Source organism: Streptomyces sp. CA2R106, assembly GCF_037034245.1.
GTDB lineage: Bacteria > Actinomycetota > Actinomycetes > Streptomycetales > Streptomycetaceae > Actinacidiphila.
Genome location: NZ_JBAGKC010000004.1, coordinates 346,030 through 395,166, shown reverse-complemented (window position 1 = coordinate 395,166; position 49,137 = coordinate 346,030). Strand labels below are relative to the sequence as shown.

47 protein-coding genes and 1 riboswitch (1 of these 48 only partly in view) are annotated in these 49,137 nt (G+C 73.0%); of the genes, 31 read left to right on the top strand and 16 right to left on the bottom strand.

The window, feature by feature from the left end; all coding sequences use genetic code 11:
- Positions 1 to 209 precede the first annotated feature (209 nt).
- Positions 210 to 1,301: a nicotinate-nucleotide--dimethylbenzimidazole phosphoribosyltransferase gene (locus WA788_RS09460; protein ID WP_335974105.1), complete on the top strand. Its 1,092-nt coding sequence runs from the start codon at positions 210 to 212 to the stop codon at positions 1,299 to 1,301.
- 30 nt (positions 1,302 to 1,331) lie between these two features.
- Here the strand turns inward: WA788_RS09460 and WA788_RS09455 are convergent, their stop codons facing one another.
- Both WA788_RS09455 and nadA read right to left on the bottom strand, forming a co-directional pair.
- Entirely contained in the window at positions 1,332 to 2,204 is an 873-nt protein-coding gene (locus tag WA788_RS09455; protein WP_335974101.1) for a GNAT family N-acetyltransferase, read from the bottom strand.
- A 72-nt stretch (positions 2,205 to 2,276) separates the two neighbouring features.
- Positions 2,277 to 3,470, bottom strand: a complete 1,194-nt coding sequence (gene nadA / locus WA788_RS09450; RefSeq protein WP_335974096.1) for a quinolinate synthase NadA — start codon at positions 3,468 to 3,470, stop codon at positions 2,277 to 2,279.
- A 249-nt stretch (positions 3,471 to 3,719) separates the two neighbouring features.
- On the opposite strand from nadA, the gene WA788_RS09445 reads away from it, so the two are divergent.
- The gene (locus tag WA788_RS09445; protein ID WP_202233220.1) at positions 3,720 to 4,073 is read left to right on the top strand and encodes a HesB/IscA family protein; all 354 of its coding nucleotides are present in this window, start codon (positions 3,720 to 3,722) and stop codon (positions 4,071 to 4,073) included.
- Positions 4,074 to 4,210: 137 nt separating this feature from the next.
- Here WA788_RS09445 and WA788_RS09440 read toward each other — a convergent pair whose 3' ends face one another.
- Positions 4,211 to 5,782, bottom strand: coding sequence for a hypothetical protein (locus WA788_RS09440; protein WP_335974087.1), 1,572 nt, complete (start codon positions 5,780 to 5,782; stop codon positions 4,211 to 4,213).
- A 115-nt stretch (positions 5,783 to 5,897) separates the two neighbouring features.
- Positions 5,898 to 6,098, bottom strand: a complete 201-nt coding sequence (locus tag WA788_RS09435; protein ID WP_335974082.1) for a hypothetical protein — start codon at positions 6,096 to 6,098, stop codon at positions 5,898 to 5,900.
- Positions 6,099 to 6,269: 171 nt separating this feature from the next.
- On the opposite strand from WA788_RS09435, the gene WA788_RS09430 reads away from it, so the two are divergent.
- Complete coding sequence (locus WA788_RS09430; RefSeq protein WP_335974078.1) at positions 6,270 to 7,247, top strand: carbohydrate kinase family protein; 978 nt, start codon at positions 6,270 to 6,272, stop codon at positions 7,245 to 7,247.
- A 58-nt stretch (positions 7,248 to 7,305) separates the two neighbouring features.
- Here the strand turns inward: WA788_RS09430 and WA788_RS09425 are convergent, their stop codons facing one another.
- Entirely contained in the window at positions 7,306 to 8,805 is a 1,500-nt protein-coding gene (locus WA788_RS09425; protein WP_335974072.1) for a cysteine desulfurase/sulfurtransferase TusA family protein, read from the bottom strand.
- A gap of 314 nt (positions 8,806 to 9,119) precedes the next feature.
- On the opposite strand from WA788_RS09425, the gene ctaC reads away from it, so the two are divergent.
- The 4 genes from ctaC to WA788_RS09405 all read left to right on the top strand — a co-directional run bounded on the left by ctaC (position 9,120) and on the right by WA788_RS09405 (position 13,714).
- On the top strand, positions 9,120 to 10,112 hold the full coding sequence (gene ctaC, locus WA788_RS09420; protein ID WP_335974069.1) for an aa3-type cytochrome oxidase subunit II: 993 nt from the start codon (positions 9,120 to 9,122) through the stop codon (positions 10,110 to 10,112).
- On the top strand, positions 10,109 to 11,851 hold the full coding sequence (gene ctaD, locus WA788_RS09415; RefSeq protein WP_335974064.1) for an aa3-type cytochrome oxidase subunit I: 1,743 nt from the start codon (positions 10,109 to 10,111) through the stop codon (positions 11,849 to 11,851). The genes ctaC and ctaD overlap by 4 nt, the downstream gene beginning before the upstream one ends.
- Positions 11,848 to 12,246 carry a cytochrome c oxidase subunit 4 gene (locus tag WA788_RS09410; RefSeq protein WP_335974061.1) on the top strand — a complete coding sequence of 133 codons (399 nt, stop codon included), beginning with the start codon at positions 11,848 to 11,850 and terminating at the stop codon, positions 12,244 to 12,246. The genes ctaD and WA788_RS09410 overlap by 4 nt, the downstream gene beginning before the upstream one ends.
- Before the next feature lie 133 nt (positions 12,247 to 12,379).
- Positions 12,380 to 13,714: a L,D-transpeptidase gene (locus tag WA788_RS09405; protein ID WP_335974058.1), complete on the top strand. Its 1,335-nt coding sequence runs from the start codon at positions 12,380 to 12,382 to the stop codon at positions 13,712 to 13,714.
- A 45-nt stretch (positions 13,715 to 13,759) separates the two neighbouring features.
- Here the strand turns inward: WA788_RS09405 and WA788_RS09400 are convergent, their stop codons facing one another.
- On the bottom strand, positions 13,760 to 14,179 hold the full coding sequence (locus WA788_RS09400) for a hypothetical protein (RefSeq protein WP_335974054.1): 420 nt from the start codon (positions 14,177 to 14,179) through the stop codon (positions 13,760 to 13,762).
- Positions 14,180 to 14,356: 177 nt separating this feature from the next.
- On the opposite strand from WA788_RS09400, the gene ctaE reads away from it, so the two are divergent.
- The 6 genes from ctaE (at position 14,357) to WA788_RS09370 (ending at position 21,797) form a co-directional block, all read left to right on the top strand.
- Positions 14,357 to 14,977 carry an aa3-type cytochrome oxidase subunit III gene (gene ctaE, locus WA788_RS09395; RefSeq protein ID WP_328463083.1) on the top strand — a complete coding sequence of 207 codons (621 nt, stop codon included), beginning with the start codon at positions 14,357 to 14,359 and terminating at the stop codon, positions 14,975 to 14,977.
- 109 nt (positions 14,978 to 15,086) lie between these two features.
- Positions 15,087 to 15,896, top strand: coding sequence for a cytochrome bc1 complex diheme cytochrome c subunit (gene qcrC, locus WA788_RS09390; protein WP_335974046.1), 810 nt, complete (start codon positions 15,087 to 15,089; stop codon positions 15,894 to 15,896).
- Positions 15,893 to 16,957: a cytochrome bc1 complex Rieske iron-sulfur subunit gene (gene qcrA / locus WA788_RS09385; RefSeq protein ID WP_335974042.1), complete on the top strand. Its 1,065-nt coding sequence runs from the start codon at positions 15,893 to 15,895 to the stop codon at positions 16,955 to 16,957. Before qcrC ends, qcrA begins: the two co-directional genes overlap by 4 nt.
- The gene (qcrB, locus tag WA788_RS09380) at positions 16,954 to 18,594 is read left to right on the top strand and encodes a cytochrome bc1 complex cytochrome b subunit (protein WP_335974039.1); all 1,641 of its coding nucleotides are present in this window, start codon (positions 16,954 to 16,956) and stop codon (positions 18,592 to 18,594) included. Before qcrA ends, qcrB begins: the two co-directional genes overlap by 4 nt.
- 306 nt (positions 18,595 to 18,900) lie before the next feature.
- On the top strand, positions 18,901 to 19,968 hold the full coding sequence (gene trpD / locus WA788_RS09375; RefSeq protein WP_335974035.1) for an anthranilate phosphoribosyltransferase: 1,068 nt from the start codon (positions 18,901 to 18,903) through the stop codon (positions 19,966 to 19,968).
- Positions 19,969 to 20,051: 83 nt separating this feature from the next.
- Positions 20,052 to 20,169, top strand: a riboswitch (SAM riboswitch).
- Between the two features lie 260 nt (positions 20,170 to 20,429).
- Positions 20,430 to 21,797, top strand: coding sequence for an aminotransferase class V-fold PLP-dependent enzyme (locus WA788_RS09370; RefSeq protein ID WP_335974176.1), 1,368 nt, complete (start codon positions 20,430 to 20,432; stop codon positions 21,795 to 21,797).
- A 63-nt stretch (positions 21,798 to 21,860) separates the two neighbouring features.
- On the opposite strand, the gene WA788_RS09365 is transcribed toward WA788_RS09370, so the two are convergent.
- Positions 21,861 to 22,142 carry an Lrp/AsnC family transcriptional regulator gene (locus tag WA788_RS09365; RefSeq protein ID WP_335974033.1) on the bottom strand — a complete coding sequence of 94 codons (282 nt, stop codon included), beginning with the start codon at positions 22,140 to 22,142 and terminating at the stop codon, positions 21,861 to 21,863.
- Complete coding sequence (locus tag WA788_RS09360; RefSeq protein WP_335974029.1) at positions 22,139 to 22,918, bottom strand: rhomboid family intramembrane serine protease; 780 nt, start codon at positions 22,916 to 22,918, stop codon at positions 22,139 to 22,141. The genes WA788_RS09365 and WA788_RS09360 overlap by 4 nt, the downstream gene beginning before the upstream one ends.
- A 168-nt stretch (positions 22,919 to 23,086) precedes the next feature.
- On the opposite strand from WA788_RS09360, the gene WA788_RS09355 reads away from it, so the two are divergent.
- From WA788_RS09355 to WA788_RS09325, 7 genes are all read left to right on the top strand, one after another.
- The gene (locus WA788_RS09355) at positions 23,087 to 23,347 is read left to right on the top strand and encodes a hypothetical protein (protein WP_335974025.1); all 261 of its coding nucleotides are present in this window, start codon (positions 23,087 to 23,089) and stop codon (positions 23,345 to 23,347) included.
- Positions 23,348 to 23,437: 90 nt separating this feature from the next.
- Positions 23,438 to 24,817 carry an NYN domain-containing protein gene (locus WA788_RS09350; RefSeq protein WP_435133292.1) on the top strand — a complete coding sequence of 460 codons (1,380 nt, stop codon included), beginning with the start codon at positions 23,438 to 23,440 and terminating at the stop codon, positions 24,815 to 24,817.
- 315 nt (positions 24,818 to 25,132) lie between these two features.
- Complete coding sequence (locus WA788_RS09345) at positions 25,133 to 26,164, top strand: C40 family peptidase (protein ID WP_335974022.1); 1,032 nt, start codon at positions 25,133 to 25,135, stop codon at positions 26,162 to 26,164.
- 246 nt (positions 26,165 to 26,410) lie between these two features.
- On the top strand, positions 26,411 to 27,451 hold the full coding sequence (locus tag WA788_RS09340; RefSeq protein ID WP_335974019.1) for a C40 family peptidase: 1,041 nt from the start codon (positions 26,411 to 26,413) through the stop codon (positions 27,449 to 27,451).
- 62 nt (positions 27,452 to 27,513) lie between these two features.
- Complete coding sequence (locus tag WA788_RS09335; RefSeq protein ID WP_335974016.1) at positions 27,514 to 28,764, top strand: hypothetical protein; 1,251 nt, start codon at positions 27,514 to 27,516, stop codon at positions 28,762 to 28,764.
- A 5-nt stretch (positions 28,765 to 28,769) separates the two neighbouring features.
- Positions 28,770 to 29,945, top strand: a complete 1,176-nt coding sequence (locus WA788_RS09330) for a M48 family metalloprotease (protein WP_335974013.1) — start codon at positions 28,770 to 28,772, stop codon at positions 29,943 to 29,945.
- 19 nt (positions 29,946 to 29,964) lie between these two features.
- Entirely contained in the window at positions 29,965 to 31,095 is a 1,131-nt protein-coding gene (locus WA788_RS09325; RefSeq protein ID WP_335974009.1) for a glycosyltransferase family 4 protein, read from the top strand.
- A gap of 358 nt (positions 31,096 to 31,453) precedes the next feature.
- Here the strand turns inward: WA788_RS09325 and WA788_RS09320 are convergent, their stop codons facing one another.
- A complete protein-coding gene (locus tag WA788_RS09320) occupies positions 31,454 to 32,002 on the bottom strand; it encodes a TetR/AcrR family transcriptional regulator (protein WP_335974006.1) in 549 nt (182 codons plus the stop codon).
- Between the two features lie 254 nt (positions 32,003 to 32,256).
- On the opposite strand from WA788_RS09320, the gene WA788_RS09315 reads away from it, so the two are divergent.
- On the top strand, positions 32,257 to 33,228 hold the full coding sequence (locus WA788_RS09315; RefSeq protein ID WP_335974002.1) for an N-acyl homoserine lactonase family protein: 972 nt from the start codon (positions 32,257 to 32,259) through the stop codon (positions 33,226 to 33,228).
- A gap of 110 nt (positions 33,229 to 33,338) precedes the next feature.
- The gene (locus WA788_RS09310; protein WP_335973998.1) at positions 33,339 to 34,019 is read left to right on the top strand and encodes a hypothetical protein; all 681 of its coding nucleotides are present in this window, start codon (positions 33,339 to 33,341) and stop codon (positions 34,017 to 34,019) included.
- A 76-nt stretch (positions 34,020 to 34,095) separates the two neighbouring features.
- On the opposite strand, the gene WA788_RS09305 is transcribed toward WA788_RS09310, so the two are convergent.
- Positions 34,096 to 35,037: an NmrA family NAD(P)-binding protein gene (locus tag WA788_RS09305; RefSeq protein WP_335973995.1), complete on the bottom strand. Its 942-nt coding sequence runs from the start codon at positions 35,035 to 35,037 to the stop codon at positions 34,096 to 34,098.
- A 102-nt stretch (positions 35,038 to 35,139) separates the two neighbouring features.
- On the opposite strand from WA788_RS09305, the gene WA788_RS09300 reads away from it, so the two are divergent.
- Positions 35,140 to 35,727, top strand: a complete 588-nt coding sequence (locus WA788_RS09300; RefSeq protein ID WP_335973992.1) for a TetR/AcrR family transcriptional regulator — start codon at positions 35,140 to 35,142, stop codon at positions 35,725 to 35,727.
- A 62-nt stretch (positions 35,728 to 35,789) separates the two neighbouring features.
- Here the strand turns inward: WA788_RS09300 and WA788_RS09295 are convergent, their stop codons facing one another.
- The 3 genes from WA788_RS09295 to WA788_RS09285 form a co-directional block, all read right to left on the bottom strand.
- Positions 35,790 to 37,013, bottom strand: a complete 1,224-nt coding sequence (locus WA788_RS09295; protein WP_335973989.1) for an ArsA family ATPase — start codon at positions 37,011 to 37,013, stop codon at positions 35,790 to 35,792.
- On the bottom strand, positions 37,010 to 37,486 hold the full coding sequence (locus tag WA788_RS09290; RefSeq protein ID WP_335973987.1) for an SRPBCC family protein: 477 nt from the start codon (positions 37,484 to 37,486) through the stop codon (positions 37,010 to 37,012). Before WA788_RS09290 ends, WA788_RS09295 begins: the two co-directional genes overlap by 4 nt.
- Before the next feature lie 112 nt (positions 37,487 to 37,598).
- Entirely contained in the window at positions 37,599 to 38,360 is a 762-nt protein-coding gene (locus tag WA788_RS09285; RefSeq protein ID WP_335973986.1) for a metallophosphoesterase family protein, read from the bottom strand.
- Positions 38,361 to 38,510: 150 nt separating this feature from the next.
- Here WA788_RS09285 and WA788_RS09280 point away from each other — a divergent pair, with 150 nt between their 5' ends.
- The 4 genes from WA788_RS09280 (at position 38,511) to WA788_RS09265 (ending at position 42,571) form a co-directional block, all read left to right on the top strand.
- Positions 38,511 to 40,307: an AMP-dependent synthetase/ligase gene (locus tag WA788_RS09280; protein ID WP_335973982.1), complete on the top strand. Its 1,797-nt coding sequence runs from the start codon at positions 38,511 to 38,513 to the stop codon at positions 40,305 to 40,307.
- A 61-nt stretch (positions 40,308 to 40,368) separates the two neighbouring features.
- Entirely contained in the window at positions 40,369 to 40,755 is a 387-nt protein-coding gene (locus WA788_RS09275) for a DUF5304 family protein (RefSeq protein ID WP_335973978.1), read from the top strand.
- Positions 40,756 to 40,809: 54 nt separating this feature from the next.
- On the top strand, positions 40,810 to 41,751 hold the full coding sequence (locus tag WA788_RS09270) for an ROK family glucokinase (RefSeq protein ID WP_335973975.1): 942 nt from the start codon (positions 40,810 to 40,812) through the stop codon (positions 41,749 to 41,751).
- A gap of 76 nt (positions 41,752 to 41,827) precedes the next feature.
- On the top strand, positions 41,828 to 42,571 hold the full coding sequence (locus tag WA788_RS09265) for an endonuclease/exonuclease/phosphatase family protein (RefSeq protein ID WP_335973970.1): 744 nt from the start codon (positions 41,828 to 41,830) through the stop codon (positions 42,569 to 42,571).
- A gap of 34 nt (positions 42,572 to 42,605) precedes the next feature.
- On the opposite strand, the gene WA788_RS09260 is transcribed toward WA788_RS09265, so the two are convergent.
- Both WA788_RS09260 and WA788_RS09255 read right to left on the bottom strand, forming a co-directional pair.
- Complete coding sequence (locus tag WA788_RS09260) at positions 42,606 to 43,121, bottom strand: hypothetical protein (protein ID WP_335973966.1); 516 nt, start codon at positions 43,119 to 43,121, stop codon at positions 42,606 to 42,608.
- Positions 43,114 to 43,893: an alpha/beta hydrolase gene (locus WA788_RS09255; protein WP_335973961.1), complete on the bottom strand. Its 780-nt coding sequence runs from the start codon at positions 43,891 to 43,893 to the stop codon at positions 43,114 to 43,116. Before WA788_RS09255 ends, WA788_RS09260 begins: the two co-directional genes overlap by 8 nt.
- A 138-nt stretch (positions 43,894 to 44,031) precedes the next feature.
- On the opposite strand from WA788_RS09255, the gene WA788_RS09250 reads away from it, so the two are divergent.
- The 4 genes from WA788_RS09250 to WA788_RS09235 all read left to right on the top strand — a co-directional run bounded on the left by WA788_RS09250 (position 44,032) and on the right by WA788_RS09235 (position 47,691).
- Complete coding sequence (locus tag WA788_RS09250; RefSeq protein WP_335973956.1) at positions 44,032 to 44,820, top strand: lysophospholipid acyltransferase family protein; 789 nt, start codon at positions 44,032 to 44,034, stop codon at positions 44,818 to 44,820.
- A gap of 68 nt (positions 44,821 to 44,888) precedes the next feature.
- Positions 44,889 to 46,130: a MacS family sensor histidine kinase gene (gene macS / locus WA788_RS09245; RefSeq protein WP_335974169.1), complete on the top strand. Its 1,242-nt coding sequence runs from the start codon at positions 44,889 to 44,891 to the stop codon at positions 46,128 to 46,130.
- Positions 46,127 to 46,864 carry a response regulator transcription factor gene (locus WA788_RS09240; protein ID WP_335973952.1) on the top strand — a complete coding sequence of 246 codons (738 nt, stop codon included), beginning with the start codon at positions 46,127 to 46,129 and terminating at the stop codon, positions 46,862 to 46,864. Before macS ends, WA788_RS09240 begins: the two co-directional genes overlap by 4 nt.
- Positions 46,865 to 47,061: 197 nt before the next feature.
- Positions 47,062 to 47,691 (top strand): uridine kinase family protein, encoded by a 630-nt coding sequence (locus WA788_RS09235; RefSeq protein ID WP_335973949.1) that lies wholly within the window; start codon positions 47,062 to 47,064, stop codon positions 47,689 to 47,691.
- 72 nt (positions 47,692 to 47,763) lie between these two features.
- Here WA788_RS09235 and WA788_RS09230 read toward each other — a convergent pair whose 3' ends face one another.
- Positions 47,764 to 49,137 carry the 3' portion of an anthranilate synthase family protein gene (locus WA788_RS09230; protein WP_335973947.1) on the bottom strand. The gene runs 630 nt beyond the window's last position, so the window shows 1,374 of its 2,004 coding nt (coding positions 631-2,004); the start codon falls outside the window, past its right edge — the gene reads right to left on this strand; its stop codon occupies positions 47,764 to 47,766.

The following is a 49,137-nucleotide window of genomic DNA, read 5'->3' as shown; positions in this document are numbered from 1 at the left end:
GCCGTGGGGGGTCCGCGGGGAGGGCCGAGCAGACCCAGGGGCGCGGGGAACTGCGCGACCAGCCACGACGCACCCTCAAGATCCCGGCACCCACCAGGCGCACCCCGCGGAGGGGTACCCACCCACCGGGAGGTGGTCCCGGGACCGGGGGACAGGGGACCGTGGAGGGTCCGCGCGGCCGAGCGCAGCGGACCGGTACTGTTCGGCGGGTGAGTGGGATTGAGTTGGACGACTTCGGGGCCCTGGTGGAGCGGCCGGACGCGGGCGTGCGTCGGGACTCGCAGGAACGTTGGAGCGGTCTGGTGCGACCGTCCGGCGGCCTGGGCCGGGTGGCCGAACTGGCCGACTGGCTCGCCGCGGTGCAGGGCACACCGGTGGCGCGGCCGATCGTCCGCCCGCGGGCACTGGTGTTCGCGGCCGACCACGGAGTGGCCGCGCTCGAGGTGTCGGCCCGCCCGGCGGGCAGCACCGTGGAGCTGGTCCGGGCCGCGCTGGAGGGCACCTCGCCCGCCGCGATCCTGGCCCGGCAGTACGGCGCGGAACTGCGCCTGATCGACATGGCGGTGGACTGCGACCCGGCGGAGCTGCCCGCCGCGGTCACCGCCCACCGGGTGCGGCGCGGCTCGGGCCGCCTCGACATCGAGGACGCGCTGACCCCGGAGGAGACGGAGAAGGCGTTCCGTACCGGGCTGGCGCTGGCCGACGAGGAGGCCGACTCCGGCACGGACCTGGTGCTCCTGGGGGACCTCAGCGTCGGCGGCACCACGGCCGCGGGCGTGCTGATCGCCGCGCTCTGCGGCACGGACGCCTCCGTCGTGACCGGGCGCGGGTCCGGCATCGACGACCTCGCGTGGATGCGCAAGTGCGCCGCGATCCGGGACGGGCTGCGCCGGGCGCGGCCGGTGCTGGGGGACCAGTTGGCGCTGCTCGGCGCGGTCGGCGGCGCCGACTTCGCCGCGATCACCGGCTTCCTGCTCCAGGCCGCGGTGCGGAAGCTGCCGGTCGTCCTGGACGGGGTGGTCGGCGCGGCCTGTGCGCTGGTCGCGCAGCGCGTCGCCTTCCGGGCACCCGACTGGTGGGTGGCCGGCGCCGCCACCGGTGAGGCCGGGCAGGCCAAGGCGCTGGACCGGGTGTCCCTGGAACCGCTCCTGGACCGCGCGGTGGCCGTCGGGGGCGCCGCCGGGTCCCTGATGGCCCTGCCCCTGCTCCAGGCCGCCGCGGCGCTCTCCGCCGGGCTCACCCCTGACGGACGGACCTCCGGCGAGCAGACCCCCGACGAGCAGGCCCCGTCCGCCGGTTGAGGGACGGCGCGCCTCACCGGGGCGCGCCGGTCACGGCAGCGTACGGGAGAAGACGGCCAGTTCGGGCGGACGAAGCCCCCGCAGGCACAGGAAGCCGTCGTTGGATATGGCCAGCCCCGCCGCGACGGCGACGTCGAGCGCCCACTGGCTCTCGGCGTTGACGTGGGTGACCCGGGCCGAGCCGCCCGGGGGAGTGGCGACGAGCGCGGCGGTGAGCAGGCGGGTGGCCAGCCGCCGGGAGGTCGCGGCGAGCGCCTCCACATGCCCGGCGCGGGCGTAGCAGTAGCCGCTGCCTGCGAGGTCGTCCACGACGAACAGCGCGTTGTGCCGCAGCAGTTCCTCGTGGTCGGGCCCGTGCGCGCCGCCCCGGGTGCGCCGGTCCACGGAGTCCATCAGGTCGCGGTGGCGCGCCGAGCCCTGGTGGACGGCGCCGTCCAGCGGATCGAGCCCGGCGGTGTCCACCGGCCCGGACAGCCGCAGCGTCGGATGCAGGGTCAGCCCGGCCCGGCGCAGGGTGCGCGCGGCCACCGGGTCGCCCGGCGCGCACGCGATGCCGCGCAGGCACGCCCGCCCGTAGTGCAGGGCGCGGGCCAGCAGCGCCTTGCCGACCTCCTTGCCCTGCGCGCCGGGCACGACCGCGAGCAGCGACAGCGACCAGGTGCCCTCGCGCCGCGCGGACAGCACCGCGCCGACCGGCCCGGCGGTCTCGTCCTCGACGATCCAGCAGCCGCCGGGGTCGCTGCGGGCCAGGTGCCGGACGCGGCTGTGCTGCCGGGCGGTCCGCGCGGCTTCGTCCGTCGCCTGCCCGCCGTCCAGGGACCGCGGGCAGGCGAACGCGGCCGCCGCGACCTCCCGTACGACCTCGGCGTCCTGCTCGTCGTCGCGTACGGGGCGAAGAATCACCGTTCCATCATGCGACGACGAGCGGGCGCCGGTACAACTTCCGTGCCGGACAGGCGCGTTACGCGGGGGCGGTTACGGCAGGGCGAGCATCTGCTCCAGTGCGGCCTTGGCGAAGTGCTCGGTCTCGGGGTCGACCTGGATGCGGTTGACCGGCTTGCCGTCGGCCAGCGACTCCAGCGTCCAGACCAGGTGCGGCAGGTCGATGCGGTTCATGGTGGAGCAGAAGCAGACGGTCTTGTCGAGGAAGACGATCTGCTTGTCGGGGTGGGCGGCGGCCAGCCGGCGCACGAGGTTGAGCTCGGTGCCCAGCGCCCACGCGGAGCCCGCGGGCGCCTCGTCGAGCATCTTGATGATGTGCTCGGTGGAGCCGACGTGGTCCGCGGCGGTGACGACCTCGTGCTTGCACTCGGGGTGCACCAGGACGTTGACCCCGGGTATGCGGGCCCGCACGTCCTCCACCGACTCCAGCGAGAAGCGCCCGTGCACCGAGCAGTGCCCGCGCCACAGGATCATCTTCGCCGCGCGCAGCTGCTCGGCGGTCAGCCCGCCGCCGGGCTTGTGCGGGTTGTAGACCACGCAGTCGTCGAGGGACAGGCCCATGTCGCGGACCGCGGTGTTGCGGCCGAGGTGCTGGTCGGGCAGGAAGAGCACCTTCTCGCCCTGCTCGAACGCCCACTCCAGCGCGCGCCGCGCGTTGGACGAGGTGCAGATGGTGCCGCCGTGCCGGCCGGTGAACGCCTTGATGTCCGCGGAGGAGTTCATGTACGCCACCGGGACGGTCGTGCCGGCGACACCGGCGTCGGCGAGCACGTCCCAGCACTCGGCGACCTGCTCGGCGGTGGCCATGTCGGCCATCGAGCAGCCGGCCGCGAGGTCGGGGAGGATCACCTGCTGGCGGTCCGAGGTGAGGATGTCCGCGGACTCGGCCATGAAGTGCACACCGCAGAAGACGATGTACTCGGCGTCGGGCCGGGCGGCCGCGTCGCGGGCGAGCTTGAAGGAGTCGCCGGTGACGTCGGCGAACTCGATGACCTCGTCGCGCTGGTAGTGGTGGCCGAGGACGAAGACCCGCTCGCCCAGCCGCGCCTTGGCGGCCCGGGCACGTGCCACCAGGTCGGGGTCGGACGGCGCGGGCAGGTCGCCGGGGCAGTCGACGCCGCGCTCGCTGCGCGGGTCGGACTCCCGCCCGAGCAGCAGCAGGGCGAGCGGCGTGGGCCGGACGTCCAGCGGGTCGGTCCGGTCAGTCGGCGTTTGTGTGGTGGTCACGGGCCCGTAGCCCTTTCTTCGCAGCGCGCAGACCTTTTCGTCTACTTGACGCTATCAATCATAACCGGTTCGCGTCAGGTTGACGATGCCCGTTTCGTCAGTGTGACGCATACCGCTGGGCATTCAGCGGGCGTGTGCGACGATGGGGGGACGAGTGAGGAACAAGTCGCCGCGGACCCGGAATGAATCCGAAACGGCGTCGGTTAGTCATCGACAGCCAGCAGTCCGTACAACCCGGGAGTGAAGCACATGACGGTTCAGGACGAGACCACCACGACGGACGGCATCCTCCTGTCCGACGCTGCCGCCGCCAAGGTCAAGAGCCTGCTTGAGCAGGAGGGCCGCGAGGACCTCGCGCTGCGGGTCGCCGTCCAGCCCGGCGGCTGCTCGGGCCTGCGCTACCAGCTGTTCTTCGACGAGCGCGCCCTCGACGGCGACGTGGTGAAGGACTTCGACGGCGTCAAGGTCGTCACCGACCGGATGAGCGCCCCGTACCTGGGCGGCGCCTCCATCGACTTCGTGGACACCATCGAGAAGCAGGGCTTCACGATCGACAACCCGAACGCCACGGGCTCCTGCGCCTGCGGCGACTCCTTCCACTGAGTCGCCGGCCGGGCCCCGCGGGGCCCGGCTGAGGACCCCAGAAGCGGCGGCACCCCCCATGGGCGCCGCCGCTTCGTCCTGTCCGGCCGGCCGCGGCAGCCGCCCGGCCGGTCCTGGTGGCGGGTGCCGGCGAGAGGTCAGCGGCCGCTGAGCGACTGGCCGTTCGAGGCGTCCACCACCGTGCGGCTGCCCAGCGGCGCCGTCAGCGTCACCGTCTGGTGCAGGGACGTGACGAACATCGGGCACACCCCGCTCTTCGGCGTCGCGACCACCGACACCCGCACCTGGTCGCCGCTCTCGCTCGCCGACGCCTTGTACGTGTCGCAGCCGCCGCCCTCGTAGACCAGCGTGAGGGTGCGGCCGGAGACGGTGTACGACTGCACCGGCACGCGGTGCACGGTCCGGCCGGTCGAGCCGGTCGGGCCCGTCGGGGTGGGCAGGATCGGTCCGCCCGGGTTCACCGACGGCGTCGGGGAGGTCGCCCCGGACGGCGGCGTGCTCGACGGGACACCGCTGGTGATGTAGCGCGGGTCGACCGCGGTCTGCGCCACCACCGAGGTGTGCGTCGCCCCCTCCGGCGCGGTGGTGAAGAGCCAGGCCGGCACCAGCGTCTGGACGCCCGCCACGTACTGGAGCGCGAGGCCGAAGGTCGCACCGCGCACCTCCGTCCGCTGCTCGGTGCCGCCGCCCGGCAGGGTCCCGGTGGTCCCCGCGCTCCCTGAGGCCCCCGCGGTGCCGGAGCGGGTCACCGCGCCGCCGTTGACGGCGCCCGGGTGCATGATCGTGGTCGACGAGTTCAGCTCCTTCAGCGCCGTCGCGGCGCTGACGACCGGGTACGTGTCGCCCTTCGCCAGGTCCGACAGCCGGCCGAAGCCGTTGCCGATCCGCCCGTCCGCGCCGATCTGGAGCGAGGTGGTCCAGCCGTGCGTCGGTGCGCCGCCGACCACCGGGTCCGCGGTCACCGTCCGGATCGCGCCGACCGCGGTCGAGGCGTCCACCTTCGCGCCGGACAGGCCGAGCCCCTTCAGCACCGGCGCGGCCACCGCCTTCGCCTTCGCCGCAGGCACCGGGGAGGCGTCAGAACCGCCGCCGCGGGTACCGGTCGTCGGCGTGCCCCCCGCGGAGTACGACCAGGTGCCCGGCGCGGCCTTGCTCACCACCAGTGACGGCGCGTCGGCGCCGGCCGCCGCCCCCGCCCGCCATGAACCGTTCTCCGACCGCACCCCGCCGGACAGCCCGAGCAGCCCGGCCAGGCGCGCCGCGTCCGCGCGCGCCACGCTGCCGGACGGGGCGTACACCGCGGCCTTCTGCGGGCCCTTCGGCAGGGTGCCGGTCAGGTGGTAGGGGCCCGAGCCGCCGTCGGAGGTGGAGGAGGCCACGCCCACCGGTCCGTCGATCCGCAGCGGGGTCGAGGCGGTGCTGCCGCCTCCGCCCGCCGCCGTCGCCCACCAGGCGCCGCCGCCCCCGGCCACCAGGACGGCCGCCACGACCGCCGCGACCGCCCACCGCGGTTTGCGGGCGGGCCGCTCACCGCGGTCCGGGTGATCCGCTGCTGCCGTGTCCCCGGCGCCGACCGGGTGTGCTGCCTCGACCAGGTGTTCCGCCCGGTGTTCCGCCTCGGCCGGGTGCTGCGCGTCGGCCGTGTGCTCCGCGTCGCCCGGGCCCGGGGCGGTGCTTTCGGTGGCGCCGTCGTCGCGTTCCTTGCTCACTGGGTGCTCCTTCGGCTCTCTCGACCGTCAGGTGCACCTGTGACGTGGCGGGGCGCGAAGCGGTTCCACCGTTCGGGTGAGGGCCGGGTCAGCGGGGCCCGCCGCGCCCGCGTCGTCAGGCCCCGTACTCGCCCATCTCCCGTACGGCGGCGACCGACGTCGGCGGGACGTGGATGCCCGGCGGGCGCACCGGCTCGGGCCGCGGACCCGCCGGCGCCGCGGCCTTCCAGTGCGCCGCGGTGCGGTGGCAGTCGCCGAGCAGCTCGGCCATGCTCTCGGGGTTCTCCGTGTACGGAGTGGTACGGGGAGTGCTCATACTTCGACCCTAGGCACGTTCGCCCGCCGGACAAAGGTCTACCAACCGGTAGTTTCGGGAGGTGCCGAGCGGTTCGCCGCCGTCCCGGGGATATCGCCGTCCGAGCCGTCCGGGGCGGCGCCCCCTGTAGCGTTAGGGTCCCCAAACGCCGTCTTTCAGGGAGCCACTGTCGTGCGCATCGCCGTCACCGGATCAATTGCCACCGACCACCTGATGACCTTCCCCGGACGGTTCGCCGATCAGCTCGTCGCGGACCAGCTCCACACGGTGTCGCTGTCGTTCCTCGTCGACGCGCTGGACGTGCGGCGCGGCGGGGTCGCGGCCAACATCTGCTTCGGCATGGGCCAGCTGGGCACCAAGCCGATCCTGGTCGGCGCGGCGGGCACCGACTTCGCCGAGTACCGGTCCTGGCTCGAGCGGCACGGCGTGGACACCGACTCGGTGCGGATCTCCGAGGTGCTGCACACCGCGCGCTTCATCTGCACCACCGACTCCGAGCACAACCAGATCGGCTCCTTCTACACCGGTGCGATGAGCGAGGCGCGGCTGATCGAGCTCCAGCACGTCGCCGAGCGGATCGGCGGCCTGGACCTGGTCTCCATCGGCGCCGACGACCCCGAGGCGATGATCCGCCACACCCAGGAGTGCCGGACCCGGTCCATTCCCTTCGCCGCCGACTTCTCCCAGCAGATCGCCCGGATGAACGGCGACGACATCCGGGTGCTGGTCGAGGGCGCCGCCTACCTGTTCAACAACGAGTACGAAGCCGGGCTGATCGAGTCCAAGACCGGCTGGAGCGCCGCGGAGATCCTGGACCGGGTGGAGAACCGCGTCACCACGCTCGGCGCCAAGGGCGTGCGGATCGAGCGCAAGGGCCAGCCGGACATCGTGGTCGGCTGCGCGCAGGAAGAGGCGAAGGTCGACCCGACCGGCGTCGGCGACGGCTTCCGCGCCGGGTTCCTGTCCGGCCTGGCCTGGGGCGTCGGCCTGGAGCGCGCCGCCCAGATCGGCTGCATGCTCGCCACCCTGGTGATCGAGACCCTCGGCACCCAGGAGTACGAACTGCGCCGCGGCCACTTCATGGAGCGCTTCGCGAAGGCGTACGGCGACACCGCCGCCGACGAGGTGCGCGCGCACATCGGCGCCTGACCCCGTCCCCCGACTCCTCCGCGCGTAGCCGCGAGGGGAGCGGGCCGAAGCGCCCCGCTCAGCCGCGGCGCCGCACCAGGTAGGCGGTGCCGCGCTCGGCGGGGCGCTCGCCGACGTACTCCTGCGCGCGCATCTCGCACCAGGCGGGGATGTCCAGCCGCGCGGCCTCGTCGTCGGACAGCACCGTGACGAGGCCGCCGACCGGCACGTCGCCGATCACCCGGGCGAGTTCGATGACCGGGATCGGGCAGCGCTTGCCGAGCGAGTCCACGACCAGCCCCTCGTCCGCGGTGAGGGCGCCCGGCACGCTGTCCCCGCCGCTGTCGCCGCCAGCATCCACCGGGCCAACGCCCCTGCCGCCCACGGTGGTCGGCGCGTCCAGGTGGGCGCGCACCTCGGCCACCACCCCGGGCAGCGCGTCGAGGAAGCGGTCCACGTCCGCCTCGGCGGTGCCGGCGGGCAGCGACACCCGCACGTTCCCCTCCGACAGCACCCCCATGGCCTTGAGCACATGGCTGGGTGTCAGCGTGCTGGAGGTGCAGGAGGAGCCCGAGGAGACCGAGAAGCCCGCCCGGTCCAGACCGGTCAGCAGCGCCTCACCGTCGACGTACAGGCAGGAGAAGGTCACCAGGTGCGGCAGGCGCAGCCGGTCGTGGCCGACCACCTCCACGTCGGGCACCAGCCGCGGCACCCGGGCCCTGATCCGGTCCACCAGCGCCGACAGCCGGGCCGCCTCCGCCTCCGCCTGCGCGCGCACCGCCCGCAGCGACGCGGCCGCGGCCACGATCGCCGGGAGGTTCTGGAAGCCGGGGGACCGGCCCGACTCCCGCTCGTCCGCGGGCTCCTGGGGCGCGTAGCGGGTGCCCTTGCGGACCACCAGCAGCCCCACGCCGGGCGGCCCGCCCCACTTGTGCGCGCTCGCCGCCAGCAGCGACCACGCACCCTCCACCGGGCCCCACGCCAGCGACTGCGCCGCGTCCACCAGCAGCGGCACCCCGGCCGCGCGGCACGCGTCGGCGACCTCCGCGACCGGCTGGAGGGTGCCCACCTCGTGGTTGGCCGACTGGAGCGCGGCCAGCGCCGTGCCACTGCCCGCCCCGGCCCCAGTTCCAGACCCGGACCCGGACCCGGCCCCAGACCCGGTCCCGGCCCCGCTGGTGAGCGCCGCCGCGAACCGCGCCGGGTCCACCCGCCCGGTCCGATCCACCCCGACCTGTACGGTCTCTTCCCCCGCGACGGCCTCCGCCGCGTGCAGCACCGCCGAGTGCTCCACCGCCGACACCACCACCCGGCGGCCGGCCCGGCGCCGCCCCGCGGCCGCCCCCGACACCGCCGAGTGGATCGCCCGGGTACCCGAAGGAGTGAACACCAGCTCGTCGGCGCGGCAGCCGACCGCCTCCGCGGCGGCCTCGCGCGCCGCGTCCAGCAGCAGCCGCGCCTGCCGCCCCTCGCGGTACAGCCGGGCCGGATCGGCCCATCCCTCGTCGAGCGCGGCGAGCAGTGCCTGCCGCGCCACCGGGTGCAGGGGAGCGGCGGACGCCGCGTCGAAGTAGGGCACCGCAGCACGCTACAACGCTGGTCCGCCGCAAAAGGGCGCGGTTCGGCACGGCGTCAGAACGGCTGCGCCGGACGGCACTCCGGGCCCGCGCCCCGATCCGGACCGCACATCGTCCGCACGCGATCCACCCCTTATCCATCCCTTCGGGGAGCGCCCCGGCGCGTTGGCCCCCCTCCCCGCGAGACTCCAAATAGCGTCCAGTAGGGTTTGTGCCGCATAAACATCCACACCTACGCGCCCGCGCTCGGGCCGACCGACCAACAGACGGCCGGAACACCCGGGACGCGCGGGCGAGACTCTCGGGAAGGCGCTACGTGAGTCCCAACGGCTCCGACCTCCCCCACGGCCAGGACGGCGTGGGAGGTACCCCATTGTCGCGGCGCCCGGTGCGGCGATGGCTGCCGCGGGCGCTGGCCGCGGGCCTGGTCCTGGCAACCGCAACCGGTTGCTCCTACAAGGACTTCCCCCGCCTCGGTATGCCCACCCCGGCGACGGAACAGGCACCGCGAATCCTCTCCCTCTGGCAGGGCTCCTGGGCCGCCGCACTGGCGACCGGCGTACTGGTCTGGGGCCTGATCCTGTGGAGCGTGATCTTCCACCGGCGCAGCCGGACCAAGGTCGAGGTCCCTCCGCAGACGCGTTACAACATGCCGATCGAGGCTTTCTACACGATCGTCCCGATCCTGGTGATCGCGGTGCTGTTCTACTTCACCGCGCGGGACGAGTCGAAGCTGCTGGACACCTCGAAGAAGCCGCAGCACGTGATCAACGTGGTCGGGTTCCAGTGGAGCTGGGGCTTCAACTACCTGGAGAACGTGGACGGCAACGCCGCGACGCCGGCGAAGGTGCCCTCGGAGATCTCCGAGATCCCGCAGAACAAGCTCGACTGGCAGCCGGGCGAGGAAGGCGTCTACGACGTCGGCACCGCGGCCTCGAAGGACCCCGACACCGGGCTGCCGGGGCCGACCCTGTGGCTGCCCAAGGGCGAGACCGTCCGGTTCGTGCTGACCTCGCGTGACGTCATCCACGACTTCTGGGTCGTCCCCTTCCTGATGAAGATGGACGTCGTGCCCGGCCAGACCAACGACTTCCAGGTCACGCCGAGCCGCCTCGGTGACTTCAAGGGCAAGTGCGCCGAGCTCTGCGGTGTCGACCACTCCCGGATGCTGTTCAACGTCAAGGTGGTCACGCCGGCGCAGTACGAGCAGCACCTCAAGGACCTGGCGGCAAAGGGTCAGACCGGTTTCCTGCCGTCGGGCATTGCCACCACGGGCAACGCGAAGAACTCGGAGCCCAAGACCACATGAGCATTCTCAACGAACCTCAGGGAGCGGCGGAGGCCGACGACTCCTACGAGGACGAAATCCCGGCCCGGGTCAAGAAGCCCGGCTCGATGTCGGTGTCGTGGCTCACCACCACCGACCACAAGACCATCGGCACCATGTACCTGGTGACGTCGTTCGCCTTCTTCCTGATCGGCGGCGTCCTGGCACTGCTGATGCGGGCCGAGCTGGCGCGTCCGGGCAACCAGATCCTGTCCAACGAGCAGTTCAACCAGGCGTTCACGATGCACGGCACCGTGATGCTGCTGATGTTCGCGACACCGCTGTTCGCGGGCTTCACCAACTGGATCATGCCGCTGCAGATCGGCGCGCCCGACGTGGCGTTCCCGCGGCTGAACATGTTCGCCTACTGGCTCTACCTCTTCGGCTCGCTCATCGCGGTGGGCGGCTTCGTCACCCCGCAGGGCGCGGCCGACTTCGGCTGGTTCGCGTACTCGCCGCTGTCCAACGCGGTGAACTCGCCCGGCGTCGGCGCCGACATGTGGATCATGGGTCTGGCGCTCTCCGGCTTCGGCACGATCCTCGGCGCGGTCAACTTCATCACCACGATCATCTGCATGCGCGCGCCCGGCATGACGATGTTCCGGATGCCGATCTTCTGCTGGAACGTGCTGCTGACCGCGGTGCTCGTGCTGCTCGCCTTCCCGGTCCTCGCGGCGGCGCTGCTCTGTCTCGAAGCGGACAGAAAGTTCGGTGCGCACGTCTTCGACGCGGCCAACGGCGGCGCCCTGTTGTGGCAGCACCTCTTCTGGTTCTTCGGCCACCCAGAGGTGTACATCATCGCCCTGCCGTTCTTCGGCATCATCTCCGAGGTCATCCCGGTCTTCAGCCGCAAGCCGATGTTCGGCTACATCGGCCTGGTCGCCGCGACGATCTCCATCGCGGGCCTTTCCGTGACGGTGTGGGCGCACCACATGTACGTCACCGGCGGTGTGCTGCTGCCGTTCTTCTCCTTCATGACCTTCCTGATCGCGGTACCGACCGGGGTGAAGTTCTTCAACTGGATCGGCACCATGTGGAAGGGCTCACTGAGTTTCGAGACCCCGATGCTGTGGTCCATCGGCTTCCTGATCACCTTCACCTTCGGTGGTCTGACCGGGGTGATCCTGGCGGCGCCGCCGCTGGACTTCCACGTCTCGGACTCGTATTTCGTGGTCGCGCACTTCCACTACGTCGTCTTCGGCACCGTGGTGTTCGCGATGTTCGCCGGCTTCCACTTCTGGTGGCCGAAGATGACCGGCAAGATGCTCGACGAGCGGCTGGGGAAGATCACTTTCTGGACGCTGTTCTTCGGCTTCCACGGCACCTTCCTCGTCCAGCACTGGCTGGGTGTCGAGGGCATGCCGCGCCGCTACGCGGACTACCTCGCGGCGGACGGCTTCACCACGCTGAACACCGTCTCCACGATCAGCTCCTTCCTGCTCGGCCTGTCGATACTGCCGTTCCTCTACAACGTCTGGAAGACGGCGAAGTACGGCAAGAAGGTCGAGGTCGACGACCCGTGGGGCTACGGCCGTTCGCTGGAGTGGGCGACCTCCTGCCCGCCGCCGCGGCACAACTTCCTCACGCTGCCCCGGATTCGCTCCGAATCCCCGGCGTTCGACCTGCACCACCCGGAGATCGCCGCTCTGGACGCGCTCTCCCACGGCGGTGCACCGGCCCCGGCGCTGTCCGGTGCGGATGAGACGGAGGCCGGCAAGTGAAGGTCCAAGGCAAGATGTTCCTGGGCTTCGCCGTCTTCATCCTGGCGTCGGCGATCGTCTACGGCCTGTGGTCCAAGGAAGCGGCCGGCACCACGGCGCTGTTCATGGCCTTCGCGCTGTGCACCATGGTCGGCTTCTACCTGGCGTTCACCGCCCGGCGGGCCGACACCGGCGCCCAGGACCGGGAGGACGCCGACGTCGCGGACGACGCGGGCGAACTGGGCTTCTTCAGCCCGCACAGCTGGCAGCCGCTCGCGCTGGCCGTCGGCGGCAGCCTCGCCTTCCTCGGCATCATCTTCGGCTGGTGGCTGATCTTCTTCGCACTGCCGGTGATACTGATCGGCGTGTGGGGCTGGGTCTTCGAGTACTACCACGGTGAGGACCGCACCCAGTAAGGGCGCAGGCGGCCGCTGAGCGGCCGCCGACCCAGGGCGGGTCCCGGAGCACCTCCACGGTGCCGGGGCCCGCCCTCACCGTTTTGCAGGCGTCCACCGCGCGGATTCCGGTGGCCGTTCTTAGCGTGAACGCATGAACCACCTTCCCGAGCGCCCCCGCCCCCGCCGGCTGATAACCGTGCGCCGCGCGATCCTCGCGGCGCCCCTCGCGATAGGCCTCGCCGCCTGCAGCGGCGGCGGCAACCCGCTGGCATCCTCCCCCCACGACGCCGCGGCGAAGGTCACCTTCGGCACCGCCGACGGCGGCAAGGCCAACCCGGCCAAGCCCCTCAAGGTCTCCGTGAACGGCGGCTCGCAGATCACCGACGTGGTCGCGACCGACTCGACCGGACGCTATGTCAACGGCCAGCTCAGCGCCGACAGCAAGAGCTGGCACTCCACCACCCCGCTCGCCGCCGGCGCGCACTACACCGTCCGGGTGAGCACCGAGGACTCCGGCGGCCACCCCGGCCGCAAGACGCTGAAGTTCGACACCACCGGCGCCGCGGCCGGCTTCCATGTGACCTTCGGCCCGGACACCGGCACCTACGGCGTCGGAGAGCCCCTCACCGCCTCGCTGAGCGCCCCTGTCAAGGACCGGAAATCCCGTGCGGTGGTGGAGTCCCACCTCCAGGTGGTCAGCAGCCCGAAGGCCGCCCAGGGCTCCTGGTACTGGGTCGACGACAAGACCCTGCACTACCGGCCCAGCACGTACTGGCCCGCGCACGCCACGATCACCGCGCGCAGCACCCTCGGCGGCGTACAGATCGCCAAGAAGGTCTACGGCGCCGCGGACAAGCCGCTCACCATCCACACCGGCGACCGCATCGAGGCGCTCACCGACGCCTCCAGCGACCAGATGACCTTCAAGGACGACGGCAAGGTGGTCCGGACCCTCCCGGTCACCACCGGCAAGCCCGGCTTCGACACCCGCAACGGCATCAAGGTGGTGCTGGACAAGGAGTCGTTCGTCCAGATGAAGAGCTCCACGGTCGGCATCGCCGCCGGCAGCTCGGACTCCTACGACCTGCCCGTCTACTGGGCCACCCGGGTGACATGGAGCGGCGAGTACGTGCACGCCGCGCCGTGGTCGGTCGGCTCCCAGGGGTACGCCAACGTCAGCCACGGCTGCACCGGCATGAGCACCGACGACGCGGAGTGGTTCTTCGACCACGTCCGGGTCGGCGACATCGTGCAGGTCGTCAACAGCCAGGGCCCGATGATGACCGCGTTCGACAACGGCATCGGCGACTGGAACCTCAGCTGGGCCCAGTGGCAGAAGGGCAGCGCGCTGAACGGCGGTTCGGCCGGCACCGGCGGCAGCACCAGCAGCAGCCCCGGGGACAGCGGCAGCACCGGCCAGGACCAGACCACCCCGGTCGACGTCCCGGCCGGCACCCCCGCCCGCCTGTCACCCCAGACGGCCTAGTCCCCGCCCGCGCCTTGGGTGCGCACGCCGTCGTCCACCGCGCGCTCAGCGGTGGGCGACGGCCTTCTTCGTCGGCTCCAGGCGGCGGCGCAGCAGCACCGTCAGGGCGTCGGTGAGGGCCACCGGGTCCACCGGATGGGTGACCGCCGCGTCGGCGCGGCTCCAGGTGGCCAGCCAGGCGTCCTGCGGGCGCCCGATGAGCACCAGCGCCGGCGGGCAGCGGAAGACCTCGTCCTTCGCCTGGCGGCACACGCCCATCCCGCCCGCCGGGTTCGCCTCCCCGTCGAGCACCATCACGTCGACGCCGCCCCGCTCCAACTCGCTGAGCACAGCGGGCAGTGTCGCGCACTCCAGGTACTGCACCGGGGGGAGGTCGGCGGAGGGCCGGCGCCCGACGGCGAGCCGTACCTGCTCCCGGGTGTTGGCGTCGTCGCTGTAGACCAGCACGGTGGCGGTCGCCTGCATCGTGGCTCCTCCTCGTGAAGGATTTCTCAAGTGGCTCGGATGCTACTCCCGCCAGGTGGTTCCGGAGGAGGGGTCGCCCGATCGAAGGACGCCCAACTAGGCCGTGCGGGTCGCCGAGCGGGCTTGACACACCGAAGGGGGACCCCCGGAGTCAGCGCCGGATAAGGGACCGACATAATGTCGGACGTGGCGACAGCAACAGCAGTAGAAACCGGGCACGCGCACCCGTCGGTCAACCGGCCGAACCTCACCAGCGTCGGGACCATCATCTGGCTGAGTTCCGAGCTGATGTTCTTCGCGGCCCTCTTCGCGATGTACTTCACCCTTCGGTCGGTCACTGGTGAGACCTTCTGGAAGGCACACGCCGACGCGCTGAACGTGCCGTTCTCCGCGACGAACACGACGATCCTCGTGCTCTCCTCCTTCACGTGCCAGATGGGCGTCTTCGCCGCCGAGCGCGGCGACGTGAAGAAGCTGCGCTCCTGGTTCATCGTGACGTTCGTGATGGGCGCGATCTTCATCGGCGGGCAGATCTTCGAGTACACCAACCTGGTCAAGAAGGACGGGATCTCGCTCAGCTCCGACCCGTACGGCTCGGTGTTCTACCTGACGACCGGGTTCCACGGACTGCATGTGACGGGTGGTCTGATCGCGTTCCTGATGGTGCTGGGCCGTACCTACGCGGCCAAACGGTTCACCCATCAGCAGGCCACCGCAGCCATCGTCGTGTCCTACTACTGGCACTTCGTCGATGTCGTCTGGATCGGCCTGTTCGCCACGATCTACCTGATCAAGTAGCCGGTACCGCGCCGGCCGGCGCCCGCGCCGTACTCCGGACGGAGGACGCGCCCCGCCGACGGCACCGCCAGAAGCATCGACACAAGAGATCCTGACACCGGGGTAATCCGTGAAAAAGCTCTCCGTACGACGGCGCCATCCGATGGCGGCGCTTGTCGTCCTACTCTTCGCGCTCGCGGCCACCGGGGGGCTGTACGCCGCGCTCGCGCCGGCGCCCAAGGCGCAGGCTGACACCTCGCAGTCCTCCCTCGCCATCGAGCAGGGCAAGAAGCTCTACGACGTCGGCTGCGCCAGCTGCCACGGCAGCTCCGGCCAGGGCAGCACCAACGGGCCCAGCCTGGTGGGCGTCGGCTCGTCCGCGGTGGACTTCCAGGTCGGCACCGGCCGCATGCCCGCCAAGCAGCCCGGCGCGCAGGTCGAGAAGAAGAAGAACACCTACAGCCAGTCCGAGATCGACCAGCTCGCCGCGTACGTCGCCTCGCTCGGCCCCGGCCCGTCGACCCCGACGAAGGACCAGTACAGCCCGGCGTCCGCCGACGTCGCCAAGGGCGGCGAACTGTTCCGCACCAACTGCTCGCAGTGCCACAACTTCGTGGGCAAGGGCGGTGCGCTGACGCACGGCAAGTTCGCGCCGAGCCTGAAGAGCGTCTCGTCCAAGCACATCTACGAGGCGATGCAGACCGGCCCGCAGAACATGCCGTCCTTCCCGGACAGCACGATGCCGTCCGACGCGAAGGCGAACATCATCGCGTACCTGAAGGCCGTGGACAGCGCCGACAGCCCCAACCCGGGCGGCTTCACCCTGGGCTCCATCGGCCCGGTGTCCGAGGGCCTGTTCGCCTGGGTCTTCGGTCTCGGCACGCTGCTCGGCATCGCGGTCTGGCTCGCCGCCCGGACGACTAAGGCCAAGAAATCATGAGCGACGAGACTGGATCGCACAACACCGTGCCAGAGAACCTGCCGAGCGGGCAGGGCGGCCACCACGGCGGCAGCGTCGCCACGGCCGACCCGTTCGCCGACCCCGGGCTGCCGCCCCACGAGCACCGGCGCCAGGACATCGACGAGAAGGCGGCCCGGCACTCCGAGCGGGTGGTGGCCGGCCTGTTCCTGCTGTCGATGCTCGGAACCATCGCGTTCATCGCCTGCTTCGTGATCTTCCCGGTCGACAAGATCGTCTACATCTTCCCGTTCGGGCACGTCAGCGCGCTGAACTTCTCGCTCGGCCTCACGCTGGGCGTGGCGCTGTTCTGCATCGGCGCGGGCGCCGTGCACTGGGCCCGCACGCTGATGGCGGACGAGGAGGTCGTCGACGAGCGGCACCGCATCGACGCCGACGACGAGCTGCGGGAGAACGTCCGCCAGCAGTGGATCACCGGCGCGAAGGAGAGCGGCTTCGGCCGCCGCAAGCTGATCCGCAACACCATGATGGGCGCGCTCACCATGGTGCCGCTGGCCGGCGTGGTCATCCTGCGCGACCTCGGCCCGCTGCCGGAGAAGAAGCTCGACCACACCATGTGGGCCAAGGGCAAGCAGCTGATCAACGACAACACCAACCAGCCGCTGCGCCCCGAGGACGTCGTCGTCGGCTCGCTGACCTTCGCGACGCCGGACGGCCTCGAGGAGAGCCAGGACGACTACCAGGAGCAGCTCGCCAAGGCGGCCCTGATGATCATCCGGCTCAAGCCGGACGACATCAAGGACAAGCGCGAGCGCGAGTGGAGCCACCAGGGCATCGTCGCGTTCTCCAAGATCTGCACCCACGTCGGCTGCCCGATCAGCCTGTACGAGCAGCAGACGCACCACGTGCTGTGCCCGTGCCACCAGTCGACGTTCGACCTGTCCGACGGCGCGCGTGTGCTCTTCGGCCCCGCCGGCCACCCGCTGCCGCAGCTTCGGATCAGCGTCAACAGTGAGGGCAACCTCATCGCGCTCGGCGACTTCGAGGAGCCCGTCGGCCCGGCATTCTGGGAGCGTTCATGAGTACCATGACCGACGACGCGCCGACCCGCCGCGGTCGGCCGACGAACCCGGGTGAACGGGTCGCGGAGTGGACCGACGGCCGGCTCGGGCTCTACAAGCTGGCCAAGTCCAACCTGCGCAAGATCTTCCCGGACCACTGGTCCTTCATGCTCGGCGAGATCTGCCTGTACAGCTTCGTGATCCTCATCCTCACGGGTGTGTATCTGACGCTGTTCTTCCACCCGAGCATGAACGAGGTCGTCTACCACGGCCCGTACGCGCCGCTCGACGGTGTGCAGATGTCCGAGGCGTACGCCTCCACGATGCACATCAGCTTCGAGGTCCGCGGCGGTCTGCTGGTCCGGCAGATCCACCACTGGTCCGCGCTGATCTTCATCGCCGCGATGATCGTGCACATGATGCGCGTCTTCTTCACCGGCGCGTTCCGCAAGCCGCGCGAGCTGAACTGGCTCTTCGGCTGGACGCTGCTCTTCCTGGGCATGTTCACCGGGTTCACCGGCTACTCGCTCCCGGACGACCTGCTGTCCGGCACCGGTGTGCGGTTCATGGAGGGCGCGATCCTGTCGGTGCCGATCGTGGGCACCTACCTGTCGATGTTCCTGTTCGGCGGGGAGTTCCCCGGCCACGACTTCGTGGGCCGCTTCTACTCGGTGCACATCCTGCTGCTGCCGGGTCTGATGGCCGGTCTGCTGGTCGCGCACCTGATCCTGGTCTTCTTCCACAAGCACACCCAGTTCCCGGGTGCCGGCAAGACCGAGAAGAACGTCGTCGGCGCCCCGCTGATGCCGATCTACATGGCCAAGGCCGGCGGCTTCTTCTTCCTGGTCTTCGGTGTCATCGCCGCGATCGCCGCGGTGGCCACGATCAACCCGATCTGGACGATGGGCCCCTACCGGCCGGACCAGGTGTCCACCGGTGCCCAGCCCGACTGGTACATGGGCTTCTCCGAGGGCCTGATCCGTGTGATGCCCGGCTGGGAGATCAGGGCCTGGGGCCACACCCTGGTGCTCGGCGTCTTCATCCCGCTGCTGATCTTCCCGCTGGTGATGATGGCGATCGCCGTCTACCCGTTCATCGAGTCCTGGGTCACCGGTGACAAGAACGAGCACCACCTGCTCGACCGGCCGCGCAACCGCCCGGTGCGCACCGGGTTCGGTGTCGCCTGGCTGACCGAGTACTTCGTGCTGCTGATCGGTGGCGGCAACGACCTGTGGGCCACGCACTTCCACCTGTCGATCAACGCGATCACCTGGTTCGTCCGGGTCAGCTTCTTCGTGGCTCCGGTGATCACGTTCTGGATCACCAAGCGGATCTGCCTGGGGCTCCAGCGCCGGGACCGCGACAAGGTGCTGCACGGGCGGGAGAGCGGCATCATCAAGCGGCTGCCGCACGGCGAGTTCATCGAGGTGCACGAGCCGCTGTCCCAGCAGCAGCTGCACGTCCTCACCGCGCACGAGCAGCCGCGGCCGATCGACCTCGGCCCGGAGACCGACGAGAACGGGGTGGCCCGCAAGGTCAGCCCGATCGCGAAGGTCCAGGCGAAGCTGTCGCAGGGGTTCTACGGCGAGCACAGCCAGATCCCGAAGCCGACGGCGGAGGAGTACGAGGAGATCACCAGCGGGCACGGTCACCACTAGCCCGCACGTCGCGCACGCCACACCCGGCCCGGGGCCGGGCACCCGTAACCAGGGTGCCCGGCCCCGGGCCTTTGGGTGCCGCAAGGGGCGCGTGGGGGCACCGCCCAGGCGCAGCTCTGGGGGAGAACGGAGCGACCAGCCACCCACCGGCCGGTGGTCCGGCAACGACAGGAACTGCCCCACTGGGCCGGTGACGACCTGCGGTCCGCGGACGGCTGGTCGCGCAGTTCCCCGCGCCCCTTGCGGGCGCTCGGCACCGGTAGGGTGCGGGGGACGTACCGCCCTAGGAACATGGAGCGTGAAGCCATGAGCGTTGTGCACCCCGCCGGAGGCGTACCCGGGGCCGCGCGCTCGTGGCCGGACATCCTGGGCGCCCTGATCCGCCGCGACGACCTCAGCTCCGCGGAGACCGCGTGGGCGATGGACTCGATCATGAGCGGCGAGGCCACCGACGCGCAGATCGCCGGCTTCGCGGTGGCGCTGCGCAGCAAGGGCGAGACGGTCGCGGAGATCGCCGGGCTGGTCGAGGCGATGTACGCGCACGCGACGACGATCGAGGTGCCCGGCCCGACCGTGGACGTGGTCGGTACCGGCGGCGACCGGTCGAACTCCGTGAACATCTCCACGATGTCGGCGATCGTGGTGGCCGGTACCGGCGCGCGGGTGGTGAAGCACGGCAGCAGGTCCGCGTCCTCCAAGAGCGGCGCGTCCGACGTGCTGGCCGCACTCGGCGTGAACCTCGACCTGCCCGCGCGGCGCGTCGCGGAGGTCGCCGTGGAGGTGGGCATCACCTTCTGCTTCGCGGTCCGGTTCCACCCGGCGCTGCGCCATGTGGCCGCCGCGCGCAGCGAGTTGGGGGTGGCGACGCCCTTCAACTTCCTCGGCCCGCTGACCAACCCGGCGCGGGTGCGGGCGCAGGCGACCGGCGTCGCGGACCTGCGGATGGCGCCGATCCTCGCCGGGGTGCTCGCCGAACGCGGTTCCTCGGCGCTGGTGTTCCGCGGTGACGACGGGCTGGACGAGCTGACCACCACCGCGACCTCGCAGGTGTGGGTGGTCAAGGACGGCAAGGTGGAGCACACCGGGTTCGACCCGCGGGACGTCGGCCTGGAGCTGGTGCCGGTGGAGGCGCTGCGCGGCGGCGAGGCCGGGTACAACGCGGAGGTGGCCCGGCGGCTGCTCGCCGGTGAGCGCGGGCCGGTGCGGGACGCGGTGCTGCTCAACTCCGCGGCGACGCTGACCGCGTTGGGTGCCACCGGCGGCGGCACCCTGGAGGAGCGGATCAGCGCCGGCCTGGTCCGGGCGGCGGAGTCGATCGACTCGGGCGCGGCGGAGGGCGTACTGGAGCGCTGGGTGGCGGCGACCCGGGCGTAGCGAAGAAGCGCGGGCGCACGGCGCCGTCCACTTTCCGGACGGGGTCTTGCGCCCGCGCCGCCGTATGGCACAATCTTGTCCCAGGTCACGAGTGACAGCGCAAAGGCCCCGGCTCGCTGTCCGGCAACCCTCCGTCCGAGGCGGGGTGCCCCGGGTGATGACCAGGCTGTGATGCAGCGAGGCTCACAGCAAGCCGGACTGGGGAGTTCTTTCATGAGCAAGCGAATGCGTTAGGGCCTGTCGGCCCCGGTTCTGCCACCAGCAATTCCGCCCGATCACCTCTGCACCGCGCCGTCCGCGCGGCCGTTCCCGGCCGCCGCTTCGTGGTGTTTTCGCCTGCCTTCCGCCGGGAGTTCGCCTTGACCACCGCCGCCACCTCCGCCGCCCGCACCAGCACCACCAGCACCACCAGCACCGCCAAGAGCACGGTAGGGGTCGCCGCCACCGCCACCGCCACCGCCATCAGCGAAGGCGCCGACGCCGACTGCCCCACCTGTACGTCCGCCCCGCTGCCCGTACTCGGCCGGGACGTGCGGGTGCCGCTCGTCACCGGTGGGGAAGTGGGGTACGCCGCGCTCGACTACGCCGCGAGCGCCCCCGCGCTCCAGCGGGTGTGGGACGACGTCGCCGCCTACGCGCCGTACTACGGCAGCGTGCACCGCGGCGCCGGCTACCTCTCGCAGCTGTCGACCGACCTGTTCGAGCAGAGCCGCGAGACCGTCGCGGAGTTCCTGGGCTGCCGCCCGGACGACGAGCTGGTCTTCACCCGCTCCACCACCGACTCGCTCAACCTGCTGGCCGCCGCCCTCCCGGCCGGGACCCGCGTCTACGTCTTCGACACCGAGCACCACGCGGCCCTGCTGCCCTGGCAGCGCGTCGAGGGCGGGCAGGTCGTGTACCTGCCCGCGCCGCGCACCCCGGAGCAGGCCGTCGCCTCCCTGGACGTGGCGCTGCACGGCGCCCCCAAGGGCCCGAAGCTGGTCTGTGTGACCGGCGCGTCCAACGTCACCGGCGAGATCTGGCCGGTGCGCGAACTGGCGGCCGCCGCACACCGGCACGGCGCCCGGATCGTGCTGGACGCCGCCCAGCTCGCCCCGCACCACCCGGTGGACATCACCGCGCTCGATGTCGACTGGGTGGCCTTCTCCGGGCACAAGCTGTACGCGCCGTTCGGCGCCGGGGTGCTCGCCGGGCGGGCAGACTGGCTGCGGGACGCCGAGCCGTACCTCGCCGGGGGCGGCGCCACCCGCAAGGTCGCCCGCTCCGGTGACGAGCTGTCCGTGGAGTGGCACTCCGGCACCGCCCGGCACGAGGCCGGCTCGCCGAACGTGATCGGCGCCTACGCCATCGCGTCGGCGTGCAAGGCGCTCACCGAGGCGGGCTTCGACACCCTTGTCACCCGTGAGCGTGAACTGCTCGCCCGGCTGCGGGACGGCCTCGCCGCCTTCCCCGAGGTGCGGGTGCTCTCGCTGTTCGGGTCCGGCTCGGCCCGGGTCGGCGTGCTCTCCTTCGTCGTGCGCGGCTGGAACTCCTCCCACTTCGCGGCGGCGCTCTCGGCGGAGTACGGGATCGGTGTACGGGACGGGCTGTTCTGCGCGCACCCGCTGGTGCGGACCCTCCTGGACACGGAGCCGGACGAGCCGGGGGAGTGCGGCGCCCCCGACGCCGAGCCCGGTGAGCGCTCCCTGAACGCCGTCCGGGTCAGCTTCGGCGCGGGCACTCCCCAGGAGCACATCGACCGCTTCCTCGGGGCCGTCGGCACCCTCGTCCGCGAGGGCGCCGCATGGAGCTACCGCACCGAGGCGGGCCGCTGCGTCCCCGTCCGCTGACGGACGGCGCGCTCCACGAAGGCGCGGGCGGCCAGGAGTACGGGCAGCCAGGAGTACGGGCGGCTAGGAGTCCAGCCCGATGGAGAACGCGGCCTCCAGGTCGTGCTGGGAGTACGTCCGGAACGCCACGTGCGTGTCGGTCACCTCGACGCCCGGGATCTTGGAGATGCGCCCGGGGATGATGTCGGCGAGGTCGTCGTGGCGGGCGACCCGCACCAGGGCGACCAGGTCGTAGGTCCCGGTCACCGAGTACACCTCGCTGACGTGCTCCAGAGCGGCGATCGACTCGGCGATCTCGGGGATCTGGTCCACTGAGGTCTTGATGAGCACGATCGCGGTGATCACGGCTGGACGTCTCCTCGGGTGGGTGCGATGACGACGCTCACCTTACGCCGTGGCCGGTAGCAGACCCATGCGCACAGGAAGCCGAAGGCGAAACCGACCACGTGCGCGAGGTAGGCGACGCCGGGCCCGCCCTGCGCGGTCTGCGCGGCCAGCCACTGGAGCACGAACCAGAAGCCGAGCACCACCCACGCCGGGAAGCGCAGCGGCACGAAGAACAGGAACGGGAACAGGCTGGTCACCCGGGCCCTGGGATAGAGGTAGAGGTAGGCGCCCAGGGCCCCGGAGATCGCCCCCGACGCGCCGACCAGGCTCTGGGTGTCCCCGCTGTTGGCGAAGGCGAACCCGTAGGCGGCGAGGTAGCCCGCCGCGAGGTAGAACAGCGCGAAGCGCACCCGGCCCATGCGGCTTTCCACGTTGTCCCCGAAGACGTAGAGGAAGAGCATGTTGCCGATCAGGTGCAGCCAGCCGCCGTGCACGAACATCGAGGTCAGCACCGACAGGAACGGCACCTTCGGGAAGGCGCCCGGGGTGCGGCAGCCCGCGGGCAGGTCGAGTTGCGCGACCGGGGTGCGGCCGTGGAACAGCTCGCTGGGGATCACCCCCCAGCGGTCGAAGTACACCGCCTGCGCGCACTGGAGCGCGTGGCCGCTGCCGTAGAGCCGGACGAAGCCGGAGACCGGGCCGGCCAGGAAGACCGCGGTGCACAGGGCGATGAGCGCGTAGGTCACGACCGGACGGCGGCGGACCGGGTTCTTGTCGTACACCGGGATGACCATGCACCGATCATGACGGAAGCGGACCAACCGGCAGGGAACGCCTCGCCGCAGCGCGCCGTGCCTCCAAGGCCGTAGGGTGACCGGGGCACACACGCCCGTCCTGATGGGTAGGGGTGAGCCGAGGCCCGCCCCCGTGGACGCACCGAGACGAGAGAGGTGCCCGAGCCGATGACGGTTCCCCTGCCGACCGCGACCACCAGGTGGCGCTGCACCCTGTGCGGCAACCTGACGAGGTTCGACGTCACCCGTTCGACCCGGGTGGTCGAGTACGTCCACCTCGACCTGGGCGGCGAGCCGCGCACCGAGGAGACCGAGGTGCTCAGCGAGACCGTGGAGTCCGTGCGCTGCCGGTGGTGCAACGCGGTCGACCAGATCGAACTGGTGGACCGTCCCGGCAAGGACGTGACGGACGGTCCCGCACAGGGTTGAGTCCTGTTGCGGGGACAATGGAAGCAGCAGGCGACGGCCGGAGGGATCGAAGGAGGCCGGGAGGGCGCCGAGGAACCCGACAGGGAGTGACTGGTGGATGGTAACGGCGGCCGACCGCTGCCCGACGAGGAGCTCGCGCCGGGTCCCGGCGAGCCGACGCTCGACCGGCCGCTGCCCGAGGGCGTGCGCCACCGGGTGGTCGCCATCGCCGCCGACGCTTTCGGCGGGTTCACCTTCCCCGAACTGCCGGTGTCCCTGCGCCCGTACGCCCGTTTCACCCCCACCCGCCGCGTGAAGTACGCCGGGACCGCGCTCGCCGCCGCCCTGGAGTCCGACGCCGCGTTCCGGCAGAAGGTCGCCGGGCGGCTGCGCGAGGCGCAGCCGGAGCTGACCGGCGCGCTCGACGCCGGCACCGCGCCGCCGGCCGCCGATCCGCTGGACGTGGCCGCGGCGGCGTACCTGCTGCGCCCGGAGGGCTGGGCCAAGCTCGTGGCGACCGCGGGCGAGGAGGTCCAACGGGCCGACGCCGAGCGGGCCGACGAGGAGGCGGTGCGCGAACTCGCCCGGCTGCGCGAGGAGGTGGCCGCGCTCCAGGCGCAGGTCCGCGCGGACGCGGCCCGCGCCCGCGGCGAGCTGGACGCCGTACGCAAGGAGGGCGACGCGCTGCACCGCAAGCTGCGCGCCGCGCACAGCGACGTGAAGCGGGCGGAGTCCGCGCAGCGCAAGCTCCAGGCCGAACTGGACGAGGTCCGGGCGGCCGCCGCGCGCGAGCGCGCCGCGGCCGAGAGCGAGGCCCGCCGGCTGCGGACGAAGCTCACTGAGGCCGAGGCGGCCGTGGAGGCCGGGCGGCGCGCGGTGCGCGAGGGCCGCAGCGTGGAGGAGGTCCGGCTGCGGCTGCTGCTGGACACGGTGCTGGACGCGGCGGCCGGGCTGCGCCGCGAGTTGGCGCTGCCGCCGCGCGACACCCTCGGGGTGCGGCCGGCCGACACCGTGGACGCGGTGGCGCCCGGGGCGTTCAGCGCGCGCGACATCGCCACCAGGGCGCTGTCGGACACCGACCCGGCGCTGCTGGACCAGCTCCTCGCGCTGCCGCAGGCGCACCTGGTCGTCGACGGCTACAACGTCACCAAGACCGGTTATCCGGCGCTGCCGTTGGAGAAGCAGCGGCTGCGGCTGCTGGGGGGCCTGGCGGCGCTGGCCGCGCAGAGCGGCGCGGAGGTCACCTGCGTCTTCGACGGCGCCGACCTGGACATGCCGGTGCTGCTCGCGCCGCCGCGCGGGGTGCGGGTGCTGTTCTCCAAGGCCGGTGAGACCGCGGATGAGTTGATCCGGCGGCTGGTGCGGGCAGAGCCGCCCGGCCGGCAGATCGTGGTGGTCTCCGCGGACCGCGAGGTGGCCGACGGGGTGGCGAAGGCCGGGGCCCGCCCGGTGGCGTCGGTGCTGCTGCTCAAGCGGCTCGCCCGGGTCTGACGGCGCCAACTCACCGTCGTTTTCCGGCCGTTCGGCGGGGGCGCGGTGCGCGGGCCGGGCCGGCGGGCGGTGGCCGGTGTTCACTTGCGCACGACCGTCAACGCTGCGTTCGGTGACCCTCACCCCATGTGCAAGGTGCGTAAAGAATATGCGATGCGGTCGAGATTTTGCCTACAAGGATTTGAACCGATCACAGTCCGGTCACTAAGGTCGGGGCTCGTACCTCCGCGCAGTCGATCATCCAACCCGGGTGACGCTCGGAGGCCGCCCGCCAGTGAACCGGTAGGCGGCTGAAGGAAGAAGGAGACCGCCTTCGTGGCGTCCCACCGTCGTCCCAAGCCGGCAAGCCGCATGCGCGTCACCGTACTGACCGCCACCGCGGCGGCAGCGGTCGCGCTGTCCTCGCAGGCCGCCAACGCAGCGCCCGCCAAGGAGTCCGTCAAGGACGCCAAGTCCAAGGTCGACGCGCTGTACGACCAGGCCGAGCAGGCCACGCAGAAGTACGACGCGGCCAACGAGAAGCTGACGTCGCTGCAGAAGGACGCGTCCAACCTCCAGGACCAGGTCGCCCGCCAGCAGGAGAAGCTGAACAAGCTGCGGGACAACATCGGCGCGATCGCGGCCTCGCAGTACCGCAGCGGGGGCATCGACCCCTCGCTCCAGCTGTTCCTTTCCTCCAACCCGGACGACTACCTGGACCAGGCGAGCTCGCTCGACCAGATCACCTCGCTCCAGGCCGGCGCGCTCCAGCAGTTGGAGAGCGCGAAGCAGACGCTTGACCAGGAGCGGGCCCAGGCCGCCGCGAAGCTCGCGGAGGTGCAGAGCACCCGCGCGGACCTGGCGAAGAACAAGAAGGACGCGCAGACCAAGCTCGCCAAGGCGCAGACGGTCCTCAACAGCCTGACCGCCGCCCAGCGCGCGCAGATCGCGGCCCAGGACGCGGCCGCCGCCAGCCGGGCCAGCTCCCGGGTGGACCTCGGCAACGCCAAGGCCGCCAGCGCCCTCGCGCAGGCCGCGTTCGACGCCGCCAAGACCAGGATCGGCGACCCGTACTACTACGGCGCCACCGGGCCCAGCCAGTTCGACTGCTCGGGCCTGACCTCCTGGGCCTACGCCCAGGCCGGGGCCTCCATACCCCGCACCTCCGAGGAGCAGGCGAACGCCGGCACCCGGATCTACAGCGCCTCGCAGCTCGAAGTCGGCGACCTGGTCATCTTCTACGGCGACTTCCACCACGTCGGGCTCTACGCGGGCAACGGCATGGTGCTGCACGCCCCGAAGCCGGGCGCGGTCGTGCGCTACGAGGCGATGAGCGACATGCCCTTCGAGTTCGGCGTGCGGATCTGACGCACCGCACCACCCCGCAGCAACCGAGCGGCCGCTCCGTACCCCGGAGCCGGCCGCTCGCTTCTTCGCCCCGCGAGCTCCGCGAGCCCCGCGACGCGCCCGACTCCCGTACGGCGGACGGGTGATGAACACCTTGCCGAGCGGGCGGGCGGCGGGCGCGTGACCTGCGGTTCACGCGCGCGACGCAGCGGACGGCCGCCGGGGACCTTTGAACGGTGCGCCACGACGCGATTACTGTCAGCGTTCGTGGCTTCTCATCGACGCACCCCGAAACCGGGGCTTCGCACCTCCAGGGTCACCGTGCTGTCGGCGGCGGCCGCTGCAGCGCTGTCGGGCGGCGCCGCCCAGTTCGCGTCGGCCGACCCCGCCGGCGGGGCCGCCCCGGACGCCGCGACCCAACTCGACCGCCTTTATCAGCAGGCCGAGCAGGACACCCAGAAGTACGACGCCGCGCAGGAGACCGCCGAGCGGCTGCGCGGCGAGGTGGCCGACCTCCAGGACCGGGCCGCGCGCGGCCAGCAGCGGGTCAACGCGCTGCGCGACGACCTCGGCGCGGTCGCCGCCGCGCAGTACCGCGATGGCGCGGTGGACCCGACGCTGGCGCTGCTGCTGTCCGACCGGCCCGGCCAGTACCTCGACCAGGCGGCCGCGATCGACCGGCTCGGCGCCCGGCAGGCCGCTCAGCTGGCCGAACTCCAGGAGGCGCAGCGGGTGCTGCGGCAGGAGCGGGACCAGGCGGCCGGCAAACTCGCGGAGTTGCGGAGCACCACCGAGCAGCTCCAGCGCCGCAAGGCCGGCGTCCAGCAGGCGCTGGCCACCGCCCGGACCGTGCTCCACTCGATGCCCGCGTCCGCGCAGGCCGCCTACCGCGACGGCGACGGCTCGGTGCGCGCCTCCCGGGACCAGGCGCTGCCGCCGCTGCTGGACCTGCCGGCGTCCTCCGGGCGGGCCGCGCTCGCGGTCGCCGCGGCCCGCCGGATGCTCGGCGCGCCGTACGTGTGGGGCGCCACCGGGCCCGGCTCGTTCGACTGCTCCGGGCTGATGCAGTACGCGTACGCGCAGGCGGGGGTGGCGCTGCCGCGGACCTCGCAGGAGCAGATGAACGCGGGGCAGCACGTCCCGCTCAGCCAGGCCCGGCCCGGGGACCTGGTGATCTACCGCTCCGACGCCAGCCATGTCGCGATGTACGTCGGCGGCGGCCGGGTCATCCACGCGCCCTACCCGGGCGCGCGAGTGCGCTACGACCCGGTGGGGATGATGCCGATCACCGCGGTCACCCGGCCCTGAGGGCGCGCCGGACCGGCCGGGGCGCCGGGGGACCGGCGGTCGGCGGGTAATACGATCGCGGAATGGCTGGCGGGGTGCGCGGATCGCGGGTGGTGCGGGGGATCGCGGCCGGGGTCTGCGGGGCGGTGCTGGCCGCGGGGTGCACGTCGGGTGCGGCGAAGCCGAGCGCGGGGGAGTCGGTGGCGGCGGCCGCGCGGACGCTGCTGGCGCAGCGGTCGCACGCGGTGGTCCAGCGGGACCGTGCGGAGTTCCTGGCGGGGATCGACCCGAAGGCCACCCGGTTCCGGGCACGCCAGGTGAAGGTGTTCGCCGACCTCGCCGACGTGCCGCTGGCGGCGTGGTCGTACGAGGTGGTGCGGACCGGGGCGTTCGCCCTGCCGCCGAGCGCGGACGGCAGCGCGCGGACGGCGGTGGAGGTGCGGCTGGAGTACCGGCTGCGGGGATACGACAGCCGGCCGGTGGTCTCGACGGCGTACCTGACGGTGGCGCGGCGCGCGGGGCACTGGTACCTGGCCGGGGACGACGACGGGGCGGCGAGCGGGCACCGTACGGCGGTGCAGATCTGGGACCAGGGGCCGGTGCGGGTGGTGCGCGGGGCGCACAGCCTGGTGCTCGGGCTCGGCGACGTGCGGCGGCTGCGCGGGTACGCCGAGGACGCGGACCAGGCGGTCCCCGAGGTGCGGCACGCCTTCGGGTCGGGCTGGCCCGGAAACGTGGTGGTGGAGGCGCCCTCGACGCTGGACCAGATGGCGGCGCTGCTGTCGGCCGACCCGGCGGACTACCGGGGCATCGCTGCGGTCACGACCGGCGAGGGCGGCGGGAACACGGCGGCGCCCGCGGACCGGGTGGTCCTCAACCCGGCGGCGTTCGGCGAACTGTCCGCGTTCGGGCGGCAGGTGGTGCTCACCCATGAGACGACGCACGTCGCCACCCGGCTGTCCACGACCGCGTCCACTCCGCTGTGGCTGTCGGAGGGCGTCGCGGACTGGGTGGCCTACCGCGACTCGGGCCGCACCGCGCGGGAGATCGCGCCGGAGCTGGCCGCCGACGTCAGGGCCGGCCGTACGCCCGCCGCGCTCCCCACCGCCGCGGACTTCCGCTCCGACGCGAAGGACCTCGCGCAGGCGTACGAGGGCGGCTGGCTGGCCTGCCGGCTGATCGCCGACCAGTGGTCGCCGCAGACGCTGACGGCGTTCTACCGCGCGGTGGCGCAAGGTGGCACGCTCGACGCGCACCTGCGGGCCGCGCTCGGCATCGGGTCGGCGCAGTTCACCGCGCGGTGGCGGTCCTACGTGGAACAGGAGCTGGGGTGACCGGGGTGAGCGGACAGGACACGGGCGGCGCGCACGGCGAACCCGCCGACGCGGGGCCCGACTTCACCGCCGAGCAGGTCGCCCGGGGGCGGGAGCTGCGGCGGCAGGTGCTGCCCTTGTCGCTGGCCTCGTCCGCGGTCGCGCTCGCGCTGATGCTGGTGCTCGGCCTGACCTCGGGCGGGGCCCGGCTGGTCGCGGCGTTCGGGGAGAGCTGGGCGGTGCGGGTGGCGGGCGCCGCGGTGACGCTGGTGGTGCTCGGGGAGGCGGCCGGGCTGCCCTTCGCCGCCCGCGGCCGGGTGGTCCGGCGCCGCTACGGCCTGGTCACGCAGGGCTGGGGCGGCTGGGCGGTGGACCGGGCCCGCGGGCTGGCGGTGTCGCTGCCGCTCGCGCTCGGCGTGCTCTTCGCGGTCTACGCGCTCGCCGGCGCGACCCGCTGGTGGTGGGCGTGGGCGGCGCTCGGCGCGGCCGCGCTGACGGTGCTGCTGTCCTTCCTCGCCCCGCTGGTCCTCGAGCCGCTCTTCAACCGCTTCACGCCCATGGCGCCCGGCGCCCTGCGCACCGACCTGCTGGCGCTGGCCGCCCGGGACGGCGTCGCCGTGAAGGACGTGCTCGTCGCCGACGCCTCCCGCCGGACGACCGCGCTCAACGCGTACGTGTCCGGGCTCGGCGGCACCCGCCGCATCGTCGTCTACGACACCCTGCTGGAGACCGCCGACCCGCGCGAGGTGGAACTCGTCGTCGCCCACGAACTCGGCCATGTCGTCCACCGCGACGTGGCCCGCGGCACCGCGCTGGGCGCGCTCGGCGCCGCGGCCGGGGTGTGCGTACTGGCCGCCGTCGTCAGCTGGGCGCCGCTGCTGCACGCCGCCGGGGTACGGCACTTCGCCGACCCGCGCTCGGGCTGGCTGCTGGCGGCCGCGGCCGCGGTCGGCGGCACCCTCGGCGGTCCGCTCACCGCCGCCCTCAGCCGCCGGGTCGAGCGCCGCGCCGACCGGCACGCCCTGGACACCACCGCCGACCCGGCGACCTTCGTCGCCATGCAGCGCCGGCTGACCGTGGCCAACGTGGCCGACCCGGCGCCGCCCCGGCTCGCGCACGCGCTCCTCGGCAGCCACCCGACGGCCGCCGAACGCATCGCGGCCGCCCGCGCCTGGGCCGCCGCGCACCCGCCGGCACAGTGAGGCGGTACTGTCGGCAGCGATGGAAAAGACCCTCGTCGTCACCAACGACTTCCCGCCGCGGCCCGGCGGCATCCAGGCGTTCGTGCACAGCATGGCGCTGCGGATGGACCCCGAGCAGGTCGTGGTGTACGCCTCCACCTGGCGGGACGGGCGCGAGGTCGCCCGCTTCGACGCCGAGCAGCCCTTCACGGTCGTGCGGGACCGGACGAAGATGATGGTCCCGACCCCCCGGGTCACCCGGCGCGCGGTCCAGCTCCTGCGCGAACACGGCTGCTCGTCGGTGTGGTTCGGGGCGGCCGCCCCGCTCGGCCTCATGGCGCCCGCCCTGCGCAGGGCCGGCGCCCGCCGGCTCGTCGGCACCACCCACGGCCACGAAGCCGCCTGGGCGCAGCTGCCCGCCAGCCGCCGACTGCTGCGCCGGATCGGCGAGGGCACCGACACGCTGACCTACCTCGGGGAGTACTCGCGGTCCCGGATCGCGGCCGCGCTCACCCCCGAGGCGGCCGCGCGGATGGTCCAACTGCCGCCCGGCGTCGACGAGAAGGTCTTCCACCCCAGTCCCGACGGCCCGGTGCTGCGGGCCCGGCTCGGGCTCGCGGACCGGCCGGTCGTCGTCTGCGTGTCCCGGCTGGTGCCCCGCAAGGGGCAGGACACGCTGATCCTGGCGATGCCCCGCATCCTGCGGGAGGTGCCCGACGCGGTCCTCCTCCTCGTCGGCGGCGGGCCCTACCGCGGCGACCTGGAGAAGCTCGCGGCCCGGACCGGGGTCGCCGCGGCCGTCCGCTTCACCGGCAGCGTGCCCTGGGCCGAACTCCCCGCGCACTTCGGGGCCGGCGACGTCTTCGCGATGCCGTGCCGGACCCGGCGGGGCGGGCTCGACGTCGAAGGGCTCGGCATCGTCTACCTGGAGGCGTCCGCGATGGGCCTGCCGGTCGTCGCCGGCGACTCCGGGGGCGCGCCCGACGCCGTCCTCGACGGCGAGACCGGGTACGTCGTGCCCGGGGGTTCCCCCGAGCAGGCCGCCTCCCGCATCCTCGCGCTCCTGCGCGACCCCGAACTGCGCGGCGCCCTGGGCGCCCGGGGCCGCGCCTGGGTCCACGACACCTGGACCTGGGACCTCCTGGCGTCCCGCCTCCAGTCCCTCCTCTAGGCCGTGTCTGACAAATCCCGCCTGGCCGACGGGGTCTGGCACGCACGCTCGCTGCGTTGTCGGTCGTCAGCGCAGCCCGCTGCGCTCTCTCCCCCAGAGCTTCGCCTGGGAGGGACCCCCACCCTCCGCCTTGCGAGCGCACGCACCAGACCCCGTCAGCCCCCGCCCTTCGGGCGGGACGACGCTATTTGTCAGACACGACCTAGCTCGACCGCGCATGCCGTGGCCGTGGGCGAACTCGTTCACGGTGCCCTCGCCGTCCCGCCCGCCGGGGAAAGCACCTTCTGCCGGGGCGGCGCCGGACGGCGCCGCCCCGGCGCATTCCCACCCGGCGCCCCCGGTGCGGTGGCGCCGGCGGTCACAGGGCGGTGAGGGCGCTGACGATCGCGGTGGTCAGGTGGGGGAGGTAGTCCTCGTCGATGCGGTCGGCGGTCGCGAACAGGCGTGTGAGCAAGGGTGAGATGAGCAGGTCGAGGCCGAGTTCGCGGTCGAGGTCCGCGGAGAGTTCGCCCCGGTCGACCGCGCGGGTGAGGACTTCGGCGACGGCGGTGCGGCGCGGCTGGGTGACGACGGCGTGCAGGGCGGTGGCGAGCTCGGTGGCGCGGGTGGTCTCGACCAGGAGGTCAAGGACGATCCGGCGGACGCGGGGGTCGGCGGTCTGCGCGACGATCACGTCGAGGAACGCGTGGACGTCACCGGCCAGCGACCCGGTGTCCGGCACCCGCGGCAGGTTGTCCCGCATGACCGCCCCCACCACGTCGACCAGCATGGCCTGCTTGGACGGCCAGCGGCGGTAGACCGCCGCCTTGCCTACGCCGGCCCGGCGCGCCACGGCGTCCATCGACATCCGCGCGTAGCCCGTCTCGGCCAGCTGGTCGAACATCGCGCCGGTGATAGCGGTGGTCACCGCCTCCTGGAACACCGCCGCTCCCGCAGGTCGGCGGTCTTTCGGCCCGCCCCCGGCCGGCGGGTCCCCGGGTACGTCGTGCGTACGCGGACCGCGCTCGGGAGTCGGGGGCGAGGTGGTGCGGGGCGGAGGTGTGCGTCTGGTGGTCATGCCCCCCACGATATCGCGACGGAACGGTTGCGTTCCATCCGTCAGGGGTGTTAGCTTCGTTGCGACGGAACGGACTCGTTCCAACGAAGAGCGGAAGGTATGCCATGAAGATCCACCCCCTGCGCATCGGCCGCACCAAAGTCCCGTTCGGGCAGTTCCACGGCGGCCTGGCCGGCGCCGACCTCGACGAATTCGTCACCGACAAGGACCACTTCATCTGGGTACCGATCCACGCCTACCTGCTGGAACACCCCGGCATCGGCCCGATACTCGTCGACACCGGCATCAGCCCCGAGCAGACCGAACACATCGAGTACTACCGCGGCTCGATCATGGAACACGTCATGGACGACGACGAGTACGACCTCCCCGCCGACCAGACCCTCACCGCGCAACTCGCCCGCCTCGGCCACACACCGCGGGACATCAGCGCCGTGATCATCACCCACTTCCACGAAGACCACGTCGGCGGCCTCAACCTCCTCGCCCACGCACCCGTATACCTGGGCGCGAACGAGTACGCCGCACGCGAGGAGAAGGCACTCGGCCTGATACCCCTGGCCTTCCCCCCTTCCATCAAGGCGATCACCGACTGGCGGCCCATCCAGTTCACCGGCCCCGCCCTCGGCGGCTTCGACACCTCGGCCGACCTGTTCGGCGACGGCAGCGTCATCGCCCTGCCCACCCCCGGACACAGCCCCGGCAGCACCAGCGTCCTCGTCGACCACCGCTACCTGCTCACCGGCGACGCCATGTACACGATCCGCCACCTCGCCGTCGAGGACCTGCGCGCCATCCAACTCGGCAGCGAAGACCACTACGTCGACTCGATCCGCCGCATCCAGTGGCTGCGCCGCGCCATCCCGGACCTCCTCATCCTCCCCGCGCACGACGACACCCCGTACGGCCTGCGCCTGACCGCCGGCCTGGCCACCGGCGAACTGTCCGACCGCGACGCACGCTGGGCCAAGGACTGGGAGCGCGACACCTTCGACGAGGCGGTCCGGCTCAACCCCGCCCGCCGCCCCCGCTTCATCCCCGACCCCGACGGCGGCCCCGTCGGCACCGTCTCCTGACCACCCGCCCCCACGTCGCGAGACGCCCACCCCACCCACCACAGGGCACACACCACGTGTCCTGCCGGACCACGCACAGCAGTTACGAAAACAGAGAAGAGCAAACCGACATGACCACCGACACGAACACCGACGCCCCCGCGACCGACGCGCCGAAGCCGAACGCCGAGCAGGCCGAGCGGGCGGTGCAGGCGATGCTGAACGTCCCGCAGGGCCGTGAGAACCTCGTCGCCCACATCACCGTCCCCGACTACACCGCCTGGCGGGCCCGCTTCGACGCCGCCCCGCAGGACGGTGCCCCGGCGGGAATCTCCGGTACCACCCTGTTCCGCAACATCGACGACGACAGCCTGCTGGTCCTGGTCGACGCCGCCGGCGCGGAGGAGGCCCGGCAGTGGGCCCACGGCGGTTGGAAGACGACCGTCCCGGAGCAGGGACAGGTCGGCGCCCCCGCCTTCTACCTCGGCGTCGACGCCGACATCGCCCTCGCCACCGAGGGCCCGATGAACGTCCTGGTCCGCTTCCAGCTCTCCGACTACGGCACCTGGCACGGACTCTTCCAGTACATGGAGGCCAGCCGCGTCTCCGGCGGCGTGACCAACTCGAGGGTCTTCCGCAACATCCACGACGGGAACGACGTGCTGGTGCTCGCCGACATCGCCGGCGCCCAGCGAGCCCGCGACTGGCTCATCGTGGACCAGCTCACCGGATACCCCGCCGCGACCGGCGTCGACAAGGGAACCTGGCGCTACATCACGGAACTGCCCGCCGGCGACGGTTCCCAGCAGTGAAAACCCCGTACCACCACGCCACCCGGCGGCCCGGCCTCCCGGCCCGGCCGCAGGGTGGCGTGGTGGCGCGTGCTGCCTAGCCGGCGTGGCCCGCAGCGTCCTCGACCCGGGTGAACTGGAGGACATGGGTGCGGGCCCACTCGGCGAAGGTGGTCAGGGGGATGCCCAGCGCCCGCGCGAACTCCGGGCGGGCCGGCTGACCCACCTGGTCGGTCCAGATGTGTCCGGCGCCCCAGGACGGCATGCCCGCCGCGAGGGCCTCCGCCACGGTCATCGCCGGCGCGGTGACCGGCACCCCCGACACGGCGGACAGCGTGCGCGCGATCTGCGTCATGGTGAGCCGGTCGCCGGCGAGTTCCAACTCGACCTGGTGGAACCGGTCGGGGTCGGCGATGGCGTGGGCGACGGCCGCCGCGATGTCCGCGCCCGCCACGAGCGGCACCTCGGTCTCGGGCCGCAGCACCGTCAACAGGCCGCCGGCCAGGCCGCGGGGCGCCAGCTTGGGCAGGTTCTCCATGAAGAACGCCGGCTTGACCACCGTCCACCGCGCGAAGCCGGCGCCCCGCACCCGCTCCAGGATCTCCTGCTTGGTCTCGAAGTAGCCCGCCATCGCGGCCCATCGGCCCTCCGCCCAGCCGGGCGCGCGGGTGTGCTCGCCGACCCCGCTGGTCGAGGACTGCACGAACTGCCGTACGCCCGCGGCGCGTGCCGCGTCGATGAGGTGGCCGGCCTGCGCCAGCTCCGCGGCGAAGTCGACGCTGGTCTCGGTCATCGGCGGCATCTGCACGGAGAAGACCGCCCGGACCCCGTCGACGGCGGCGTCCAGCGAGGACCGGACGGACAGGTCGGCCGTCACCAGCTCCGCCCCCAGCGCGCGGACGGCCCGGGCGGCGGCGGTGTCCGGGTCGCGGACGAGCGCGCGGACCGGCGTGCCGGCGGCCAGCAGGGCGCGGGCGGTGTGGCCGCCTTGGTGGCCGGTGGCACCGGTGACCAGTACGGGCAGGTCGTCTGCGGTCATGGTTCTTGCTCCTCACGGGGCCGGACAGCAAAACGGCGGGGCCCGCCGTTTCCGTGTCGGCTAAGATATGGCGGGCCCCGCCGTTTATCAAGTGAGGACGTCATGACCGGTCAGCGCGCGGACGCGCGGCGCAACTACCAGCGCATCCTCGCCGTCGCCGAGGCCGAGGTCGCCGCTCGGGGGGCGGACGCCTCGCTGGAGCAGATCGCACGCACCGCGGGCGTCGGCTCCGCCACCGTGCGCCGCCACTTCCCGACCCGCCAGGCGCTGCTGGCGGCCGTGTTCCGGGAACGCGTCGGCCACCTGTGCGAGCGCGCAGGCCGGCTGGCCGGAGCCGGCGACAGCCGTGCCGCGCTCCTGGAGTGGGTCCGCGCGCTGGTGGACTACGCCGTCTCCGCCCGCGGCCTCGCCGACGCGCTCACCTACGAGCCGCCCACGGATGTGCCCGCCGACGCGCCCGACGGGCACTCCTGCGGCGGCGACCTCGAAGCGGCGGCCGCACTGCTGCTCCGGCCTGCGGCCCGCGACGCGGTGGTCCGGCCGGATGTCACCCCGCACGACGTGGTCACCCTCGCGGTCGGCATCGCGCTGGCCACCGAACACCACCGCGACCCCGCCGCGCAGGCCGCGCGCCTGCTGCGCCTCGCGATCGAGGGGCTGAGCCCCGGGCCGGCGGCCGGCACCTCCTGAGGACGGCTCGGCGCGCGCCGAGGGCGATCCTCCGCCGTTCGGCAAGGGCGCCCCGGAAAGGGTCAGTGGGGCCAGACCGCGGGGTCGGGGGTGAAGCGGACGCGGAGGGCGCCGTCGCGGAGGGCGGCGCCCTGGACGGTGCAGCGGCGCAGCGCGGAGGGGAGCGGGAGAATCCGGCGGAAACCGCCGGCGTCCACGACGAGTTCGTCCCCGCGCCGGACCAGGTCGAGCCCGTCGCGCTGCGCTCCCGGAAGGGGGAGCACCCACAGGAAGTGCCCCTCGCTGCCGAGGAGGTCCCGCACCTCCCAGGGCTCGGCGGGCCGCGCGGGCCCGCCGGACAGGGGCACCGCGGAGAGCTCCGCGAGGTCGGCGGGGGAGCCCGGCACCCGCCCGAGGTGCGGCAGTTCGACCAGCGGCACCCCGTCGGCGGCACACGCCTCGCCCAGCGCCTTGAGTTCGGCCTGCTGCTGCCCGGACAGCCCCGCCAGGAACGCGTCGGCCGAGCCGGTCGGCAGCAGCCGGTTGGCGACGACCGCGGCGAGCCGGTGCCCGAACAGCGCCAGCCCGGTACGCGCGGTGCGCAGCACCTCCTGCGCGCGGGCGCCGGGTTCGACGACGACGGCGACCGCGGTGGCCGGGTCCTCGATCACCCTCTGCACGGCCGCGAGTTGGCGGTCGGCACGGGCGGCGGCGTCGTACGCCCACTCCGCGGGCATCGGGACACCCGCGAGCTGGGCGAGCACCGGGCGCAGCGCCCGGGCGGCCTGGCGGTCGGCGGGCAGCAACCGCCACAGGTAGCGGCGCAGTTGCTCCGGCAGCGCGAGCATCCGCAGCGCGTCGCGCACCGCGGGCAGGTCCACGACGACCAGGTCCCAGGGTGCCGGTTCGACGCCATCCAAGTCCGGCTCACCCGTGTCCGGCCCACCCGCACCCGCGTCGTCCTCACCGGGCAGCACCCGGGCGTACCGCAGCGCCCGCAGCAGCGCGAGCGGGTCGGCGCCCGGCAGTTCGGTCAGCTCCTCCGGGTCCAGCGGCGCCGCCCCCAGCAGCGTCAGCAGCGCGCCCACCCGGCTCTGCGTGTCGAGCGCGCCCTCCCGGAAGGCGGCGGCCGGGTCCACCCGGCCGACGGTCAGCCCCGGCACCGCCGCCACCGCGGCCAGCCGGTCGGCGGTGAGCAGCAGGGTGCGGCGGCCCGCGGCGGCCGCCGCGCTCGCGACGGCGGTGGCCACGGTGGTGCGGCCGGCCCCGGCGGCGCCGGTGACCAGCAGCGTGCGGACCTCGGTCACGCGCCGACCGGCTTGCCGGGCTCGGCGGCCGCGTCGCCGGACTCCACCCGCTGCTTCAGCCCGGCCAGCGCGCGGTCGATGATGACCTTCTCGGCCTTCCGCTTGATCATCCCGAGCATCGGGATCTTCACGTCGACCGTCAGCTGGTAGGTGACCTCGGTCCGGCTGCCGCCGTCCAGCGGCGCCAGCGCGTAGGAGCCGTCGAGGGTGCGCAGCATCTGGGACTTCACCAGCGACCAGCGCACCTCGTCCGCGCCGATCCACTCGTACGCCAGGGTGTGGTCGTCCTTGATCGCGCCCGCGTCGAGCACCAGCCGCACCTGGGCGGCGCGCCCGGCGTCGTCGGTGGCGAGCACCTCCGCCTGCTTGACCTCGCCGGTCCACTCCGGATAGCGGTCGAAGTCGGCGATGACTCCCATGACCGCGGCCGGCGCCGCCTCGATGGTGATGCTCGACCTCGTGTGTTCCGCCATCGCCGTGGCCCTCCGGACTACTGGTGCATCTGGTGAGAGTGCTGCTGAGCGTGCCGCTCGCGTGCGTACTGCCCGACGGGTGGAAGGCTATCGCGCCCTCCCGGGCACCAGCTCACCACTGGAGCACCCACGGGGCGCGGGTGTGGTTGAAGTGGCCGACGTTGACGCACTCGGTGCGGCCGATCCGGGTGCGGCGCACCAGCGGCTGGTGCACGTGGCCGAACAGCGCGTACTTCGGCTGGAGCGTCCGCACCGCGTCGAGCAGCGCCTGGCTGCCGCGCTCGAACCGCCGGGCGGCGGTGTCGTAGCACAGCTCGGGGACGGCCGGCGGGATGTGCGAGCACAGCACGTCCACCGGGCCGAGCGCGGCGACCTTCGCGGCGTACGCGTCCTCGTCGACCTCGTAGGGGGTGCGCATCGGGGTGGGCAGGCCGCCGCCGACGAAGCCGAAGACGCGGCCGCCGATCTCGGTGGTGGCGCCGTCCAGCACGGTGGTGCCGGGCCGGGCGTACTGCGCCCACAGGCCGGGCACGTCCACGTTGCCGTAGGTGGCGTAGGTGGGGGTGGGGAAGGCGGCGAACAGCTCGGCGTACTGCTTGCGTACGGCCTGCTCGATCAGCGCGGGCCGGTCCAGGTCCGCCCACAGCTCGCGGTCGAGGTCGCGGGCTTCTGCGAAGCGGCGGGCGGTGCGCAGCTCCACCATGCGGTCGGCGTTGGCCGTGCCGAACAGGTCGGGGAAGATGCCGCGGGAGTGGTCGGCGTAGTCGAGGAAGAGCACCAGGTCGCCGAGGCAGACCAGCGCGTCGGCGCCGTCCCCGGCCCGCGCCAGCGCCTCGCTCGCGCCGTGTACGTCACTGACCACGTGAACCCGCATGCCGCAACCCTATGCTCGGTGTGTGACGCTGGGAACATCCGGCCGGCGTCCCCCGCGTCCCCCTACCCCGACGCTTTACCGATGGGTAACGTGTCGGCAGTCCAGACCTTCCCTCCGGGTGCGACGCGGCACCGATGAGGAGCAGCAGCCTTGCGTGAGTTCAGCCTTCCGGCCCTGTACGAATTCCCCGCGGACGGCAACCTGACCGACCTGGTCCGGCGCAACGCGACGCAGCATCCGGACACGCCCGTGATCGGCCGCAAGGACGGCGAGGGGCGCTGGCAGGACATCACCGCGGCCCGCTTCCTCGCCGAGGTGCGCGAGGCGGCCAAGGGCCTGATCGCCTCGGGGGTGGAGCCCGGCGACCGCGTCGCGGTGATGTCCAGGACCCGCTACGAGTGGACGCTGCTGGACTTCGCGATCTGGACCGCGGGCGCGGTGACCGTACCGGTGTACGAGACGTCGTCCGCCTCGCAGGTGGAGTGGATTCTCGCCGACTCCGGCGCGGTCGCGGTGGTGGTGGAGACCGCGGCGCACGAGGCGGCGGTGGAGTCCGTACGGGAGGGGCTGCCGCAGCTCAAGCACGTGTGGCGGATCGACGGCGGCGGGGTGCGCACGCTGGTCGAGGCCGGCAGCGACGTCGCCGAGGCGGTGGTCGACGAGCGCTCCACGGCCGCGGGCGCCGACGCCCCGGCCACCATCGTCTACACCTCCGGCACCACCGGCCGCCCCAAGGGCTGCGTGCTCAGCCACCGCAGTTTCTTCGCGGAGTGCGGCAACGTGGTGGAACGGCTGGGCCCGCTCTTCCGCACCGGGCACTCCTCGGTGCTGCTCTTCCTGCCGCTGGCGCACGTGCTGGGGCGGCTGGTGGAGGTGTGCAGCGTGATGGCGCCGATCCGGCTCGGGCACGTCTCCGACGTCAAGCACCTCACCGACGACCTCCAGGGGTTCCGGCCGACCCTCGTCCTCGGGGTGCCGCGGGTCTTCGAGAAGGTCTACAACACCGCCCGGGCCACCGCGCAGGCGAGCGGCAAGGGCCGGATCTTCGACCGCGCGGCCGATGTCGCGGTCGCCTACAGCAAGGCGCTGGACACCCCCGGCGGGCCCTCGTTCAAGCTGCGGCTGACCCACCGCGTCTTCGACCGGCTCGTCTACGGCAAGCTGCGCGCGGTGCTCGGCGGCCGCGCGACCCACGCGATCTCCGGCGGCGCCCCGCTGGGCGAGCGGCTCGGCCACTTCTACCGCGGCCTCGGCTTCACCGTCCTGGAGGGCTACGGGCTCACCGAGTCGTGCGCGGCCACCGCGTTCAACCCGTGGGACCGTACGAAGATCGGTACGGTCGGGCAGCCGCTGCCCGGCTCCACGGTGCGGATCGCCGACGACGGCGAGGTGCTGCTCTACGGCGAGCACCTCTTCACCGGCTACTGGAACAACGACGCGGCCACCGCCGAGGCGGTCTCCGACGGCTGGTTCCACACCGGGGACCTCGGCGCCCTCGACAACGACGGGTACCTCACGATCACCGGGCGCAAGAAGGAGATCATCGTGACCGCCGGCGGCAAGAACGTCGCGCCCGCGGTCATCGAGGACCGCATCCGCGCGGACGCGCTCGTCGCCGAGTGCATGGTCGTCGGCGACCAGCGGCCCTTCGTCGCCGCGCTCATCACCCTCGACGAGGAGTTCCTCCCGCGCTGGGCCGAGCAGCACGGCAAGACCGGCCGCACCCCCGCGGAACTGCTCGACGACCCCGACCTGCTCGCTGCCCTCCAGCACGCCGTCGACAGCGGCAACACCGCGGTCTCCCGCGCCGAGTCGGTCCGCAAGTTCCGCGTCCTGCCGGTCCAGTTCACCGAGCAGTCCGGCCACCTCACCCCCTCCCTCAAACTCAAGCGCAACGTGGTCGCCGCCGACTTCGCCGCGGACATCGAGTCCCTCTACGCCGCCTGACGCGAGAGGTCCGCACCTCGGCACCCGGGGCAACCCGACCTCCTTCGGGTACCGTCGAAGCATGAGCGAAGCGGATGCGTGGGCGACGGCAAGCGCGGAAGACATCGCGGCGGAGAAGGCGCGCCGCAAGGCGCAGGCGGGCGAGGTGCCGGGGTCCGCCGCCGACGAGTTGCGGCGGCTGGCGGAGGCCGTGGGCGAGGTCGTCACGGAGAAACTGGCGACCCTGCGCAGCCCCGCGGTGCAGATCGCGGCCCAGGGCGTCCTGTCCCAAGTGCGTTCTGTTGTCGAACCCATCAAGGAACGCAACCCGGACGTGTTCGATCACCTGAGCACCGCCGGAGCCGAACTCCTGGCGGCCTACCGGTCCGCGGTGGCCGGCGCGGAGGCCCGCTGGACCTCAGGTGGGCCCTCCTCGCGTTCAACGGCTGAACACATCGACCTCGACTGACCCCCTCTCCGGTACGGTTCTCTTAGCGGGGATCGACCGAAAACTGAGGGACACATGGGACTCACCATCGGCGTCGACATCGGCGGCACCAAGATCGCGGCCGGAGTGGTCGACGAGGAAGGCGCGATTCTCGAGACCGTCAAGGTGCCGACTCCGTCGTCTCCCGAAGGCGTCATCGACGCGATCGTGGCGGCGGTACGCCAGGTCAGCACCGGTCACCAGATCGAGGCCGTCGGCATCGGCGCCGCCGGCTACGTCGACGACAAGCGCGCCACCGTACTGTTCGCGCCCAACATCAACTGGCGGCACGAAGCGCTCAAGGACAAGGTCGAGCAGCGCGTCGGCCTGCCCGTCGTGGTGGAGAACGACGCCAACGCGGCGGCGTGGGGCGAGTACCGCTTCGGCGCCGGACAGGGCCACTCCGATGTGATCTGCATCACGCTCGGCACCGGTCTCGGCGGCGGCATCATCATCGGCAACAAGCTGCGCCGCGGCCGCTTCGGCGTCGCCGCGGAGTTCGGCCACGTCCGGGTGGTGCCCGACGGCCTGCTCTGCGGCTGCGGCAGCCAGGGCTGCTGGGAGCAGTACGCCTCCGGCCGCGCCCTGGTCCGCTACGCCAAGCAGCGCGCCAACGCCACCCCGGAGAACGCCCAGGTGCTGCTGGCACTCGGCGACGGCACCCCGGAGGGCATCGAGGGCCGGCACATCAGCGCCGCCGCCCGGCAGGGCGACCCGGTCGCGATCGACTCCTTCCGGGAGCTGGCCCGCTGGGCCGGCGCGGGCCTGGCCGACCTCGCCTCGCTCTTCGACCCCTCGGCGTTCATCGTCGGCGGCGGCGTCTCGGACGAGGGCGAACTCGTCCTCGACCCGATCCGCAAGTCGTTCCGGCGCTGGCTGATCGGCGGCGAGTGGCGGCCGCACGCCCAGGTGCTCGCCGCCCAACTCGGCGGCAAGGCCGGCCTGGTGGGCGCCGCGGACCTGGCCCGCCAGGGCTGATCCGCCCCGCCGGAGGCAGGCCCGCCACCGGTACGATCCCGCACGACCCGCACACCACGACGAAGGCGCAGCGCGAGTGGAAGATCTGCCGAGTTCCGCGACGGAGCCTGGGGGCTCGGCGGTCATCCGCGTCCTGAGCTACAACGTCCGCTCGCTGCGGGACGACACGGAGGCGCTGGCCCGGGTGATCCGCGCCTGCGCCCCCGACCTCCTCCTCGTCCAGGAGGCCCCGCGGTTCTTCCGGTGGCGCAAGGCCGCGGCCCGCCTCGCCGAGTCGACCGGCCTGTTCTACGTGACCGGCGGCGCCCCGGCGGCCGGGCCGATGATCCTCGCGTCCCTGCGGGCGCGGGTGATCCGCACCGAGGACATCCTGCTGCCGCGCACCCCGGGGCTGCACCAGCGCGGCTTCGCCACCGCGGTCCTGGGGTTCGGCGGGGCCCGGCTGTCCGTGCTCAGCGCGCACCTCAGCCTGCGCGCCGAGGAGCGGCTGGAGCAGGCCGCGCTGCTGCTGCGCCACCTCGACGCCCTCGGCGAGGAGCACCAGGTGGCCGGCGGCGACCTCAACGACGGCCCGGGCGGGCGCGCCTTCGACCGGGTCGCCGGGAAGCTCCAGGACGCCTGGGCCGCCGAGCCGTGGGGCGGCGAGGCCACCTCGCCGTCGAGCGGCGCGCGCCGCCGGATCGACGGGATCTTCGCCTCGACCGGCATCGAAGTCCTGGGCGCGGGCGTCCCGTTGAACGTGCCGGGCGTCAAGCGCACCGACCTCGCCTCGGCCACCGACCACCTTCCGGTGCTCGCGGCCCTGCGCGTCCCGGCGTAGGCCGTACGGCCGCGGCGCCCGTACGGCCGGGCGGTCAGACGACCGCGCCGCCGTCCGGGCGGTCGTCGTCCTCGTCGCCGGTGCGCATCCGCGCCACGAGCGTCGCGAACCCGCCGACGAACCCGCCGACCCCGACCAGGACCACCCACCAGGCCAGGTCGAGCTGGAGCAGCACGAAGGCGAACAGCAGCAGCGGGCCGCCCACCACCGCGATCCACGCGAACTTGGTGGTCACGTCGGCCTCGGGCAGCGGCGGCGGCTCCGGCGGGACGTAGTGCGCGTCCTCGTCATCGTCGTCGTCCGCCACGTAGTCCCGCGGGCCGGAGATCACCGGGTGGATCACGATGCTGCGGGTCGGCGGCGGGGGGACGGCGGGCCCGGGGTCCGCGGGCGGGGCCGGCTTCGGCTGCTCCGGCGGCACGTTCTCGGCCTCGGGCCAGGACCGGGCGCCGGGTGCGGGCTCCTCGTCGTAACCGGCCACCAGGGCCGCCCACACGGCCTCCTCGTCGAGCGGCGCCGCGCCCTCGTCCTCGCGATCGGCGTCAGCCACCTGCGGTGACCTCCTCGGCCGCGGCCGGAGCGGACAGCCGGCGGATGAACGCGTACGACTCCTCGAAGATCTGCTCGGCGTCGTGGTCGAGGGTGGCGACGTGGTAACTGCGCTCCAGGACCCGCTCGGTGACGTCGGTGGAGGAGATCTTCGCCAGCACCAGCTCGGTGTTGGACGGGTGCACCACGTGGTCCTGCCGGCTGTGCAGCAGCAGCACCGGCTGGGTGACCTGGGGCAGCGCCGAACGCACCACCGGCCAGAACTCGTTCAGCGAGCGCAGCGCGCGCAACGGCACCCGGGGGTAGCCCAGTTCGGTGGCGCCCTCGCGGGCGATGTCGCTGACGATGCCCGGCGCGGACGGCACGAGGTGCCGCAGCGCCGAGCCGATCCTGATCTGGAGCCCGTCGGCCTTCACCGACGGGTTGACCAGCACCAGCCCGCTGATCGCGGTGCCGTGCTTCTCGGCCAGCCGCAGGCTCAGGGTGCTGCCCATGGACAGGCCGCACACGAAGACCCGGGAGCACGAGGCGAGCAGCGAGCGCAGCTCGCGGTCCACCTCGGCGTACCAGTCCGGCCAGCCGGTGACCTGCATGTCCTGCCAGCGGGTGCCGTGCCCGGGCAGCAGCGGCAGCGACACGGTCAGCCCGCGCGCGGCCAGGTACTCGGCCCACGGCCGCATGGACTGCGGGGTGCCGGTGAAGCCGTGACAGATCAGGACGCCGGTCTCGCCGCCTTCGTGGCGGTACGGTTCGGCTCCGGGCATGAGCGGCATCGTGCATCTCCTGTTCAACGACGCGTACCCGGGTACACGGGAGTCGGACGTTCAGCGTACGCGGACCCGATCCCCACCGGTAAGCCCTACCGGGCCGTGCGCGGGTTAAGGTCGTCGCGACGGCTACAGGAGGCCCTGTTGTTCTACGGTGCGATGAAGATCGTTCTCGGCAAGCCGATCAAGGCGGTCTTCCGACCCTGGGTGGAAGGGCTGGAGAACATCCCGGCGGAGGGTCCCGCGATCCTCGCCAGCAACCACCTGTCCTTCTCGGACTCCTTCTTCCTGCCCTCGATGCTCGACCGGCAGGTCACGTTCATCGCGAAGGCGGAGTACTTCACCACCCCCGGCGTGAAGGGCAAGCTGACGGCCGCGTTCTTCAAGGGCGTCGGGCAGCTCCCGGTGGACCGCTCGGGCGCGCGCGGCGCCGGTGAGGCGGCGATCAACAGCGGCCTGGCGGTACTGGCGCGCGGCGAGCTGTTCGGGATCTACCCCGAGGGCACCCGCTCGCCCGACGGCCGCCTGTACCGCGGCAAGCCCGGCGGCCTGGCCCGGGTCGCCCTCGCCAGCGGCGCACCCGTCATCCCGGTGGCCATGATCGACACCGAGAAGGTCCAGCCGGTGGGGCAGGTCGTGCCGAAGCTGTCCATCCGGCCCGGCATCAGGATCGGCCGCCCGCTCGACTTCTCCCGCTACCAGGGCATGGAGCAGGACCGGTTCATCCTCCGCTCGGTCACCGACGAGGTGATGTACGAGATCATGAAGCTGTCCGGCCAGGAGTACGTCGACATCTACGCGACCGCGGCCAAGCGGCAGATCGCCGAGGCGGCGAAGGCGGAGGCGGCGAAGGCGGCCGCCGCGAAGAGCGACGCGGCACCCACCGACACGGCACCCACCGACACGGAGCACAGCGACCCGCCCACCGCGTAGCCGCCCGGGCACCCCGCGAGACCGTGCAGACTTGGCGGACCGGGGGAAGGGAATCCGTGGCCGTGAAGATGTCGGTGGAACTGCCGCTGTGGCGTGCGCTGGCCGCCTACCGCGTACTGACCTGCGGGTACGCCGTGGCGCTGTACGTCCACGCGTACCCGTCGCTGCGCCACCCGCTGCCGGGCGGCGTGTACATGGGCGCCCTGGTGGTGTGGACGTTCGCGACGCTGGGCCGGCTGCGCAACGCGGAGCGGTGCACCCCGCCGTTCCTGGTCGCCGATCTGGTCGTCGCCGTCAGCGGGGTGCTGCTCACCTCCGTGGTCGACGTCCCCGAGCGGATAGCGTCCGGCTCCTTCACGCTGCCGTCGATCTGGACGGCCGGCTCGGTGCTGGCCTGGGCGGTGAAGGGCGGCTGGCGGTGGGCCGCGCCGGCCGCCTCCGTGGTCGCGGTCGCCGACCTCGTCGAGCGCGGCACGGCCAGCCCCGAGACCCTGCACAACCTGGTCCTGGTGTGGATCGCGGCGATCGCCATCGGCTACGTCGTGGAGGTCGCCCGGGCCAGCGAGCGCACCCTCGCCCGGGCGCTCCAGATCGAGGCGGCCACCCGCGAACGCGAGCGGCTGGCCCGCGACATCCACGACAACGTCCTCCAGGTCCTGGCGATGGTGCAGCGCCGCGGCGACCAGGCGGGCGGCGAGGCCGCGGAACTCGGCCGGCTGGCCGGCGAGCAGGAGGTGGCGCTGCGCTCCCTGATCTCGGGCGCCCCGGCCCCGGAGCCGGCCCCGCCCGCCGGCGGTACGCCCGCGCCGGACGGCCCCGCCGACCTGCGCCCGCTGCTGTCCCGGTACGCCTCCGGCCGGGTCACCGTCTCCGCGCCGGGCACCCCGGTGCCGCTGGACCCGGGCGCCGCGGCCGAGTTGGCGGCGGCGGTCGGCGCGGCCCTGGACAACGTGCGCCGCCACGCGGGCGAGCAGGCGCACGCCTGGATACTGCTGGAGGACGAGCCGGACGCGGTGCTGGTGACCGTGCGGGACGACGGCCCCGGCATCCCGGAGGGGCGGCTCGCCGCGGCGGCGCGCGAGGGCCGGCTGGGCGTGGCCCAGTCCATCCGCGGCCGGCTGCGCGACCTGGGCGGCGGCGCCGAACTCGTCTCCGTACCCGGCCAGGGCACGGAGGTGGAGCTGCGCCTGCCGAAGGCACCGCGGCGGACGGCAGCCGCGCCCGGCGGCCCGGTAGCCTCGGGCGTACGCAACGAACCGGCCGGCGCCGCAGACACCGGCCGGACCGGAGGGGGAGGAAGCACACCATGACCCTCGGCACCGCCGAGCACACCGGACCGGACCGGCCCGTGACGGTGATGGTCGTCGACGACCACCCGATGTGGCGGGACGCGGTCGCCCGCGACCTCGCCGAGGCGGGCTTCGAGGTGGTCGCCACCGCGGGCGACGGGCCCGAGGCGATCCGCCGGGCCCGCGCGGCCCGCCCGCAGGTGCTGGTGCTCGACCTCAACCTGCCCGGCGCGTCCGGGGTGCAGGTGTGCAAGGAGGCCATCGCGCACGACGGGGCGCTGCGGGTGCTGGTGCTGTCGGCCAGCGGCGAGCACACCGACGTGCTGGAGGCGGTCAAGTCCGGTGCGACCGGATACCTGCTGAAGTCCGCCGGGCGGGACGAACTGGTGGACGCGGTGCGCCGCACCTCGGCCGGCGACCCGGTCTTCACCCCGGGGCTGGCCGGGCTGGTGCTGGGGGAGTACCGCCGGCTCGCCACCGAGCCGCCCCCGGCGCAGCCCGACGAGCCGGCCGCGCCGCGGCTGACCGAGCGGGAGACGGAGGTGCTGCGGCTGGTCGCCAAGGGCCTGAGCTACAAGCAGATCGCCCAGCGGCTGGTCATCTCGCACCGCACCGTGCAGAACCACGTGCAGAACACCCTCGGCAAGCTCCAACTGCACAACCGGGTCGAGCTGGTGCGCTACGCGATCGCCCGCGGTCTCGACGACGAGGACGGCGACGGCGACGGCAGCGGGGGCACCGGCGGGAACCGCTGAGCCGGGGGCCGTGCGGACGCCCGGCGGACCGGCCGGAACCGGCCCGGCGCCGACGCGTGCCGCGGCGCGCCAAGAGCGCTTGCCGTAGGCCGCCCACCGGCCCTACGATCCCTCCACCCGGCATGTCCGGCCGCTTCGAACACCCCCTTTCTGGTCTTCTGTCCCCACCTTTCTGAGCATCTTGAGGAGCGCCCGGTATGACGGGTGTTGTGGGAGGGCACGCGGTGCCCGTACTCGCGGTCGCAGGCGGCACCGCTTCCGGCAAGTCCACCCTTGCCGAGGCGCTGGCGCGGCATCATCCCGAGACCGTCGGTCTCGTCCACCTCGACGACTTCTACGTGCCCGCGCACGACCCGCAGCGCGGGGTGCGGACGCTGAGCGCGACCGGCGCGGAGACGCTGGACTGGAACCATCCCGGCTCCATCGACGAGGACGCCGTCGCCGAGGCGGTCGACGCGGCGGCCGGCTGCGGCCGGTACCGCCTCGTGGTCGTGGAGGGCCTGTTCGCGCTCACCCTGCGGGCGGTCGCCGAGCGGGCCACCTGGCGGGTGTACGTGGACACCCCCGACGACATCCGGCTGGCCCGCAAGATCCTGCGCAAGATCGAGGTGTTCGGCCAGGACCCGGGCCTGTCGCTGCGCAACTACCTGCTCAGCGGGCGGGAACGGCACGCGGAGTACGTCGCCCCCGCCCGGGACCGGGCCGACCTGGTGCTCGACGGCACCAGGTCCGAGGAGGGCCTGCTCGACGCCGTCGGCCACCTCGTCGGCGACCTCCTCGGCCGCGCCCCGCAGCGGGCCGGGCACCCCGAGCCGCTGGCCGTCTGACCGCGCGGGGCCCTCTGACCGCCCGGTGCCGCCCGGCCGGACACGGTCGGACGGCCCCGCGGCCCGGTGCCGCTACACCGGCGGGCGGACCGCCCGCGAGGTCTCGCCCACGTGGTCGAGCAGCCCGGCCACCAGCGCGGCGCCGTCCAGTGAGAGCACCGACTCCGGGTGGAACTGGACCCCGGCGAAGCCCGGCCCGCGCAGCGCGTGGATGTCGCCGCTCGCCGGGTCCCGGCTCACCTCGATGCCGTGCATGGCCAGTTCCTCGGCGGCGTCGGCGTCGCAGCGGGCCGTGAAGGTGTTGTAGAAGCCCACCGTGGTCCGGGTGCCGAAGAAGTCGACCACCTCCTGCGCGCCCTGCGCCGGGCGGTCCTTGCGGACCAGGTCCAGGCCGAGTTCGGCCGCCACCAGCTCATGGCCCAGGCACACCCCGAGCAGCCCGTGCGCGTGGTCGCGCACCAGGTCCGCGGTGAGCGCCCGCAGGAAGCCCATCTTCGGGTCGGCGGTCTCCGCCGGGTCGCCCGGGCCCGGGCCCAGCACCACCGGCCCGGCGTGCGACAGCGCCGCCTCCCGCAGCCCGGGCTCGTCGTAGCGCCGTACGGCCACGGTGCGGCCGGCGGCGCGCAGCACATGCGCGAGCATCGCGGTGAAGGTGTCCTCGGCGTCCACCACCAGCACCGGCCCGGCCGCGCCGTCCCGCGCCGGGGCCGGCGTCCGCATCCGCAGCCAGAACGGGGCGAGCCGGGAGCGGCGGGCGTCCAGCGCGGCCCGCACCCGGATGTCGTCGGCCAGCCGCGGCGCGGCCGTACCCGGGTCGGAGCCCGGCGCGGGGGCGGCCGGCGGCCGCGGCGGGAGCACCCCCAGCGCGGTGAGCACCCCGGCGGCCTTCGCGTGCGTCTCGGCCACCTCCGCGTACGGGTCGGAGTGCCGCACCAGGGTCGCGCCGACCGGCACCTTCAGCTCACCGGCGGGCGAGATGTCGGCGGTGCGGATCAGGATCGGCGAGTCCAGCGTCTGGGCGCCGCCCGCGTCCCGCCCGAGCAGCGCCAGCGCGCCCGCGTAGTAGCCGCGCCCGGCGCCGTCGCGGCCGCGGGGCTCGTACCGCTCGATCACCCGGCAGGCGTTCTGCACCGGCGAGCCGGTGACGGTCGCGGCGAACATCGTCTCCCGCAGCACCTCCCGCACGTCCATGCTGGAGCGGCCGCGCAGTTCGTACTCGGTGTGCGCGAGGTGCGCCATCTCCTTCAGCCGCGGCCCGACCACGACGCCGCCCCGGTCGCCGACCGTGCACATCATCTTCAGCTCCTCGTCCACGACCATGGTCAGCTCCTCCACCTCCTTCGGGTCGTGCAGGAACTCCAGCAGCCCGTCCGCCGACGGCCCCTGCGCCGGGTAGCGGTAGGTGCCGCTGATCGGGTTCATCACCACGGTCCGGCCGGACATCCG

What these genes read in the sequence shown, in the direction of transcription:
- WA788_RS09445 (WP_202233220.1), top strand. Translation starts at nt 3,720, where the DNA reads ATGACGGTTCAGGACGAGACCACCACGACGGACGGCATCCTCCTGTCC.
- WA788_RS09435 (WP_335974082.1), bottom strand. Translation starts at nt 6,098, where the DNA reads ATGAGCACTCCCCGTACCACTCCGTACACGGAGAACCCCGAGAGCATG.
- ctaD (WP_335974064.1), top strand. Translation starts at nt 10,109, where the DNA reads ATGAGCATTCTCAACGAACCTCAGGGAGCGGCGGAGGCCGACGACTCC.
- WA788_RS09405 (WP_335974058.1), top strand. Translation starts at nt 12,380, where the DNA reads ATGAACCACCTTCCCGAGCGCCCCCGCCCCCGCCGGCTGATAACCGTG.
- WA788_RS09400 (WP_335974054.1), bottom strand. Translation starts at nt 14,179, where the DNA reads ATGCAGGCGACCGCCACCGTGCTGGTCTACAGCGACGACGCCAACACC.
- ctaE (WP_328463083.1), top strand. Translation starts at nt 14,357, where the DNA reads ATGTCGGACGTGGCGACAGCAACAGCAGTAGAAACCGGGCACGCGCAC.
- qcrA (WP_335974042.1), top strand. Translation starts at nt 15,893, where the DNA reads ATGAGCGACGAGACTGGATCGCACAACACCGTGCCAGAGAACCTGCCG.
- qcrB (WP_335974039.1), top strand. Translation starts at nt 16,954, where the DNA reads ATGAGTACCATGACCGACGACGCGCCGACCCGCCGCGGTCGGCCGACG.
- trpD (WP_335974035.1), top strand. Translation starts at nt 18,901, where the DNA reads ATGAGCGTTGTGCACCCCGCCGGAGGCGTACCCGGGGCCGCGCGCTCG.
- WA788_RS09360 (WP_335974029.1), bottom strand. Translation starts at nt 22,918, where the DNA reads ATGGTCATCCCGGTGTACGACAAGAACCCGGTCCGCCGCCGTCCGGTC.
- WA788_RS09355 (WP_335974025.1), top strand. Translation starts at nt 23,087, where the DNA reads ATGACGGTTCCCCTGCCGACCGCGACCACCAGGTGGCGCTGCACCCTG.
- WA788_RS09335 (WP_335974016.1), top strand. Translation starts at nt 27,514, where the DNA reads ATGGCTGGCGGGGTGCGCGGATCGCGGGTGGTGCGGGGGATCGCGGCC.
- WA788_RS09325 (WP_335974009.1), top strand. Translation starts at nt 29,965, where the DNA reads ATGGAAAAGACCCTCGTCGTCACCAACGACTTCCCGCCGCGGCCCGGC.
- WA788_RS09315 (WP_335974002.1), top strand. Translation starts at nt 32,257, where the DNA reads ATGAAGATCCACCCCCTGCGCATCGGCCGCACCAAAGTCCCGTTCGGG.
- WA788_RS09310 (WP_335973998.1), top strand. Translation starts at nt 33,339, where the DNA reads ATGACCACCGACACGAACACCGACGCCCCCGCGACCGACGCGCCGAAG.
- WA788_RS09305 (WP_335973995.1), bottom strand. Translation starts at nt 35,037, where the DNA reads ATGACCGCAGACGACCTGCCCGTACTGGTCACCGGTGCCACCGGCCAC.
- WA788_RS09300 (WP_335973992.1), top strand. Translation starts at nt 35,140, where the DNA reads ATGACCGGTCAGCGCGCGGACGCGCGGCGCAACTACCAGCGCATCCTC.
- WA788_RS09290 (WP_335973987.1), bottom strand. Translation starts at nt 37,486, where the DNA reads ATGGCGGAACACACGAGGTCGAGCATCACCATCGAGGCGGCGCCGGCC.
- WA788_RS09285 (WP_335973986.1), bottom strand. Translation starts at nt 38,360, where the DNA reads ATGCGGGTTCACGTGGTCAGTGACGTACACGGCGCGAGCGAGGCGCTG.
- WA788_RS09275 (WP_335973978.1), top strand. Translation starts at nt 40,369, where the DNA reads ATGAGCGAAGCGGATGCGTGGGCGACGGCAAGCGCGGAAGACATCGCG.
- WA788_RS09270 (WP_335973975.1), top strand. Translation starts at nt 40,810, where the DNA reads ATGGGACTCACCATCGGCGTCGACATCGGCGGCACCAAGATCGCGGCC.
- WA788_RS09255 (WP_335973961.1), bottom strand. Translation starts at nt 43,893, where the DNA reads ATGCCGCTCATGCCCGGAGCCGAACCGTACCGCCACGAAGGCGGCGAG.
- macS (WP_335974169.1), top strand. Translation starts at nt 44,889, where the DNA reads ATGTCGGTGGAACTGCCGCTGTGGCGTGCGCTGGCCGCCTACCGCGTA.
- WA788_RS09240 (WP_335973952.1), top strand. Translation starts at nt 46,127, where the DNA reads ATGACCCTCGGCACCGCCGAGCACACCGGACCGGACCGGCCCGTGACG.
- WA788_RS09235 (WP_335973949.1), top strand. Translation starts at nt 47,062, where the DNA reads ATGACGGGTGTTGTGGGAGGGCACGCGGTGCCCGTACTCGCGGTCGCA.